This window comes from Streptomyces mayonensis (assembly GCF_018982965.1).
In the GTDB taxonomy this organism is placed as follows: Bacteria; Actinomycetota; Actinomycetes; order Streptomycetales; family Streptomycetaceae; genus Streptomyces; species Streptomyces mayonensis.
Window position 1 is genome coordinate 1 of record NZ_JACBYP010000062.1, and the last position, 47,524, is coordinate 47,524.

The 47,524-nt window shown below is 71.4% G+C and carries 44 protein-coding genes; 9 read left to right on the forward strand and 35 right to left on the reverse strand.

The annotated features are described in order from the left end of the window. Nucleotides 1-353: 353 nt before the first annotated feature. Nucleotides 354-1,556: an amino acid deaminase/aldolase gene (locus HZS56_RS22275; RefSeq protein ID WP_216722537.1), complete on the forward strand. Its 1,203-nt coding sequence runs from the start codon at nt 354-356 to the stop codon at nt 1,554-1,556. Between the two features lie 73 nt (nt 1,557-1,629). Here the strand turns inward: HZS56_RS22275 and HZS56_RS22280 are convergent, their stop codons facing one another. Genes HZS56_RS22280 through HZS56_RS22295 form a run of 4 tightly spaced genes read right to left on the reverse strand, consistent with a single transcriptional unit; the run spans nt 1,630 to nt 6,296 of the window. Next, the gene (locus HZS56_RS22280) at nt 1,630-2,658 is read right to left on the reverse strand and encodes a DUF2510 domain-containing protein (RefSeq protein WP_216722571.1); all 1,029 of its coding nucleotides are present in this window, start codon (nt 2,656-2,658) and stop codon (nt 1,630-1,632) included. 37 nt (nt 2,659-2,695) lie between these two features. After that, entirely contained in the window at nt 2,696-3,478 is a 783-nt protein-coding gene (locus tag HZS56_RS22285; protein ID WP_216722538.1) for a 3-oxoacyl-ACP reductase, read from the reverse strand. Continuing rightward, a complete protein-coding gene (locus tag HZS56_RS22290) occupies nt 3,475-4,914 on the reverse strand; it encodes an aldehyde dehydrogenase family protein (protein WP_216722572.1) in 1,440 nt (479 codons plus the stop codon). The genes HZS56_RS22285 and HZS56_RS22290 overlap by 4 nt, the downstream gene beginning before the upstream one ends. Before the next feature lie 17 nt (nt 4,915-4,931). Next, a complete protein-coding gene (locus tag HZS56_RS22295; RefSeq protein WP_216722539.1) occupies nt 4,932-6,296 on the reverse strand; it encodes a glutamine synthetase family protein in 1,365 nt (454 codons plus the stop codon). 74 nt (nt 6,297-6,370) lie between these two features. On the opposite strand from HZS56_RS22295, the gene HZS56_RS22300 reads away from it, so the two are divergent. Both HZS56_RS22300 and HZS56_RS22305 read left to right on the forward strand, forming a co-directional pair. Next, entirely contained in the window at nt 6,371-7,105 is a 735-nt protein-coding gene (locus HZS56_RS22300; protein WP_216722540.1) for a FadR/GntR family transcriptional regulator, read from the forward strand. A gap of 85 nt (nt 7,106-7,190) precedes the next feature. Beyond that, nucleotides 7,191-7,886 (forward strand): gamma-glutamyl-gamma-aminobutyrate hydrolase family protein, encoded by a 696-nt coding sequence (locus tag HZS56_RS22305; RefSeq protein WP_216722541.1) that lies wholly within the window; start codon nt 7,191-7,193, stop codon nt 7,884-7,886. Nucleotides 7,887-8,117: 231 nt separating this feature from the next. Here HZS56_RS22305 and HZS56_RS22310 read toward each other — a convergent pair whose 3' ends face one another. Then, nucleotides 8,118-9,152, reverse strand: coding sequence for a LysR family transcriptional regulator (locus tag HZS56_RS22310; protein ID WP_253914670.1), 1,035 nt, complete (start codon nt 9,150-9,152; stop codon nt 8,118-8,120). A 70-nt stretch (nt 9,153-9,222) separates the two neighbouring features. Here HZS56_RS22310 and HZS56_RS22315 point away from each other — a divergent pair, with 70 nt between their 5' ends. After that, complete coding sequence (locus tag HZS56_RS22315) at nt 9,223-10,380, forward strand: TDT family transporter (protein WP_216722542.1); 1,158 nt, start codon at nt 9,223-9,225, stop codon at nt 10,378-10,380. Here the strand turns inward: HZS56_RS22315 and HZS56_RS22320 are convergent. The 4 genes from HZS56_RS22320 to HZS56_RS22335 form a co-directional block, all read right to left on the reverse strand. Then, complete coding sequence (locus HZS56_RS22320) at nt 10,307-11,026, reverse strand: helical backbone metal receptor (protein WP_216722543.1); 720 nt, start codon at nt 11,024-11,026, stop codon at nt 10,307-10,309. The two genes, HZS56_RS22315 and HZS56_RS22320, sit on opposite strands and share 74 nt — an antisense overlap. Nucleotides 11,027-11,039: 13 nt before the next feature. Then, nucleotides 11,040-11,609, reverse strand: coding sequence for a helix-turn-helix domain-containing protein (locus HZS56_RS22325; protein ID WP_216722544.1), 570 nt, complete (start codon nt 11,607-11,609; stop codon nt 11,040-11,042). Between the two features lie 418 nt (nt 11,610-12,027). Beyond that, nucleotides 12,028-14,643: an ABC transporter permease/substrate binding protein gene (locus HZS56_RS22330; RefSeq protein ID WP_216722545.1), complete on the reverse strand. Its 2,616-nt coding sequence runs from the start codon at nt 14,641-14,643 to the stop codon at nt 12,028-12,030. Next, the gene (locus HZS56_RS22335) at nt 14,636-15,724 is read right to left on the reverse strand and encodes a quaternary amine ABC transporter ATP-binding protein (protein ID WP_216722546.1); all 1,089 of its coding nucleotides are present in this window, start codon (nt 15,722-15,724) and stop codon (nt 14,636-14,638) included. Before HZS56_RS22335 ends, HZS56_RS22330 begins: the two co-directional genes overlap by 8 nt. 224 nt (nt 15,725-15,948) lie before the next feature. Between HZS56_RS22335 and HZS56_RS22340 the strand changes: the two genes are divergently transcribed. Both HZS56_RS22340 and HZS56_RS22345 read left to right on the forward strand, forming a co-directional pair. After that, entirely contained in the window at nt 15,949-16,854 is a 906-nt protein-coding gene (locus HZS56_RS22340) for a 5'-3' exonuclease (RefSeq protein WP_216722574.1), read from the forward strand. Between the two features lie 110 nt (nt 16,855-16,964). Beyond that, a complete protein-coding gene (locus tag HZS56_RS22345; RefSeq protein WP_216722547.1) occupies nt 16,965-17,810 on the forward strand; it encodes a siderophore-interacting protein in 846 nt (281 codons plus the stop codon). A gap of 480 nt (nt 17,811-18,290) precedes the next feature. On the opposite strand, the gene HZS56_RS22350 is transcribed toward HZS56_RS22345, so the two are convergent. Further along, complete coding sequence (locus HZS56_RS22350) at nt 18,291-18,872, reverse strand: GNAT family N-acetyltransferase (protein ID WP_216722548.1); 582 nt, start codon at nt 18,870-18,872, stop codon at nt 18,291-18,293. Between the two features lie 97 nt (nt 18,873-18,969). Between HZS56_RS22350 and HZS56_RS22355 the strand changes: the two genes are divergently transcribed. Continuing rightward, the gene (locus HZS56_RS22355; protein ID WP_216722549.1) at nt 18,970-19,926 is read left to right on the forward strand and encodes an RluA family pseudouridine synthase; all 957 of its coding nucleotides are present in this window, start codon (nt 18,970-18,972) and stop codon (nt 19,924-19,926) included. On the opposite strand, the gene HZS56_RS22360 is transcribed toward HZS56_RS22355, so the two are convergent. The 16 genes from HZS56_RS22360 to HZS56_RS22435 all read right to left on the reverse strand — a co-directional run bounded on the left by HZS56_RS22360 (nt 19,920) and on the right by HZS56_RS22435 (nt 36,468). Continuing rightward, complete coding sequence (locus HZS56_RS22360; protein ID WP_216722550.1) at nt 19,920-21,434, reverse strand: cytochrome P450; 1,515 nt, start codon at nt 21,432-21,434, stop codon at nt 19,920-19,922. The genes HZS56_RS22355 and HZS56_RS22360 overlap by 7 nt on opposite strands. A 219-nt stretch (nt 21,435-21,653) precedes the next feature. Beyond that, nucleotides 21,654-22,274, reverse strand: a complete 621-nt coding sequence (locus HZS56_RS22365) for a GTP-binding protein (protein ID WP_216722551.1) — start codon at nt 22,272-22,274, stop codon at nt 21,654-21,656. Next, nucleotides 22,255-22,689 (reverse strand): DUF742 domain-containing protein, encoded by a 435-nt coding sequence (locus tag HZS56_RS22370; RefSeq protein WP_216722552.1) that lies wholly within the window; start codon nt 22,687-22,689, stop codon nt 22,255-22,257. Before HZS56_RS22370 ends, HZS56_RS22365 begins: the two co-directional genes overlap by 20 nt. After that, on the reverse strand, nt 22,686-23,063 hold the full coding sequence (locus HZS56_RS22375; RefSeq protein ID WP_167308645.1) for a roadblock/LC7 domain-containing protein: 378 nt from the start codon (nt 23,061-23,063) through the stop codon (nt 22,686-22,688). The genes HZS56_RS22370 and HZS56_RS22375 overlap by 4 nt, the downstream gene beginning before the upstream one ends. Before the next feature lie 26 nt (nt 23,064-23,089). Further along, the gene (locus HZS56_RS22380) at nt 23,090-24,712 is read right to left on the reverse strand and encodes a sensor histidine kinase (RefSeq protein ID WP_216722553.1); all 1,623 of its coding nucleotides are present in this window, start codon (nt 24,710-24,712) and stop codon (nt 23,090-23,092) included. 360 nt (nt 24,713-25,072) lie between these two features. Continuing rightward, nucleotides 25,073-27,925 (reverse strand): DEAD/DEAH box helicase, encoded by a 2,853-nt coding sequence (locus HZS56_RS22385; protein ID WP_216722554.1) that lies wholly within the window; start codon nt 27,923-27,925, stop codon nt 25,073-25,075. Nucleotides 27,926-27,991: 66 nt separating this feature from the next. Further along, nucleotides 27,992-28,942 carry a twin-arginine translocase subunit TatC gene (tatC, locus tag HZS56_RS22390; protein WP_216722555.1) on the reverse strand — a complete coding sequence of 317 codons (951 nt, stop codon included), beginning with the start codon at nt 28,940-28,942 and terminating at the stop codon, nt 27,992-27,994. 47 nt (nt 28,943-28,989) lie between these two features. Then, nucleotides 28,990-29,277: a Sec-independent protein translocase subunit TatA gene (tatA, locus tag HZS56_RS22395; RefSeq protein ID WP_216722556.1), complete on the reverse strand. Its 288-nt coding sequence runs from the start codon at nt 29,275-29,277 to the stop codon at nt 28,990-28,992. 280 nt (nt 29,278-29,557) lie between these two features. Next, complete coding sequence (locus tag HZS56_RS22400) at nt 29,558-29,752, reverse strand: hypothetical protein (RefSeq protein ID WP_194278332.1); 195 nt, start codon at nt 29,750-29,752, stop codon at nt 29,558-29,560. A 10-nt stretch (nt 29,753-29,762) separates the two neighbouring features. Next, nucleotides 29,763-30,023, reverse strand: a complete 261-nt coding sequence (locus tag HZS56_RS22405; protein ID WP_216722575.1) for a phage terminase large subunit family protein — start codon at nt 30,021-30,023, stop codon at nt 29,763-29,765. Between the two features lie 47 nt (nt 30,024-30,070). Next, nucleotides 30,071-31,123: a helix-turn-helix transcriptional regulator gene (locus tag HZS56_RS22410; RefSeq protein ID WP_216722557.1), complete on the reverse strand. Its 1,053-nt coding sequence runs from the start codon at nt 31,121-31,123 to the stop codon at nt 30,071-30,073. Nucleotides 31,124-31,141: 18 nt separating this feature from the next. Further along, nucleotides 31,142-32,095 (reverse strand): helix-turn-helix transcriptional regulator, encoded by a 954-nt coding sequence (locus tag HZS56_RS22415; RefSeq protein ID WP_216722558.1) that lies wholly within the window; start codon nt 32,093-32,095, stop codon nt 31,142-31,144. A 137-nt stretch (nt 32,096-32,232) separates the two neighbouring features. After that, the gene (locus HZS56_RS22420; RefSeq protein ID WP_216722559.1) at nt 32,233-32,604 is read right to left on the reverse strand and encodes an FKBP-type peptidyl-prolyl cis-trans isomerase; all 372 of its coding nucleotides are present in this window, start codon (nt 32,602-32,604) and stop codon (nt 32,233-32,235) included. 60 nt (nt 32,605-32,664) lie between these two features. Then, complete coding sequence (locus HZS56_RS22425) at nt 32,665-33,672, reverse strand: FKBP-type peptidyl-prolyl cis-trans isomerase (RefSeq protein WP_216722560.1); 1,008 nt, start codon at nt 33,670-33,672, stop codon at nt 32,665-32,667. 165 nt (nt 33,673-33,837) lie between these two features. After that, nucleotides 33,838-35,199 carry a Pup--protein ligase gene (gene pafA / locus HZS56_RS22430; RefSeq protein ID WP_031047948.1) on the reverse strand — a complete coding sequence of 454 codons (1,362 nt, stop codon included), beginning with the start codon at nt 35,197-35,199 and terminating at the stop codon, nt 33,838-33,840. Nucleotides 35,200-35,208: 9 nt separating this feature from the next. Further along, on the reverse strand, nt 35,209-36,468 hold the full coding sequence (locus tag HZS56_RS22435) for an MFS transporter (protein WP_216722561.1): 1,260 nt from the start codon (nt 36,466-36,468) through the stop codon (nt 35,209-35,211). A gap of 114 nt (nt 36,469-36,582) precedes the next feature. Here HZS56_RS22435 and HZS56_RS22440 point away from each other — a divergent pair, with 114 nt between their 5' ends. Then, on the forward strand, nt 36,583-37,593 hold the full coding sequence (locus HZS56_RS22440) for a LacI family DNA-binding transcriptional regulator (RefSeq protein WP_216722562.1): 1,011 nt from the start codon (nt 36,583-36,585) through the stop codon (nt 37,591-37,593). A 24-nt stretch (nt 37,594-37,617) separates the two neighbouring features. On the opposite strand, the gene prcA is transcribed toward HZS56_RS22440, so the two are convergent. The 6 genes from prcA to arc form a co-directional block, all read right to left on the reverse strand. Further along, nucleotides 37,618-38,382, reverse strand: coding sequence for a proteasome subunit alpha (gene prcA, locus HZS56_RS22445; RefSeq protein WP_216722563.1), 765 nt, complete (start codon nt 38,380-38,382; stop codon nt 37,618-37,620). 63 nt (nt 38,383-38,445) lie between these two features. Next, a complete protein-coding gene (gene prcB, locus HZS56_RS22450) occupies nt 38,446-39,291 on the reverse strand; it encodes a proteasome subunit beta (protein WP_216722564.1) in 846 nt (281 codons plus the stop codon). After that, nucleotides 39,243-39,848 (reverse strand): endonuclease VII domain-containing protein, encoded by a 606-nt coding sequence (locus tag HZS56_RS22455; RefSeq protein ID WP_216722565.1) that lies wholly within the window; start codon nt 39,846-39,848, stop codon nt 39,243-39,245. Before HZS56_RS22455 ends, prcB begins: the two co-directional genes overlap by 49 nt. A gap of 46 nt (nt 39,849-39,894) precedes the next feature. Then, nucleotides 39,895-40,113, reverse strand: coding sequence for a ubiquitin-like protein Pup (locus HZS56_RS22460; protein WP_216722566.1), 219 nt, complete (start codon nt 40,111-40,113; stop codon nt 39,895-39,897). A 178-nt stretch (nt 40,114-40,291) separates the two neighbouring features. Next, nucleotides 40,292-41,803, reverse strand: coding sequence for a depupylase/deamidase Dop (gene dop / locus HZS56_RS22465; RefSeq protein ID WP_374201195.1), 1,512 nt, complete (start codon nt 41,801-41,803; stop codon nt 40,292-40,294). Between the two features lie 232 nt (nt 41,804-42,035). Continuing rightward, a complete protein-coding gene (gene arc, locus HZS56_RS22470) occupies nt 42,036-43,802 on the reverse strand; it encodes a proteasome ATPase (protein WP_216722567.1) in 1,767 nt (588 codons plus the stop codon). A gap of 245 nt (nt 43,803-44,047) precedes the next feature. Here arc and HZS56_RS22475 point away from each other — a divergent pair, with 245 nt between their 5' ends. Further along, nucleotides 44,048-44,353, forward strand: coding sequence for a ferredoxin (locus HZS56_RS22475; RefSeq protein ID WP_216722568.1), 306 nt, complete (start codon nt 44,048-44,050; stop codon nt 44,351-44,353). Nucleotides 44,354-44,429: 76 nt separating this feature from the next. On the opposite strand, the gene HZS56_RS22480 is transcribed toward HZS56_RS22475, so the two are convergent. The 3 genes from HZS56_RS22480 to HZS56_RS22490 form a co-directional block, all read right to left on the reverse strand. Next, the gene (locus tag HZS56_RS22480; protein WP_216722569.1) at nt 44,430-45,008 is read right to left on the reverse strand and encodes a hypothetical protein; all 579 of its coding nucleotides are present in this window, start codon (nt 45,006-45,008) and stop codon (nt 44,430-44,432) included. A gap of 291 nt (nt 45,009-45,299) precedes the next feature. Beyond that, complete coding sequence (locus HZS56_RS22485; RefSeq protein WP_216722570.1) at nt 45,300-46,202, reverse strand: tRNA (adenine-N1)-methyltransferase; 903 nt, start codon at nt 46,200-46,202, stop codon at nt 45,300-45,302. Nucleotides 46,203-46,261: 59 nt separating this feature from the next. Next, nucleotides 46,262-47,524: site-2 protease family protein (locus HZS56_RS22490; RefSeq protein ID WP_253914674.1), on the reverse strand; the 1,263-nt coding region annotated here is incomplete at its 5' end.

The window sequence follows — 47,524 nt, forward strand, 5'->3', positions numbered from 1 at the left end:
CCCCGGTTCCGGTGGGGGAGCCGGGACGGCCGGGCCCTCCGGCGTCCGGCGCGGCGCGCTTCCGTGCTCATGCACCCCCCGTTTCCTCGGGCCCGGGCCGTCCTCCGGCACGGGCCGGTGATGGAATCCTGCCCCGGCCCGGCACGGACCGATCCCGTCCCGGGCACGCATACCCGCACGCGACACCCGCCATCCCGGCAGGGCTCCCCGCCCTGCGCCGGGGCCGGGGCCGCCGTGCGTGCGCGTCACTCTACGGCGTGACCCCGCCCTGCGGGGAACCAGTCCGGCGCACCCGTGGCATTGGCCCGGATCGTCCCCTACCCTGCGGTAATCCCGTCTGGCAGGCTGCGTCCATGACTGCGCGCGCCTCCGACCGGACCCGGTACGACCGGGCCACCGCTCATCTGGACGCCCCCGTGGCGATCGTCGACCTGGACGCCTTCGACGCCAACGCGGACGACCTGCTGCGCCGGGCGGGCGGCAAGCCGATCCGGGTCGCCAGCAAGTCCGTACGCTGCCGTGCGCTGCTGGAACGGGTCCTGGAGCGGGAGGGTTTCGCGGGCGTGATGTCGTTCACGCTGGCCGAGTCCCTGTGGCTGGCGCGCTCCGGTTTCGAGGACGTGCTGCTCGCCTACCCGTCGGCGGACCGCGCCGGGTACGCCGAACTGACCGCCGACCCGAAGCTCGCCGCCGCCGTGACCGTGATGATCGACGACCCGGCGCAGCTGGACCTGGTCGACGCGGCGCGCGACGGCGGCCGTGAAGTCGTACGGGTCTGCCTGGAGTTGGACACCTCGCTGCGGCTGCTCGGCGGGCGGGTGCGGGTCGGGGCGCGTCGTTCCCCGCTGCACTCCCCCGCCGAACTCGCCGACCTGGCCCGGGCGGTGGACCGCCGGCCGGGGTTCGAGGTCGTCGGTGTGATGGCGTACGAGGGCCATGTCGCCGGTGTCGGGGACGCGGTGGCCGGGCGGCCGCTGCGGTCGCGGGCCGTGCGGCTGATGCAGGCCGCCGCCCGGCGCGAACTCGCCGAGCGCCGGGCCGCCGCGGTGCGGGCCGTGCGGGCCGTGGTGCCCGGCCTGGAGTTCGTCAACGGCGGCGGCACGGGCAGCGTGCAGCACACGGCCGCCGAGGACGCGGTGACGGAGATCGCCGCCGGTTCCGGGCTGTACGTGCCGCGCCTGTTCGACCACTACACGTCGTTCACCGGACGTCCCTCGGCTCTGTTCGCGCAGCCCGTCGTACGGCGGCCCGGGGTCGGGGTCGTGACCGTGCTCGGCGGGGGCTACCCGGCGTCCGGCGCGGCCGGTGCCGACCGGCTGCCGGTGCCGTACCTGCCCGAGGGGCTGCGCTACGACCCCCAGGAGGGCGCCGGCGAGGTGCAGACGCCGCTGCTGGGCTCGCCCGCCGACGACCTGCTCGTCGGCGACAAGGTGTGGTTCCGGCACGCCAAGGCCGGGGAGCTGTGCGAGCGCTTCGACGCGCTGCACCTGGTGGAGGGGGACGCGGTGACGGCGACGGTGCCGACGTACCGGGGCGAGGGGCGCACCTTCCTGTGAGGCATGTGGGGCGTGTGGAGCCTGTGAGGCCTCTCGGGCCCGTGGAGCCTGTGGGGCGTCTGAGGCGTGCGGGTCAGTCCGTCGGTCCGATGCCGCTGCCCACGCCGCCGCCGGTGTCGGCGTCGCCGACGGGCCGGATGCCCTTGGTGATGGTGTCCATGTCGGCCGGCGGCGGACCGTCCTCACCGGCGTCGAAGACGTAGCGGACGAGGATCGGGGACTCGGTGCCGACGGTGGAGGGGAACACCATCGACTGCACGTAGCCGCCGGGCCCCTGGGCGGTCCTCACCCGCCAGCGCACGTAGTAGCCGGCGCGTCCGGCGACCGCGACGGGCCCCGCCGCCACCTCCTCGTGGGACTCGATGCCGCCGAAGGGCTTGTTGCCGATCAGGTCGCGGTCGTAGGCGTCGTCGGCGGCGTCCTCGATGTCCTCCTGGGCGAGGACCTTCGGGGAGGACTCGGCGTTCGCGGTGACGGTGCGGGAGACGACGCGTCCGTGCCGGCACACGCTGCCGTCGGCGGGGCAGTCGTAGGTGCCGTCCGTGGTCATCATGACGTCGTCCTCGGCGACGTTCTGGGGCCGGACCCAGCCGTCCGGCAGCGGGAAGGAGACGCCGTTGAGCTGGTCCTCGACCACGGCCGGGTCGTCGGCGGAGGGTCCGGAGGTGCTGGGCGAGGGGGACGGCGGGTCGCTCACGGGTGCGGGGTCGGTGGCACTGGCCGTGGCGGGCGGGGCCTGGGTGCCGGGGCTGCCGGCGTCGTCCTCGCCCAGGAGGACGACGCCGGTGACGACCGCCGCGACCACGACGGCCGCGGCGGCGGTCAGGGCGACGGCCTTGGCGCGTCCGCCGCCGCCCCGCCCGGCCCCGCCGCCGGTGCGCAGCGGCACGGTCACCGGCTGGACGGGCTGCACGTGGTGGTGCGACTGGTGTTGGTGTGTCTGGTGGTGGGGCTCCTGGGTCTGCCCCGGGGCGGGGCCCGCGGCCGCGCCGTACCCGGTGGGTTCCGGCGTCCGCCGGTGCTCGGCCCAGGCCGTGCCGTCCCACCACCGCTCCTGGTGCGGGGCCGACGGGTCGCGGTACCAGCCGGGCGGCGGCGTCATGCTCATCCCGGCACTTTAGGACGCCGCGCCCGCCGAGCTACAGCGGTGTGACGTACGCCCCGGAGATCCCGCCGTCCACCAGGAAGTCCGTGGCGTTGACGAAGGAGGAGTCGTCGCTGGCGAGGAAGGCGACGGCGGCGGCGATCTCCGTGGCCTCGGCGAAGCGGCCGAGCGGGATGTGCACCAGGCGGCGCGCGGCCCGCTCCGGGTCCTTGGCGAACAGTTCCTGGAGCAGCGGGGTGTTGACCGGGCCGGGACACAGCGCGTTGACGCGGATACCTTCCCGCGCGAACTGCACGCCCAGTTCCCGGGACATGGCGAGGACGCCGCCCTTGGACGCGGTGTACGAGATCTGCGAGGTGGCCGCGCCCATCCGGGCCACGAAGGACGCGGTGTTGATGACGGACCCCTTGCCCTGGCGCCGCATGTAGGGGATGGCAGCCTTGCAGCACAGGTAGACGGAGGTGAGGTTCACCTCCTGGACGCGCTTCCACGCCTCCAGGCCGGTCTCCAGGATGGAGTCGTCGTCGGGCGGCGAGATGCCCGCGTTGTTGAACGCGACGTCGACACTGCCGCAGGTGTCGTACGCCGCCGCGAACAGCGCCTCGACCTGCTCGGGGTCGGTGACGTCCACCTTGACGAAGGTGCCGCCGGTCTCCTCGGCCGCGGCCCGGCCCCGGGTCTCGTCCACGTCGCCGCAGACGACGTGCGCGCCCTCGGCGGCGAGCCGGCGGGCGGTGGCGAGGCCGATGCCGCTGCCCGCTCCGGTGACGACGGCACTGCGGCCGACGAGCCTGCGGCAGACGATGTCTTCGCTCACTGTGCGGGGCCCTCCATGCTCGATTCCGTGCTGGATTCCGTGCGCGATCCCGTGCTCGACGAGATGTTGCTGATGAAGACGTTCTTGGTCTCGGTGAACGCGGCCAGCGCGTCCGGGCCGAGTTCGCGGCCGAGCCCGGACTGCTTGAATCCGCCGAACGGCGTCCAGTACCGGACACTGGCATGGGAGTTGACGGACAGGTTCCCGGCGCGCACCGCGGCGGACACACGCAGGGCACGGCCGACGTCCCGGGTCCACAGCGAGCCGGACAGGCCGTAGTCGGTGGCGTCGGCCAGGCGGACCGCGTCGGCCTCGTCCTCGAAGGGCAGGACGACGGCGACGGGCCCGAAGACCTCCTCGACGGCGACGGGCGCGTGCGGGTCGGTGCCGGTGAGGACGGTCGGCGGGAACCAGAAGCCGGGCCCGCCCTCGGGCGCCCTGCCGCGGATACCGGCGGCGTCGTCGGGGACGTAGGAGCGCACCCGTTCCAGCTGGGCCCGGGAGATCAGGGGGCCCATCTCGGTGCTCTCGTCCGCCGGGTCGCCGACGCGTACGGCCTCGATCGCGGGGGCGAGGAGGGCGAGGAAGCGGTCGTACACGGAGCGCTGGACGAGGATGCGGGTGCGGGCGCAGCAGTCCTGGCCGCTGTTGTCGAGGAAGGACATGGGCGTGGCTGCCGCGGCGGCCTCGAGGTCGGCGTCGGCGAAGACGATGTTGGGGCTCTTGCCGCCGAGTTCGAGGGTGACGGGCTTGAGGAGGGCCGCGCCCTTGGCGGCGACCTGTCGGCCCACGGCCGCCGAACCGGTGAAGACGATCTTCGCCACGCCGGGGTGCCCGACGAGGGCGTCGCCGGTGACGGGTCCGTGGCCGGGCAGCACCTGGAACAGGCCCTCGGGCAGTCCGGCCGCCAGGGCCAGTTCGGCCAGGCGCAGTGCGGTGAGCGGGGTCGTCTCGGCGGGCTTGAGGAGGACGGCGTTGCCCGCGGCGAGCGCCGGTGCGGTGCCCCAGGCGGCGATGGGCATCGGGAAGTTCCAGGGAGCGATGACGCCCACCACGCCGAGCGGTTCCAGGAACGTGACGTCCAGGCCGCCGGCCACCGGGATCTGGCGCCCGGTGAGCCGCTCCACTCCTCCGGCGGCGTAGTCGAGCAGGTCGCGGACGTTGCCGGCCTCCCAGCGGGCGTTGCCGACGAGGTGCCCGGCCTCCCGGACCTCCAGTCGGGCCAGTTCCTCCACGTGCGCGTCGACGGCGGCGGCGAACCGGCGCAGCAGCCGGGCGCGGTCGCCGGGGGCGAGGGCGGCCCAGGCGGTCTGGGCCCGGGCGGCCCGTACGACCGCGGCGTCCACGTCGGCCGCGGAGGCCGCGGGGACGGTGGCGACGACCTCTTCGGTGGCGGGGTTCAGTACCCGCAGCTCGTCGGGGCGCTTCTCGGACAGCTCGGACAACCGGTGCCTCACATGCGTTCGAAGGAGCGGCGCAGTTCCCAGTCGGTGACGGCGGCGTCGAACGCGTCCAGCTCGACGCGCGCCATGTTGCGGTAGTGGGCGACGACCTCGTCGCCGAAGGCGGCCTTGGCGAGGGCGCTGTTCTCCCACAGCTCGGCGGCCTCGCGCAGGGTGGTCGGGACGTGCTCGTAGTCGCCGGTGTAGGCGTTGCCGGCGCACGGTTCGGGCAGTTCCAGCCGCTGTTCGACGCCGTGCAGTCCGGCGGCGACCATGCCGGCGACGGCGAGGTACGGGTTGACGTCGCCGCCGGGCAGCCGGTTCTCGAAGCGCAGGGAACGGCCGTGGCCGACGACGCGCAGCGCGCAGGTGCGGTTGTCGCGGCCCCAGGCGACGGCGGTGGGGGCGAAGGAGCCGGGCTGGAAGCGTTTGTAGGAGTTGATGTGCGGGGCGTAGAGCAGGGAGAACTCCCGCAGCGCCACGAGTTGCCCGGCGAGGAAGTGCCGCATGACCCCGGACATGCCGCCCTCGCCGTCGCCGGCCATCACGCTGGTGCCGGTCCGGTCGGCGAGCGAGAGGTGGATGTGGCAGGAGTTGCCCTCGCGTTCGTTGTACTTCGCCATGAAGGTGAGGGACATGCCCTCCTGGGCGGCGATCTCCTTGGCGCCGGTCTTGTAGACCGCGTGCTGGTCGCAGGTGACCAGGGCCTCGTCGTAGCGGAAGGCGATCTCGTGCTGGCCCGGGTTGCACTCGCCCTTGGCGGACTCGACGGTGAGGCCGGCGCCGGCCATCTCGTTGCGGATGCGGCGCAGCAGGGGTTCGACGCGGCCGGTGCCGAGGACGGAGTAGTCGACGTTGTACTGGTTGGCGGGGGTCAGGCCGCGGTAGTTCGCGTCCCAGGCGTGTTCGTAGGTGTCGCGGAAGACGATGAACTCCAGCTCCGTGCCGACCTGCGCGGTGTGCCCGTGCCCGGCGAGGCGCTCCAGCTGGCGGCGCAGGATCTGGCGGGGCGCGGCGGACACCGGGGTGCCGTCGTCCCAGGCGAGGTCGGCGACGGCCAGCGCGGTGCCCTCGTTCCACGGGAGGCGGCGCAGGGTGTGCAGGTCGGCGTGGAGGGCGAAGTCGCCGTAGCCGCGGTCCCAGGAGGACATGGCGTAGCCGTCGACGGTGTTCATGTCGGCGTCCACGGCGAGGAGGTAGTTGCAGCCCTCCGTGCCGTGCGCCAGGACCTCGTCGAGGAAGAAGCGGGCGGCGAACCGCTTGCCCTGGAGGCGTCCCTGCATGTCCGGGAAGGCCAGGACGACGGTGTCGACGTCACCGGCGGCGACGAGGGCGTGCAGTGCCTCGACCCCGAGCGGGGCTGTGCGGTCTGCCACGGGGAGAGCCTCCTTCTGGCCGGGAGCCATAAGGTATTGCCGGGAACCTTTGCTTGGGAAGGGGGCGCGGCCGCATGCCGGAGGAAACCGGGGGGAGCGTGGCGGACCGGCTCGCGCCGGTGCTGCGGCCGGTGCGGGCGGGAAACGGCTTCGAGGAGGCGCTGGAGCAGATCCTCCAGGTGGTCAGGCTGGGCCTGGTCCCGGCCGGCGAGCGGCTGCCGGCCGAGCGGGTGCTGGCGGAGCGGCTGGGCATCAGCCGGGTGACGCTGCGCGAGGTGCTGCGGGTGCTCCAGGACCAGGGGCTCGTGGAGGCCCGGCGGGGCAGGTACGGCGGGACGTTCGTACGGCCCCGGGCCGACGCGGGCGGCGAGGACGAGCTGCGGCGCCGGGTGGCGGGGGTCGACATCGAGGACGTACTGAGCTTCCGCGAGGTGCTGGAGGTGGGCGCGGCGGGTCTGTGCGCGGCGCACGGACTGGCGCCGGCGCGGGCGGCCCGGCTGCGCGAGGCGCTGGCCGCCACACGGGACGCGCCCCTCGCGCAGTACCGGCGGCTGGACACGCGGCTGCACCTCGTCCTCGCGGAGCTGTGCGGTTCGCCGTCGCTGGCGGCGCAGTACGCGGCGGTCCGGGCGACCCTGAACGACCTGCTGGACTGCATCCCGCTGCTCGTGCGCAACCTGGAGCACTCCCAGCGGCAGCACGCCGCCCTGGTGGCGGCCGTCCTCGCCGGCGACGCGGACGGGGCGCGGGAGATCAGCAGGGAGCACTGCGCGGGGACGGCTGCGCTGCTGCGCGGCTTTCTGACCTGAGGGTACGTGCGTGAGTTGCCGTGGAGTGGCGGCGCGGCAAAGGTATGAGGGCATCCCATTGCGGGGCGACGAGGAGGTTCGGAAGGTGGCGGACAGGCCGCTGATCGGCGTCAGTACGTACCTGGAGTCCGGGGCGCGCTGGGGCGTGTGGGAGCTGGAGGCGGCGCTGCTGCCGGCCGGGTACCCGCGGCTGGTGCAGCGGGCGGGCGGTCTGGCGGTGATGCTCCCGCCGGACGCGCCGGAGCGGGCCGCCGCGACGGTGGCCCGCCTGGACGGGCTGGTGATCGCGGGCGGCCCGGACGTGGAGCCGGTCCGCTACGGCGCCGATCCCGACCCGCGCACGGGTCCGCCGGCCCCGGCCCGGGACGCGTGGGAACTGGCGCTCGTCGGGGCGGCCCTGGCCGCGCGCGTCCCGCTGCTGGGCATCTGCCGGGGCATGCAGCTCCTCAACGTTGCCCTGGGCGGCACGCTCGTCCAGCACGTCGAGGGCCACGTCGAGGCGGTGGGCGTGATCGGCCGGCACCCGGTGAAACCGGTACCCGGGACGCTGTACGCCGGTGTCGTCCCGGAGGAGACGTCCGTACCGACCTACCACCACCAGGCGGTGGACCGGCTCGGCACGGGTCTCACCGCGTCGGCACACGCGGCGGACGGCACCGTGGAGGCCGTGGAACTGCCGTCAGGGCAGGGCGGCTGGGTCCTGGGGGTGCAGTGGCATCCGGAGATGGGCGAGGACGTGCGCGTGATGCGGGCGCTGGTGGAGGCAGCGGGAGACAGCTGACCCGGGGTGCCCGTCCACCGCGGCGGACTGACCCGGGTGCCCGCCCACCGCGGCGGACTGACCCGGGGTGCCCGCCCCACCGCACGGACTGACCCGGGGCGGCCCGTCCCACCGCAGCGGGCTGGCCCACGGTACGCCCCCCCCAGAAGCCCGCCCGGCCTCGGTGTGCGTCCCGCAGCAGCGACCGGCCCGCGTCGCACGCCGCTACCCCTGTGTCCGCGGCGCACGCCCCTACCCCTGGGTCAGCGACAGCAGGCGCCGGGCCGGGCCCGTCGGGCGGTGACCGGTGGGCCAGACGGCGCGCAGGTCGCGGGCGAGGGCGACGTCCGCGACCGGGACGCTCACCAGGCGCCGGGTCGTCAGCTCCTCGCCGACGGCCAGCTCGCTGAGGACGGAGGGGCCGGCGCCGCCCACCGCGGCCGCCTTCACCGCCGTCGTCGACGACAGCTCGATCAGCGGCCGGGCCAGACCGCCCAGGGCCGCGTCCAGGACCTGCCGCGTGCCCGAGCCCTTCTCCCGCAGGATCAGCGGCGTGGAGGCCAGTTCGGCCGCCGCGAGCGGACGGCGACGGCGGGCCCACGGGTGGCCCGGCGCGGCCACGACGACGAGCCGGTCGTGGCCGATGACCACGGAGTCGAGGCCCGCGGGAACACTCACCCCCTCCACGAAGCCGAGGTCGGCCTCGTCGGTCAGCAGGCGCTCCGCCACCGCCGTCGAGTTGCCGGCGAGCAGGGAGACCGCCGTGTCCGGCAGCTGGGTGCGCAGCGCCACCAGCCAGCCCGGCAGCAGGTACTCGGCGATCGTCATGCTCGCCGCGACCCGCAGCCGTGAGTCCCGCCGGTCCCGCAGTGCCTGGGCCCCCGCGTCGAAGGCCTCGGCGGCCTCCACGATCCGCCGCGCCCAGTCGGTGACCAGTGCGCCCGCGTCGGTGAGCCGGGACCCGCGCGGCGAACGGTCCACCAGGGCGACGCCGAGCTGGCGTTCCATGGAGCGGACACGGCTGCTGGCGGCGGGCTGGGTGATGCCCAGCTCCCGTGCCGCCCCGCCGAGACTGCCCAGGCGCGCCACGGCCAGCAGCAGCTCGAGCGCGCCGAGGTCGGGCACCCGGTGCGTCAGCGAACCCGGTACGTGCCGTCCCGCTCCGGCCTGCCCGCCCCCTGCACCGCCACCCTCGCCGCCCACGCCACCCGTAGCCTCAGCACCGTCCGCGCTTCCCGCGCTCCCGGCGCTCCCGGCGCTCCCCGCACGCTTCGTACCCCTGCTCATAACCCCAGCTTATGTCCTCATAGGAAGATGACCTCTGGTCAGGCACCCGGCCCGCAGCGACCGTGGAGCCATGGTCACCGCAGCCCGTCCCCGCTCCCCCGCCACCGTCCCGGCCCGCCGTGTCCCGGCCGTCCGTCACCTCGGACCCAACTGGTACGCCTGCGTCATGGGCACCGCGATCGTCGGCAGTGCGGGAGCCGCGCTGCCCTGGCGCGTACCAGGCCTCCGCACGGCCTGCACCGCGGTGTGGGCGCTGTCCCTCCTCCTGCTCGCGGTGCTGCTGGCGGCCCGGTACCTGCACTGGCGCCACCACCGCGACCAGGCCCGCGCGCACCTGCTGGATCCGGCCGCGGCCCCTTTCTACGGCTGCCTGTCGATGGCCCTGCTGGCGGTGGGCGGCGGGGCCCTGGCCGTCGGCCGGGACTGGATCGGCACCCCGGCGGCCGTCGCGCTGGACGCCGTGCTGTTCACCGCCGGTACGGCCGTGGGGCTCGCGGCGGCCGTGGCCGTGCCGTATCTGATGGCCGTACGGCACCGGGTGGCTCCCGGAGAGGCCAGCCCGGTGTGGCTGCTGCCGCTCGTCGCGCCGATGGTGTCCGCGGCCGTCGGGCCGCTGCTGGTGCCGCACCTGCCGCCGGGGCAGGCGCGGCAGACGCTGTTGCTGGCCTGCGTGGCGCTGTTCGGCGTGAGCCTGCTCGCGACCCTGGTGACGCTCCCGGTGATCTTCGGCAGGCTGCTCACGGGCGGTCCGCTTCCGCTCGCGCTCACCCCGTCGCTGTTCCTGGTGCTCGGCCCGCTCGGGCAGTCGACGACGGCCGTGGGGAAGTTCGCCGATGCGGCGCCGGGTGTCGTTCCGGGGCCGTACGCCGAGGGCTTCTCGGTCTTCGCCGTGCTGTACGGGGTGCCGGTCATGGGTTTCGCGCTGATGTGGCTGTCTCTCGCCCTCGCGCACGTGGTACGGGCCCGCCGCGCGGGCATGGGCTTCTCGATGACGTGGTGGTCCTTCACCTTCCCGGTCGGCACCTGTGTCACCGGCGCCGAGGCGCTGGCCCGCGAGACGGGGCTCGTGGTGTACGACGGGCTCACCGTCGCCCTGTACGGCGCACTCGTCGCGGCCTGGGCCGTCGCCGCCACGCAGACCGCACGCGGCCTGGTCAGCGGCGCGCTGCTCGCAGGGCCGCGCCCAGCGCCCGGGGCGCCCCGGCCAGCGACGGTCCGTACCACGTGAGGCTCCGCCCGTCGACGAGGGCGCAGGGCAGGCCGGGGAAGGCCTCCGGGCCGTCGTCGGCGGTGAAGCGGTACGGCTCGTCCGGCAGCACCACGAGGTCCGGGCGGGCGGCCCGCAGGTCCTCCACCGGGATCCTCGGGTAGCGCTCGGCGTGGCGGGCGTGGAGGTTCTCCACGCCGAGCCGGGACAGGACGTCGCCCGCGAAGGTGTCGCGGCCGAGCACCATCCAGGGCCTGCGCCAGACCGGTACGACGGCGGTGACGCGCGGCCGGGGCTCCGGCAGGCCCGCCCAGGCCGCCTCCGCCTCGTCCAGCCAGCGCGGCCGGGAGGGAGCGCCGCAGGCGGTCAGCACCCGGTCCAGTTCGGTGAAGGCCTGCGGCACGGTCCGGACCTCCGTCACCAGCACCTCGACGCCCGCCGTACGCAGGGCGTCCAGGTCGGGGGCGCGGTTCTCCTCCTCGTTGGCGACGACGAGGTCGGGGGCGAGGGACAGGATCCGGTCGGTCTCCGGGTTCTTGGTGCCGCCGACGCGTACGACGTCGAGTCCGGCCGGTCGGCTGCACCAGTCGGTGGCGCCGGCCAGGGCGCCGGGGACGGTGCGAGCCACCGCCTCGGTCAGCGACGGCACCAGCGAGACCACTCTCACCGGCGCGCGCTCCTCACCGGCGGGGTCCTTCCCGGACGGCCTCGATGTGCTCGGAGACAGCGACGACGATCAGCCGGGTGTCGGGGACCGTGGCCCGCCACCGGTGCCGCACGCCGCCGGTGAGGTAGAGCGTGTCACCGCGTCCCAGCCGGTAGGCGCGGCCCTCGGCCTCGATCTCCACGGCGCCCTCGGCGACGAACATCAACTGGTCGTTGCGGTACTGCAGTTCCCGGCCTGCGTCGTGGTCGCCGGTGAACTCGGAGGCGTGCATCTGGTGGTGTCCGCGCACCAGCGAACGCACCCGGGGCGCCAGCGCGGGGTCGGGCTCCTCGGCACGGACCACGTCGACACTGCACGCGGGGTCCGCGGCGGCGAGCAGCTCCACGGCGGTGGTGCGCAGGGCGTCGGCCACCTTCTCGAGGGAGCTCTGGCTGGGCCGGGCCCGGTCGTTCTCGATCTGGCTCAGGAAGGGCACGGACAGGCCGCTGCGCTCGGCGACCACGGCGAGGGTGAGTTCGAGGGTCCGGCGCCGTCGGCGTACGGCCGCGCCGACCCGGAGGTGCTGATCTTTGTGGTCGCCCATCGCTCCGGCTCCCTCCTTCGCTCGTCGTCGTACCGTCGCCGTACCCCGTTCGGGGCGCCGTCCTCCTGATGAGTTCTCTGCACCCTACGCATGTTCGGCAAACCGTTTCAGGCGGCCGCCACATCGGCGTAAACGGTGCGGTGGCCCGGACCTCATGTTTCCCGCCACCCGGCGGCCCCGCCCACCGGCCTCACCCGTACAAGGTCCCGGGGATCCCGTCTGTTCCCGTCAGCCCTTCCGCGGCGGGCGGGGCGAGGCTCAGGCACGCACTTCGCTCTCCGTGGTTGGCCGAATCCTTACCGTGTCCGTCTTCCACACGGACCGAGGGGTGGACCCGGCCTCACGGCGGGTCCACCCCTCGGGCGGCCGTACTACTGGGTTGCTGCTCGGTTGCCGGACGGTCACCCGCCCGGTTCCGCTACTGGGGGGTCATCCGGCCGACCATGTCCGGGTGCTCCTCCAGCCAGGCCGCGACGGCTTCCTCCTCGTGGCCCTGACCGCGGTCCTTGATCTCGGCCTCCAGGCTGCCGAGCTCGTCCTCGCTCATCTTGAAGTTCTTGAGCCACTTCGTGAACTGCGGGTACTGCTCGGGGAACTGCTTGCTGGAGATGTTGCGGATCGTGTTGCTCTCGCCGAACGCCGTCTTCGGGTCCTTCAGCTTGGTCAGCTCGTACTCGCTGTAGGCCCAGTGCGGCGTCCACAGGGTGACCGCGACCGGCTCCTTCTTGGCGAGGGCGCGCTTGAGCTCGGCCAGCATCGCCGGCGAGGAGCCGTCGACGACCTCGTACTCGTCCTCGAGGCCGTAGCCCGGCACGACCTGGTTCTTCAGCAGCTGCATCTGACCGGTGCCGGGTTCGATCCCGATGATCTTCCCGTCGAACAGGTCGCCCTTGCCCTTGAGGTCCGCGATGGACTTGACGTCCTTCACGTACGACGGGACGGCGATGTCGAGGGAGGTGCGTTCGTACCAGGTCCCCAGGTCGGTGAGGTTGTTCTTGTGTTTGTCCCAGTAGTTCTTCTGGCCGTAGGGCAGCCAGGCGTCGAAGTTGACGTCGAGGTCGCCGGAGGCCAGACCGGTGTAGGCCGGGCCGACGTCCATCTGCTTCAGGTTCAGCTTGTAGCCGCGCCGCTCCAGGACGTTCTTCCACAGGTAGCTGACGGCGATGTCCTCGTCCCAGGGGAAGAAGGCCACGTCGACGGGCCGCTTGGCCTCGGCGGGGGTGTCACCGCTGCCGCCCTCGACCGGGGCGAGCTTGTCGACGACGCCCGGGTTGGACTTCAGCCAGGTGCGGACGGCCTCCTGCTGCTTGCCCTTGCCGGACTTGTTGATCTCGGCCTCGAGGCTGGTCAGCTGCTTCTCGCTGAACTTGAAGTCCTTCATCCACTGGGCGGCGGTGGGGTCGTCACCGGCGAAGCCCTTGCGGGAGAGCAGGTGCACGCCGTCGCCCTGGCCCCAGGCGCCCTTGGGGTCCTTCAGCTTCTTCAGGTCGTAGTCGTTGTACGCCCAGTGCGGGGACCAGAGCGTGACGACGATCGGTTCCTTCTTGCTGATGGCCCGCTTCAGCTCGGCCAGCATCGCCGGGGTGGAGCTGTCGACGACCTTGTACTCCTGGTCGAGGCCGTACTCCTTGGCGACCGTGTCCTTCAGCATGCCCATCTCACCGGCGCTGGACTCGATGCCGGTGATCTTGCCGCCGAACTGGTCGGCCTTGCCCTTGAGGTCCGCCAGCGAGTTGATGTCCTCCATGTAGGCGGGGACGGTCAGCTCCAGCGAGGTCTCGTCGTACCAGGAGCCGAGGTCGTCCAGCCGGTCGCCGTACTTCTTCCAGTACTGCTCGTGGGTGGTCGGCAGCCAGGAGTTGGTGACGATGTCGATGTCGCCCTGGGCCAGCGAGGTGTAGAGCGGCCCGGCGTCGAACTGCTTGGCCTCGACCTCGTAGCCGCGCTGTTCGAGGATCTCCTTCCACAGGAACGTGGAGGCGACGCCCTCGTCCCACGGGACGTAGCCGAGGGTGACCTTCTTGCCCTCGCCGACCTTGCTGCCGCTCGCGACGCTCTCGGAGTCGTCCGAGCCGCCGAAGACGCCCATGCCGCCGGCCACCAGGCCGAGGATCACGACGCCGATCACGGCGACCTGCGGACGGGGGCGGTAGGACCAGATCTTCAGTCCGCCGAGGCTGCGGGCCTTGGCGGCGGCGCGGCGGCCGAGCGGCGAGACCTGGGTGCCCAGGGCGCTGGTCATGCGGTCCAGGTAGATCGCGAGGATCACGATGGCCACACCGGACTCGGAGCCGAGGCCGACGTTCAGCTGGCCGATGGCCTCGTTGACGTCGCCGCCGAGGCCGCCGGTGCCGACCATGCCGGCGATCGCGGCCATGGACAGGCCGAGCATGATGACCTGGTTGACGCCCGCCATCACCGTCGGCAGGGCCAGCGGGAGCTGCACGCGCAGCAGGGTGTTGCGGGGCGTGGTGCCGAAGGCCTCGGCGGCCTCGACCAGTTCCTTGTCGACCTGCCGGATGCCCAGCTCGGTCATGCGCACGCCCGGGGCGAGCGCGAAGATCAGGGTGGCGACGATGCCCGCGGAGGCTCCGGTCCCGAAGAACAGGATCGCCGGGATGAGGTAGATCATCGCGGGCAGCGTCTGCATGAAGTCCAGCACGGGCCGGACGATGCCGCTGACCCGGTCGGAGCGCGCCGCCCAGATGCCGACGGGTACCGCGACGACCAGCGCGATGATCGTGGCGACGAGCACCAGCGCGAGGGTGACCATCGCGTTTTCCCACAGTTCCATGGAGACGATGAACGCGAATCCGAGGAAGGTGAGGACACCGGCGAACGTGCCGCGCAGCCAGAAGGCGATGACGGCGAAGATACCGGCGAGGAGCAGCGGTTCGGGCGCCTGGAGGACGGCGTTGATGCCGTCGTAGGTGCCGGTGAAGACGGTCTTCAGGAAGTCGAAGAGCCACGCGACGTGGTCCAGCAGCCAGTCGACGGTGCTGTTGACCCAGTCGCCGAGCGGGATCCTAGGCACGAGCCATCACCTTCCCGCCCTTGTCGCGCGGGCTGTCGCAGGTGCCGGGCTCGGCCGTCTCGTCGCCGAGGAAGCCCACGAGACGGCGGGAGGGGACCACACCGACGAGCCGGTCGTCGTCGCCGTCGACGACCGCGACCGCGTGCGGGACGCGGGCGCTGATCGCGCACAGCTCGGTGAACGGCGTGTCGGGCCTCGCGGTCTCGCACGCGCAGTCGGCCTCGTCGCCGCGCACCTCGGTCTCCATGACGGCGCGCGCCGTCAGGACCCGGGAGCGGTCGACGTCCTGGGTGAACGAGGCGACGTAGTCGTTGGCGGGACGTATGAGGATGTCCTGCGCGGTGCCTATCTGCACGATCCGGCCGTCCCGCATGACGGCGATGCGGTCGCCCAGGCGCATGGCCTCGTTGAGGTCGTGGGTGATGAAGACGATGGTCTTCTTCAGCTTCTTCTGCAGTTCGATCAGCTGGTCCTGCATGTCGCGCCGGATCAGCGGGTCGAGCGCACTGAAGGACTCGTCCATCAGCAGCAGCTCGGCGTCCGTGGCGAGCGCGCGGGCCAGGCCGACGCGCTGCTGCATACCGCCGGACAGCTCGTCCGGCCAGGACTTCTCCCAGCCGGCCAGGCCGCACAGGGCGAGCGCCTCGTCGGCGCGGCGTTCGCGCTCGGCGCGGGGCACGCCCTGCACTTCGAGACCGTAGGCAGCGTTGTCACGGACGCTGCGGTGCGGGAAGAGCGCGAAGTGCTGGAAGACCATGCTGATCTTCCGGGAGCGGACGTCGCGCAGCTGGCGCTCGCTGATCTCGGTGAGATCCTCGCCGCCGAAGCGGACATGCCCGTCCGTCGGCTCCGACAGACCGTTGAGCATGCGCAGCAGCGTGGACTTGCCGGACCCGGACAGCCCCATGACCACGAAGATCTCGCCGGGCTCCACGGTGAAGGACGCGTCGATGACGGCGGCCGTGGTCCCGTCGGCGCGCAGTTCCTCCCGGTCGGCTCCCTGACGCAGCCGGTCGACCGCCTGGGCCGGTTTCCTGCCGAAGACCTTGTACAGGTTTTCGGCCTCTAGTCTGGCTGACACGCTTACCTCTTGAGTCGGGGGCAGGGACACGGGCATGAAGGCCGGTCCTGCATGAACCCACTGCTACGAAGACTCGCTAACAGTTGAATGCATCAACCAGCTTCGGCCCGGCTGCGCGCCTGCCCCGTTCCTTATGCGCCAAACATACGAGTGACCCAGTTCACACGTTCTCCATCGCCCGTCCACACGTCCTACGGCATGATCGAGGCGTGACCGGACGACTGATGCTCCTCGACACCGCCTCCCTCTACTTCCGCGCCTACTTCGGCGTACCGGACTCCGTCAGGGCACCCGACGGCACCCCGGTGAACGCGGTGCGCGGGCTCCTCGACTTCATCGACCGCCTGGTGCGGGACCACCGGCCCGACCACCTGGTCGCCTGTATGGACGCCGACTGGCGGCCGCAGTGGCGGGTCGAGCTGATCCCCTCCTACAAGGCGCACCGCGTCGCCGAGGAACACCCGGCGGGGCCGGACGAGGAGGAGGTGCCCGACACGCTGTCGCCGCAGGTCCCGGTCATCGAGGCCGTCCTCGACGCGCTCGGCATCGCCCGGGTCGGTGTGGCCGGATACGAGGCCGACGACGTCATCGGCACGTACACCGCGCGGGCCGCGGGACCCGTCGACATCGTCACCGGCGACCGGGACCTCTACCAGCTCGTCGACGACGCCCGCGGCGTGCGCGTGCTCTACCCCGTCAAGGGCGTCGGCACCCTCAGCCTCACCGACGAGGCGGCACTGCGCGAGAAGTACGGGGTGGACGGCCGCGGCTACGCCGACCTGGCGCTGCTGCGCGGCGACCCGAGCGACGGCCTGCCCGGCGTGCCCGGGATCGGCGAGAAGACGGCGGCGAAGCTGCTCGCCGAGTTCGGGGACCTGGCCGGCATCCGGGCCGCCGTCGGCGACCCGGCCGCGAAGCTCACGCCCTCGCAGCGCAAGCGGCTGACCGGGGCCGCCCCGTACCTCGATGTCGCCCCGAAGGTCGTCCGGGTCGCCGACGACGTGCCGCTGCCCGACGTCGGCACCGCACTGCCGCGCGCCCCGCGCGACGCGGCGGCCCTGGAGGGGCTGGCCGCCCGCTGGGGCCTGGGCGGATCGCTGCAGCGCCTGCTGACGACCCTCACCGCCTGAACGGTCGGCGTGCCGACGGCTTCCAGGAGCCACATACGGGCCGGGGATGCTAGCTTAGGTAAACCTAAGCTATAGATCGACACCGCACCGCAGGGAGCAGGGAGGCCGTGATGGCAGACCGTCCGGTACGCAAGCCGCGCAAGCCGCACACCGCACAGGTCGTCCGCACCGAGCGGCTGACCCCGCACATGCAGCGTGTGGTGCTCGGCGGCGAGGGTCTGGCCGCGTTCTCCGCGGACACCTGCACCGACCACTACGTGAAGCTGCTGTTCCCCTCCGGGGGCGCCACCTACCCGGAGCCGTTCGACATGGAGCGGATCCGCGAGGAGTTCCCGCGCGAGCAGTGGCCGGTGACCCGCACCTACACGGTGCGCCACTGGGACCCCGAGCACCGTGAGATGACGCTGGACTTCGTCATCCACGGCGACGAGGGGCTTGCCGGGCCCTGGGCCCAGCGGGTCCGGCCGGGCGAGACCGTCCACTTCATGGGGCCCGGCGGCGCCTACGCGCCCGACACGTCTGCCGACTGGCACCTGCTCGCCGGTGACGAGAGCGCGCTGCCCGCCATCGCCCGGTCCCTGGAGGCGCTGCCCGACGGTGCCCGGGCCTTCGCCTTCGTGGAGATCGACGGGCCCCACGAGGAGCAGAAGATCGACTCCGACGTGGAGGTCGTCTGGCTGCACCGCGGCGACCGCCCGGTCGGCCAGGCCCTGGTCGAGGCGGTGCGCGCGCTGGAGTTCCCCGCAGGCCGCCTGCACGCCTTCGTCCACGGCGAGGCGGCCTGTGTGAAGGAGCTGCGCCGGTACCTGCGGGTGGAGCGCGAGATCCCCCGCGAGGACCTGTCCATCTCCGGCTACTGGCGGCTCGGCCACAACGAGGACGGCTGGCAGGCCTCGAAGCGCGAGTGGAACGCCCGCATCGAGGCCGAACAGGAGCCGGGCGCCACCGCCGCGTAACGCCCCGCCCCGCCGAGCACCCGGCGGGCCGCACCTTCCAGCGGGCCACACCTTCCAGTCGGCAGCCCGGCACCCCGGCACCCCGGCACGAATGCCCCCGGCAGCAACCGCCGCGCGACCACCTCTGCCGGCGTGCCGGGCGCACGCGCACCCAAGCACCACCGCGGGCCACCCCCTGCGCCCCGCACACGCCCTCCCCGAACGAACCGCCACCACCCCACCGGCACCCCGCGCCGCGCCGGCCCGCGCCCCGGCCTTGCCCGGCTCACCGCCGGGCCCGGCACCAGCCGCACACCACACTCGCCGGACCGGGGCACAGCGCCCGTGCCCGGCCCCGACTCCGGACACCCGGAACCCGCCGGCGCGACGGCCCCCGCGCATCCGGCCGTCCGGCTCCGGTCCACCGGTGCGCGAGCGTCGTCGCGCGGACCGCGCCCGCAGCCCCGCCCCGCGGGAGCGCCGGGGCAAGGACCGTCGGGGTCAGGCGCCGCGCACGCGGGCGTGCAGGTGCATGTCGTGCCAGCCGTCTGGGTGGAGGACGGCACGGCGCTTGGTGCCCTCCAGGCCGAAGCCGCTCTTGCCCGCGACCCGGCACGACGCCTCGTTGGCGACGGCGTGCAGCAGTTCCAGGCGCTGGAAGCCGATCTCGTCCAGGGCCCAGTGGGCGAGCGCCCGCGCGGCCCGGGCGGCGACGCCCCGCCCGCGTGCGGCCGGCGCCGTCCAGTAGGCGACCTCGGCCACCCCGTCGCCGAGCACCACCTCCCGCAGTCCGACCCGGCCCAGCAGCCGGTCGTCCGACGCGTCGGCCACCGCCCACTGGACGCTCCGCTCCCCCTCCCACGCCCGCTGCCACTCGGCGATCCACCCGCGCACCTCTTCCTCGGAGTCGGCGGCACGGGCGTGCCACTGGTGCATCAGCGGATCCTGGAAGACGGCGTGGACGGCGGGAGCGTCGTCGGTGCGCCACGGACGCAGCAGCAGTCCGTCGCCGGTGGACAGGGTGGGCTGCGGGGTTCGGGAGAGGGTGCCGTCGGCGAGGACCGGGCGAGTCAGGTAGGGCATGGACTGCATCCTGCCAACGCCCCGGACCGCGTCCCAGCGCTTTTCCGGCGACGGCGCCCCGCCTTCGGACCGCACCGCGCCCGTACGCTGGCAGGTGATGAGACGCCGCACCCCTCCCCCGCCCTCGCCCCTGCCGCAGCGCGCCGGCATCGACGCGGTGCGGGTGCGGCTGCCCGCGGGCGGGGCGTGGTCCACGGTGCGCGACCACCTCGCGGAACGGCTGTCCGGCGCGGGCCCCGGCGTGGTCGACGGCATGTTCGCCGCCGGGCTCTTCGTGGGCGCGGACGGGCGGCCGGTGCCGGACGACGCACCGTACGAGCCGGGGATGTACGTGTGGTTCCACCGGGAGCCGCCCGCCGAGGTGCCGGTGCCCTTCCCGCTGGAGGTCGTCCACCGCGACGAGCACGTCGTCGTCGCCGACAAACCGCACTTCCTGGCCACCACCCCGCGCGGCAGCCACGTCACCGAGACCGCGCTGGCCCGGCTCCGCCGGGAGCTGGACCTCCCCTCGCTCGGTGCCGCGCACCGGCTGGACCGGCTCACCGCGGGGCTGGTCCTGTTCACGGTGCGCCCCGGGGAGCGCGGCGCCTACCAGACCCTGTTCCGGGACCGCCGGGTGCACAAGGAGTACGAGGCCGTCGCCCCGTACGACCCCGCGCTCGCCCTGCCCCGCACCGTGCGCAGCCGGATCGTCAAGGAACGCGGGATCCTGGCCGCCCGCGAGGTCGGGGGCGAGCCCAACGCGGTGAGCCGGGTGGAACTGCTGGAGCACCGGCCGGAACGGGGCCTCGGCCGGTACCGGCTGGTACCCGGCACCGGCCAGACCCATCAGCTGCGCGTCCACATGAGCACGCTCGGCATCGCGATCCTCGGCGACCCCCTCTACCCCGGGGTGGCCGCCCCCGTCCCGGCCGGCGACTTCCGGCGCCCCCTGCAACTGCTCGCGCGGGAACTGGCGTTCACCGATCCGGTCACGGGACGCGAGCACCGCTTCCGCAGCACGAGGTCCCTCGGCGCGTGGTCGGCGTACGAGGAGTGGGCCGCGGGTCAGTAGCCGCGCCACCAGAGCAGGAAGCGCTGCCAGGCGCCGCGGGGGCGGGGCGGTTCGGTGCCCGGCGCCGACGGGGCCGGGGCGGCCGTCGCGGGCACGGTGACCGGTACCGGATCCGGGCCGGGCGGGTACGACGGCATCCGCGGGGCGCTGTGCTGCTCGGGTTTCGGGAGGCCGACGTGCCAGGCGTCGCGCGGCGCCGGTACGGGGGTGTGGCTGGGCTGCTGCATGATGTCCTGCTGGGCCCTCGGCTCGAACCGCACCGGCAGTTCCACCAGGTGCCGGGAGGCGATCGACGACCGCCACCGCAGCTCGTCCTCGTCGCAGTCGAGCTGGACGTCGGGCAGCCGCATCAGCAGCGCGTCGATGCCGGCGTCGGCGATGGCGCGGCCGATGTCCTGGCCGGGGCACTCGTGCGGGCCGCCGCCGAAGGCGAGGTGGGCGCGGTTGCCCATCATGCTGGCGTCCAGGTCCGGGCGGATGCGCGGGTCCACGTTGCCCGGTGCGATGCCGAGCAGCAGGCCGTCGCCGGCGCGGATGCGCCGCCCGCCCAGCTCCGTCTCCTGCTTGGCGAAGTAGGCGAGGACGGTGCTGAACGGCGGCTCGTCCCACAGGGACTGCTCCACCGCCTCGGGCACGGTCATCTGGCCGCCGCTGAGCTGGGCGCGGAAGCCGGGGTCGGTGAGCACCACCCGCAGTACGTTGCCGATGAGGTTGACGGTGGCCTCGTAGGCGGCCAGGAGGACCACGCGAAGGTGCTCGCGGACCTCGTCGTCGGAGAGTCCGGCGGGGTGCGTGACGAGACGGCCGGCGATGTCGTCCTGCGGGTCGGCCCGGCGGGCGGTGGCGAGCCGGCTCAGGGCCTCCATGACGTACGCGTGGCTGGCGATCGCCGTGTCGGTGCCCTTGAGGGTGTCGCGGGCCGCCTCCACCATCCGGTCGCTGTAGTCGTCCGGCATGCCGAGCAGGTGGCACATCACGCCCATCGGCAGGTGCTCGGCGAACTGGCCGACGAGATCGGCGCGGCCCTCCTCGCAGAACCGGTTGACGATGCGCTGGCTGTACCGCTTGATGTGGCGGCGCAGTTCCCGGAAGTCGAGCCCGGACATGGCGCTGGTGACCGCGCCGCGCAGCCGCTTGTGCTCATCGCCCTCGGCGTGGGAGCAGATGGGCTGCCAGGCGATGTGCGGCATCAGCGGGTGGTCGGGTTTGACCATGCCCTCGTTGAGCGGGGTCCAGATCCTGCTGTCGCGGGAGAACTGGGCGGGGGTGCTCACCATGTGCAGGTTCTCGGCGTGGCCGAGGACCACCCACATGGGTACGTCGTCGTGGAGCAGGGCGGGCGCCACCGGCCCGTGCTGCTCGCGGAGCTTCTCGTAGAGTTCTTCGAGGTCGTCCGCCTCGTGCAGCCGGTGCAGCCCGCCCGGGCCGAGGCCGTGGGCCGGGCAGCCGGGCGGTGGTTCGAGCAGGGGGTCGCCCGTTCCGGTCGGGGAGTGGCGTTCAGGCGTCACAGTCTCGCTCCGCAACAAGTGGTGTGGGTGGGGGCGGGGCCGGGGGCGGGCCGGCCCCCGGCGGGGGGGCGGGCCCCCCGGGGGGGGCGGGGGGGGGGGGGGCGCGGGGCGGGGGGCGCCGCCGCCCCGGCGGGGGGCCGCGGGCCCGGCCCCCCCCCGCCCCCCCCCCCACCGGGGGGGGGGGGGGGGGGGGGGGGGGGGGCCGGCCGGCCCCGGCGGTCAGGTCAGCGCGCCCTTCATGGCGAGGGCGTGCAGGAAGCGCATCAGGGTCATCAGGACGTCCCGGCTGGAGGCACGGCGCCGTACGTCGCAGTCGAGGATGGGGATCTCCTCGGGCAGGTCGAGGGCGGTCCGCAGCTCCGCGACGGGGTAACGGGGCGCGTCGGGGAAGGAGTTGACGGCGACCACGAAGGGCACGCCGCGCTCCTCCAGGCGGCCCATGACGTCGAAGCTGACCTCCAGGCGGCGGGTGTCGACGAGGACGACGGCGCCGAGGGCGCCCTCGAACAGGCCGTTCCACAGGAACCAGAAGCGCTCCTGGCCGGGCGTGCCGAAGAGGTAGAGCACCAGTTGGTCGGTGATGGTGATGCGGCCGAAGTCCATGGCGACCGTGGTGGCCGTCTTGGAGGCGGAGCCGAAGTTGTCGTCGACGCCGATGCCGGCCTGGGTCATCGTCTCCTCGGTGGTCAGCGGTCTGATCTCGCTGACCGAGCCGACCATCGTGGTCTTGCCGACACCGAACCCGCCGACGATGACGATCTTCACGGCGGCTTCGGCGGTGTGGGGCAGTTGGTCCTCGGTCCGTGGGCCCGGGATCGTGTCAGAGTTTTTGAAGTCCATGCATCACCGCTTCGAGGAGGTTTCGGTCGGCGACCCTCTGGCGGACGATCGGCGCGCGGGCGTGCACCAGTTCCGTCGCCAGCAGGTCGGTGAGCAGCACGGTCACCACGCTGAACGGCAGGCTCAGGTAGGCCGACAGTTCGGCCACGGACAGGGGCGCGGCGCACAGCCGCAGCAGGGCGGCCTGTTCGGGGGTGGCGGACACCGGCGGGTCGGCCCGGGCCACGATCAGGGTGACCAGGTCGATGTCGGCGCGCTCGCCGCCGCCCTCGCCGCCGATGACGAAGAGCCGCTCGGGGTTGCGGGTCTCGCCCTCTTTGCCGGACGCGCCGGACGCGCCGGGCCGGCCGGACGGCGGTAAGGCGGCGGGCCGGTCCTGTCCGGGAGATCGCCTCTGGCGCCTGGGAGGAGTCATACGGTCTGCCCGTTGCGCCGTGCGGGGCTGGTCAGGTGGGGACCGATGCGGGCCACCAGGTCGGCCATGCTCAGCCCCATCCTGCCGGGTTCGCAGCGCACGTCGGAGAGGACGGCGAGATAGGCGTTGGGACCGGCCGCCATCAGGTAGAAGTAGCCGCCGTTCATCTCGATGAGCACCATCTTCATGTCGCCGTCGCTGGTGGGGATCTCCTGGCTGACGGCGCTCGCCAGGCTCTGCAGGCCCGCGCAGGCCGCGGCGACGCGGTCGGCGGCGTCGGGGTCGCCGGAGTAGCGGGCGATGCGCAGGCCGTCGGCGGAGAGCACCACGATCATCTCGATGCCGGGGACACCGTCGTAGAGGTCCCTGAGCATCCAGTCGAACTTGCCTTGCTGCTCGATCACTTGACGTTCCCCTCGTCGTCTGCCGGGGCGTGGGCCGGCTGGTCGCTGCTGGTCTGCTGGTGGGCCCGGGTGTGGCCCGGGTGCTGTTTGAGGCCCTCCCAGAAGGCGCCGACGAAGTGCCCCGGCGGCAGGCCCTGGTCCTTCTCCGGTTCGGGCCCGGGCTCCGCGGGAGCGGGAATGCCGTTGCGGGCGCGCTCGGCGGCCTGGCGGGCCTCGCGCTCGGCGTCCTCGCGTTCCCAGGCCGCCTGTTCGGCCAGGCGCTGACTGAGCGGCATCTTGACCCGGCTGCGCCGCTGCGGCAGGCCGCCGGCCGTCCACTCGGTCACCTCGGGGACGTCGTCCTCCAGGGAGACCGTGGCGGGGATGCGGGGGCTGGTGGGGCGGCGCTTCTTGGGCTTGCGCTCCGGTCCGGGCAGGGCGTCCGGGCCCGGGGTGGGGATCGAGGTGGCGCCGATGCCGTGGGCGAGGCCGACACCGGGCTCGGTGGTCATCATCTTGCCGGGCACGATGAGGATGGCCCTCACCCCGCCGTACGCGGAGGCGCGCAGCGAGACGTCCATGCCGAACTGGGTGCAGAGCCGGCCGACGACGGACAGGCCCAGGCGCGGGTGCTGGGCGAGGTCCTGGACGTCGGTGCCGCGCTTGGCGTGTTCCAGCAGGCCTTCGATGCGGGCGCGGGACTCCTCGCTGAGGCTGACGCCGGCGTCCTCGATCTCGATGCAGACCCCGCTCTGCACCTCGGTCGCGGTGACGTGCACCTTGGAGCCGGGCGGCGAGTAGCGGGTGGCGTTGTCGAGGAGTTCGGCCGCGGCGTGGATGACCGGTTCGACCGCGGTGCCCTTGATGTTGACCTTGGCGATGGAGGCCAGGTTGATCCGGCGGTACTCCAGGATCCGGGACATGGCGCCGCGCAGCACGCTGTAGAGGGCGACCGGTTCGGGCCACTGGCGTCCGGGCCGGCCGCCGCCGATCACGGAGATGGAGTCGGCGAGGCGGCCGATGAGCGAGGTGCCGTGGTCGATGCGCAGGAGGTCGTCGAAGACCTCGGGGTTGCGGCCGTGGTCCTCCTCCATCTCGCGCAGTTCCTTGTTCTGCTGGTGGACGATCGCCTGGACGCGGCGGGCGATGTCGACGAAGGAGCGCTCGGCGGACTCCCGCATGGAGTCCTCGTGGTCGACGATGTCGCAGACCATGCGGATCAACCGGCGCTGGGGTTCGCCCAGTTCGGCGTAGGCGGGGTTCACCTCGGCGATGCGGCGCATCACCTCGTGCGGGGTGGAGCCCGTCCGCATGGCGTGGAGCACGTTGGGGATGACCTCGCCGCCGAGCCGGACCATCTCCTCGTGGTGGTTCGCGGCCCGGTGTTCCAGGTACGCGCTGTGACGGGCGTGTTCGGCCCGCACCGCCCGCAGGACGCGCCCGCGGCGTACCGCCTCGGCCGCCGAGACGATCACCAGCAGGGTGGCGACGGCACCGCACAGGCCGACGGCGAGCCGGGCCGGTTCCGTCACGAGGGCGACGGCGGCCCCGGTGGCCGCGGCCATCCCTATGGCCGGCAGCAACAGCACGCGCGCGTAGGGAAGTTCGCGGCGACCCGGAGGGGAATCAACACTCACCATGTAGGCCTTCTGACAACGGATCGGCTGGGATGGGGAAGCTTGCAGCGGGGTATGTCGGGAGTTGTACGGATCATCGACGCATGGGGAACAAGCGCGCGATTTCGCCTCAACCCGGTGCGCTGCGGGCGAGCTTAGCCCGAGGGGATCAACGTCGTGTCATATTCGGCAAGCACCTGAATCGGGCACGGTTGCCGGAGTAGGGTCGGTCACATTTGCACGTCACGCGACGACTCGAACACACACTGTAATGGGAAACGGTCGCACGAAAGCCACGCACCGCCACGGGGCGGAACGGCCCGAACGCTCCTCGAACGCGGGAAGGCCCGGCGGAGGACTCCGCCGGGCCTTCAACAGGTGGGGCTAGCCCACGGACGAGTAGGCGACCACTCCGCGCAGCAGGCCGTCGACGGCTCTGCGGGCGTTCTTCGGGACCGTGGAGCCCTCGCCGGGTGCGGCGGCCGCGATCTGGCCGAGGACGTCGATGACCTGCTTGCACCAGCGCACGAAGTCGCCGGCCGGCATCTCCGCCTCGCGCAGCACCTCGTCGAGGCCCTTGCCGGACGCCCACATGTACGCCGCCCAGGCGAAGCCGAGGTCGGGCTCGCGCTGGCCGACCCCCTCGGTCTGGCTGATCCGGAAGTCCTCCTCCAGGGCGTCGAGCCGGCCCCAGATGCGGACCGTCTCGCCGAGCGCCGCCTTGGTCTTGCCGGAGGGCACCTTCGGCGCCGTCGCGTCGTCGGCGACCCTCGACTCGTAGACCAGCGCCGACACGCAGGCGGCCAGCTCGGCCGGCGACAGGCCCTCCCAGACCCGCTCGCGCAGGCACTCGCTGGCGAGCAGGTCCAGCTCGCCGTAGAGCCGGGCCAGGCGCTTGCCGTGCTCGGTGACCTCGTCGCCGCGCAGGTAGTCCAGCTCGGTGAGCAGCGCGACGATCCGGTCGAAGGTGCGCGCGATGGTGTTCGTGCGGCCCTCGATCCGCCGCTCGAGCTGCGAGGTGTCGCGCATCAGCCGGTGGTGGCGCTCGGCCCAGCGGGCGTGGTCCTCGCGGTCGTCGCAGCCGTGGCAGGGGTGGGCGCGGATCGCCTTGCGCAGCCGGGCGATCTCCCGGTCGTCGGCCGCCTGGGAACGCTTCTTGCGGGCGCGCTCAGGCGGGATGTGCCCGGCCTTGGTGCGCAGCGCGGAGGCGAGGTCGCGGCGGGACTGCGGCGAGCGCGGGTTGAAGGACTTCGGGATCCGCATCCGGTCCAGCGCCTCGACGGGCACCGGGAAGTCCATCGAGGCCAGCCGCTTGACCTGCCGCTCGGCGGTGAGCACCAGCGGGCGGGGCCCGTCGTGGTGCTCGAAGCCGCGGTGGCCGTTGGAACGGCCGGCGGGCAGGCCCGGGTCGAGGACCAGGGCGAGGCCTGCGTACTTGCCCGTCGGCACGTGGATCACGTCGCCCGGCTTCAGCTTCTCCAGCGCCACGGCGGCCTCGGCGCGCCGCTGGCTGGCGCCCTGCCGGGCCAGCTCGTTCTCCCGGTCCTTCAGCTCGCGGCGCAGCCGGGCGTACTCGTCGAAGTCGCCGAGGTGGCAGGTCATGGAGGCCTTGTAGCCCTCCAGGCCCTCCTCGTTGCGCTGCACCTGCCGCGAGATCCCGACGACGGACTTGTCGGCCTGGAACTGCGCGAACGACGTCTCTAGCAGCTCGCGCGAGCGGTGCCGGCCGAACTGCTCGACCAGGTTGACCGCCATGTTGTACGACGGCCTGAAGCTGGAGCGCAGCGGATAGGTGCGGGTGCCCGCCAGCCCCGCGAGGTGCTCGGGGTTCATGCCGCGCTGCCACAGCACCACGGCGTGGCCCTCGACGTCGATGCCGCGGCGGCCGGCCCGGCCGGTGAGCTGGGTGAACTCACCGGCGGTGATGTCGGCGTGCTGCTCGCCGTTCCACTTGACGAGTTTTTCCAGCACGACCGAGCGGGCGGGCATGTTGATGCCCAGGGCCAGGGTCTCGGTCGCGAAGACGGCCTTCACCAGGCCGCGGACGAACAGCTCCTCGACGACCTCCTTGAAGGTCGGCAGCATGCCCGCGTGGTGGGCGGCGATGCCCCGCTCCAGGCCCTCCAGCCACTCGTAGTAGCCGAGGACGTGCAGGTCCTCGGTCGGGATGGAGGCGGTGCGCTCCTCGACCAGGGCCCTGACCCGGTCCCGTGCGTCCTCGTCGTTGAGCCTGAGGCCCGCGTACAGGCACTGCTGGACGGCGGCCTCGCAGGCGGCGCGGCTGAAGATGAAGGTGATCGCGGGCAGCAGCCCCTCGGAGTCCAGCCGCTCGACGACCTCGGGGCGGCTCGGCGTCCACACCCGGGAGCGCTGCCGGCGCTCGCGCTCGCGGTCGGCCTCCTTCATGGCCCGGCCGCGTCTGCGGTCCTGGTAGGACGGCCGGCTCGCCTCCAGGCGCGCCATGCGGGTGAGGTCCGGGTTGACGGCCTTCTTGTGGCCGTCGCCCTCCTCGAACAGGTCGTACATCCGGCGTCCGGCCAGTACGTGCTGGAACAGCGGGACGGGCCGGTGCTCGGAGACGATCACCTGGGTGTCGCCGCGCACGGTGTCGAGCCAGTCGCCGAACTCCTCCGCGTTGGACACGGTCGCCGACAGGGACACCAGTGTCACCGACTCGGGGAGGTGGATGATCACCTCCTCCCAGACGGCGCCGCGGAAGCGGTCGGAGAGGTAGTGCACCTCGTCCATGACCACGTACCCGAGGCCGAGGAGGGTCTGCGAGCCCGCGTACAGCATGTTCCGCAGGACCTCGGTGGTCATGACGACCACCGGCGCGTCCGGGTTCACGCTGTTGTCGCCGGTGAGCAGGCCCACCCGGTCCGTGCCGTAGCGGCGGCACAGGTCGGCGTACTTCTGGTTCGACAGGGCCTTGATGGGTGTCGTGTAGAAGCACTTCCTGCCCTGCTGGAGGGCGAGGTGGACGGCGAACTCGCCGACGATCGTCTTGCCGGAGCCCGTGGGCGCGGCCACCAGCACGCCCTTGCCCGCCTCGAGCGCCTGACAGGCCTCGATCTGGAAGGGGTCGAGGCCGAAGTCGTACATCTCGCGGAAGGAGGCGAGCGCGGTGGCCTGCTCGGCGGCGCGGCGGCGGGCTGCCGCGTACCGCTCGGCCGGTGAGAGATCCTCTGTCATCGTGCTTTCGAGCGTACCGGGCCGCACCGACAACAGGACGATCATTATCCGAACGGCCGTGTGGGGGTTGCGTGGGGGCGGTGGCGCCGGCCGTCACCGCCCCGGCGGGCCTCAGGTCACGTCGTCGAAGCCGTTGACCCGGTCCCTCGTGGCCTGCTCGGGCAGGGCCCTGGCGGTGGTCACGGGCTCGACCTCGCCGATGTCCTCGGGGGTCAGGTCCAGGTCGGACGCCTCGTCGTCGTCGGGCTCCAGGGCCGCGCGGCGGCTCTTGCGGCGGTCGTTGAGCAGGGCGATGCTCACCGCGGCGAAGTACAGGACCCAGATCGGCCCGGCCAGCATCATCATGGTCAGCGGGTCGGTGCTCGGCGTGGCGATGGCCGCGAACAGCGTGATGCCCATGATCATGGCGCGCCACCAGCCGAGCATCCGCTTGCCGGACAGCACTCCGGTGAGGTTGAGCATGACCAGCAGCAGGGGCAGCTCGAAGGAGAGGCCGAAGACGACCACCATGCGCGTGACGAGGTCGAGGAGCTCGTCCAGCGGCAGCAGGTTGTCGACGTCGCTCGGCGTGAAGTCGATCAGCACCTTCGCGGAGGTGGGCAGCACCGCGTAGGCGAAGTAGGCGCCGACGAGGAACAGCGGGGCGCCGCTGGCGACGAACGCGTAGGCGTACTTCTTCTCGTTCCGGTGCAGTCCCGGGGCGACGAACGCCCACAGCTGGTAGAGCCAGACCGGCGAGGCCAGCACGATGCCGGCGGTCAGGGACACCTTCAGCGCCAGGGTGAAGGGGCCGAGCAGACCGTTGATGGTGATCTGCGCGCACGGTTCGGAGCCGGCCTTCGACCGGGCCAGCTCCTCGAAGGACTTCTCACAGCCGACCGACTCCAGGATCGGATCGGTGAGGAAGTTGATGATGTCCCGGTAGAAGAACGCGGCGACCACGGTCACGACGACAATGGCGAGCAGCGCCTTCGCGAGCCGGTTGCGGAGCTCACGAAGGTGCTCCGCGAGGGGCATCCGTCCCTCGGGATCCTTCTCCTTGCTGCGGGCAGACTTCAGCAACCCACGTTCCCATCTCGTGCGGCGGGCCGGAGGTCACCGGCCCTGCGTCAGCGCTTGGTCGTGTCCGTCGGCTCGGCGACCGGCCGGGAGCTGGTCACGTCGCCGGGAGAAGCCTGGATGGTGCGCTGCGCCGCGGACTGCTCGGGGTTCGGCGGGTCGGCCGGAGCGGACTCGTCGGACTTGTTCTCGCCCTTCATGGCCTTGGCCTCGCTCTTGAGGATGCGGGCGGACTTGCCGAGGGACCGCGCCATGTCCGGAAGCTTCTTCGCGCCGAACAGCAGGATGATGACGACGAGGATGAGAATGATCTCGGGGGCTCCGAGCCTTCCGAACATAAGTCTTTACCTTCTCACCGAGGCGGCTGGGTGGGGGTGCTGTCCGATCGGCCGGACATGCGTCCGATCGATCGTCTTGTGCAGCGATCGTAACGCTCAGGGGTGAACGTGAGGCAATCCCCGTGCGTACTCCCGTCTCCGCGGCCGGGCCTCGTTTTCCTGGCCGCGACCAGCAGCGTACCTTCCGGTGCCCGCGGGGTGACAGGGCGAAGCGGCGCAAAACGCGCCCCGGGCGCATCCGGGGGGCCACCCGGAAAGCGGCACGGCGTGCTCCGTTCCTTCACAGCGCGTCCACGGCGCGGGCCGCGCTCTCGGTCGCACGTTCCAGGTCGTCGGCGGCACGGCTGATCCGGCGGGCCGAGTCGCTCACCTGCCGGCCCAGGCGCTGAGCCTCCACGAACACCTTCACGGCGAACACCGCGAGGACGGCAAGCCCCAGGAAACCCACGGCAACGGCGAACATCGGCCAGAACATGGGATCGAGACTAGACGGTCGAGTGCAGCCGCAGTGTCCTGACCCCGCCTCCGGTGAGCAGCTCCACGACCCGCTCCCCGGCCGGCTTGCGCACGGCCGACCCGCACTCGGGGCAGGTGAAGGAGTAGAAGGTGGTACGGCTCGTGGCGCCGATGGCCAGACGCAGCGCGCTCGCGGCCAGCTCGAAGCTGGCGCGGCAGTCGGGGCAGCCCGCCTTGAACACGACCGGGGGCACGCGCCGCATACCGGCGAACGCGGCCGCCGCCGTCATGCCGGGCCCGCCCGCCCCGCCTGCCGCACCCGCCTTCAGGGGGTCGCTCACCGTGTCCGCTCCTGCCTGTCGTGCCGCCCCGGATCCGTCCCGGCCGGGCCGTGCGCTCCGGCCGCGTCCACCCCGTCGTACGCGGACAGCGCCTCGCGGGCCGCCCGCCGGGCACTGTCGGCCAGTGCGGGCGGGGAGACGATCCGCCCGTCGCGGCCCAGCCGCAGCGCGAGGCGCCGCAGGGACGCCGGGTCGGGGGTGCGCAGGGTGATACGCAGCCCGCCGTCGGGAAGTTCATCGGCGCTGTCGTGCGGGTAGTACTCGGCGACCCAGCGCCCGCCCGGCCCCACCTCCACGACGACCTCCGGGTCCTCGGCGGCCGGCTGCACCAGCCCCTCCGACAGGTCCCGCAGCTCCACCTCGGGCGGCGCCGACGGCTCGTCCAGGATGCGGATCTCCGCGACCCGGTCGAGCCGGAAGGTACGCCGCGCCTCGGAGCGGCGGCACCAGGCCTCCACATACGTGTGCCCGACGCTGACCAGCCGGATCGGGTCGATCTCCCGCTCCGTCAGCTCGTCCCGGGCCGGCGAGTAGTAGCGGATCCACAGCCGGCGGCGCTCCGAGATGGCCCGGTCGACGTCGGCGAAGACACCGCCCTCGGACTCGAAGGTCACCGACAGGCGCGAGCTGGCACCGGCGGCCTCACCGGCCGCGGTCTCCACCTTCGCGGTGGCCCGCAGCAGCGCCTGCCGGTCGCTCTCGCGCAGGCCCGGCAGGGTCGCGACGGCCCGCGCGGCCACCAGCAGCGCCGTCGCCTCGTCGGCGGCCAGCCGCAGCGGCTCGGCGGCGTCCGCGCCGAGGGCCGCCGGATTGTGCCACCAGATGCGCTCCCCGTCGGTGTCGATGTCGAGCAGGTCGCCGCCGCGGAAACTGGTGCCGCACATGGGCAGCACGTCGAGGTCGGAGACCAGCTCGTCCTCGGTGATGCCGAAGGCCCGTGCGACGTCCTCGACCCGGGCGCCGGGGCGCTCGCGCAGATACGTCACCAGGGACAGCATCCGCCGGGTCTGGTCGATGGCGTTCACTGCCCTGACCGGTTTGCCAGCCACTGTGTAGTCCGCTCCCCCTCAGCCCTTGGCGACGGCACGCAGCCGGTCCACCACGTCCGCACGCAACTCCGCGGGCTCCAGCACCACCACGTCCGGCCCGAACTCCACCAGCCAGGCGTCCAGACCGTGCCCGTACGGAATCTCCAACTCGTCCCAGCCGTCGCCGAGTTCCCGCACCCCCGTGGCCTTCGCCCGAAGGGGATACCCCGCGCCCGACCGCAGCCGGATCAGCGCGGACCGGTCGGCGGTCTCCCCCGCCCAGCTCGCGACCGTCTCCCGGACGGTGACCACGTCGGGCACCGGCGCCGTGAACCGCGCACCGCGCGAACGCACCTTCCCCGTGATCCGCGACAGCCGGAAGACCCGCTCGGCACCCCGGTCCCGGTCGAAACCGGCCAGGTACCAGTGGCCGCGCCAGCACTCCAGCGCCCACGGCTCCACGTTCCGCGGCCCGGGCTGCGCGGCGTTCGCCTTGCGGTAGTCGAAGACCACCGGACGGCGGTCGCGGCAGGCCAGCATCAGCGGCTCGAACGCCGCCTCGTGCACCGGAATACGCGGCTCCAGCGCACTGTGCGGCTCATACGGGTCCACGTCCTCGGGCAGCCCGGCCGCCCGCAGCTTCTGCAGCGCGCCGCTCGCGGCACCGGCCAGCCTGGCCTGCTGCCACACCTTCGCGGCCAGCCCGAGCGCGGCGGCCTCCTCCGCGTCCAGCGTGATGGGCGGCAGCCGGTTGCTGTCCCGGCGCGCCAGATAGCCGATCTCCCCGTCCAGGCTCTCCACGGTCTCGATGACCAGCCCCAGCTCGCGCAGATCGTCCTTGTCCCGCTCGAACATACGGTTGAAGGCGTCGTCGGAGCCCGCCTCGAGATAGGCCTCGACCGACTCCCGCAGCTCACGCTTGCTCAGCGGCCGCCGTGTCCCGAGCAGACACAGCGCCAGGTTCATCAGCCGCTCGGCCTTGGCAATGGCCATCGACGCCCTTCTCCCTATGGTGCTTACGACGGATGACCGTACCGCCCAACGGTTGCGCGGCAAAAGCCGAGGGCCCATGCCCGGACAGGCATGGACCCCCGATGACCGGCTCCGACCGCCGTCCGTCCGGACGACGCTCAGACTCCGAGCAGATCGACCACGAAGATCAGCGTCTCGCCCGGCTGGATCAACGGCGTCGGGCTCTGGTCGCCGTACGCCAGGTGCGCCGGGATCGTCAGCTGACGGCGGCCGCCGACCTTCATCCCCTGCACACCCCGGTCCCAGCCCTCGATGACCCGCCGGCCGCCCAGCGGGAAACGGAACGGCGCACCGCGGTTCCAGCTGGCGTCGAACTCCTCACCCGTGCTGAACGCCACGCCCACGTAGTGCACGGTCACGGTCTGACCGGCCTCGGCGACCGGGCCGTCACCCTCCCAGATGTCCTTGATCTCGAGGTCCGCCGGCGGCTCGCCACCCGGGAAGTCAACCTCGGGCTTGTCGATGCTCACGTGTTCAGCTCCTGCTTGTTCTGCGGAAAGGCAACGTCCAAGTCTTACACCCGCGACGCCTCACATCTTCCCCAGGATGTCGACGGAGAACACGAGCGTCGAGTCCTTCTCGATGCCGCTGCCCTCCGGCGGGTTGTCGCCGTACCCCAGGTCCGGCGGGATCACCACGAGAACCCGGCTGCCGACCTTCTTCCCGGTCAGCCCCTGCGCCCACCCCTTGACGACCTGCTGCAGCGAGAACGACGTCAGCTGCTTCCTGGCGTACGTCGAGTCGAACTCCTTGCCGCCGTCCCACACCACGCCCTTGTACTGCACCAGCACCGTGTCCTGCGCGCCCACCTCGGCACCGTCGCCCTCCAGGACGTACTCCGCCACGAGCTTCTTCGGCGCGTCGGCCTCCGGCACCTCGATGGAGGGCGCCTTGCCGTCCGTGTTCGTGCCCACCTTCGGCAGCGCGGCGTCGTCCTGCGGGACCTTCTTGCCCTTGGCGCTGCTCTGCGCGTTGAACGTCTCCTGCACGTCCACCACGAACACCAGCGTGTCGTCGCCCTTGATCCCCCCCTGCGGGTTGCCCTGCTCCCCGTACCCGTAGGCCGGCGGCACCGAGAACTGGACGCGGCTGCCGGTCTTCCTGCCCGCGAGGGCGTACCGCCAGCCGTCGATGATGCTGCCCTGGGCGAGCTGGATGATGATGGGCGTCTTGCGGTCGTAGGAGTTGTCGAAGACCTTCGCGCTCTGCCACACCTGACCGAGATAGTTCGCCATCAGGAAGTCGTTCTCCGCGACGGCCCGGCCACCACCGGCGATGACCGTCTTCACCGCGAGATCCTTCGACGGATCGCCGCTGCCCTTCGCCACCGTCGGCTTCTCGTCGAACTTCGTCCCCGCCGTGATCGCCGGCAGCGGACCGTCCACGATCTTCGGCGGCGGAGCAGCCGACGACGAGGCCGACGCCTGCGGCGACGCGCTCTCTCCCCCACTGCTCGACCCGGAATCGTCACCGTCACCGCAGGCGGCGAGCGTGACCAGTCCGGTGGGGACGGCGATGAGGAGTGAGCGACGGCGCACGGTGGGGGCCTCGTATCGGTGTCGGGTCGGTCCTGATGGCTGGCGTGCGCGCAACTCTACGGCGTGAGAAGGGCACCGCACGGCTAACGTACGGTGCCCGTGTGGCGTTCCGCCCTTCCGCGCGCGAACGCCTGTCTCAACCCGCTGCCTCAACCGCCCGCCGGATCACATCCCGGCGATCAGCTTCTCCACCCGGTCGTCCACCGAACGGAACGGGTCCTTGCACAACACGGTGCGCTGCGCCTGGTCGTTCAGCTTGAGGTGCACCCAGTCGACGGTGAAGTCCCGCCGCTGCTCCTGCGCCCGCCGGATGAAGTCACCCCGCAACCGGGCCCGAGTCGTCTGCGGCGGCACCGACTTGCCCTCGAAGATCTTCAAGTCGTTGGCGACCCGCGCCGCCTGGCCCTTCTTCTCCAGCAGGTAGTACAGCCCACGACGACGGTGGATGTCGTGGTAGGCGAGGTCTATCTGCGCGACCCGCGGATGCGACATCGTCATGTTGTGCTTGGCCCGGTACCGCTCGAGCAGCTTGTACTTCATGACCCAGTCGATCTCGGTGTCGATCCGGTCGAGGTCCTCCTCCTCGATCGCCTCCAGCGTGCGGCCCCACAGCTCCAGCACCCGCTCCACCGTCCCGGTGCGGATGCCGCGGCGGTCCACGAAGTCCACCGCCTTCTCGTAGTACTCCCGCTGCACCTCCAGCGCGGACGCCTCCCGGCCACTGGCCAGCCGCACCTTGCGCCGGCCCGTGATGTCGTGACTGACCTCACGGATCGCCCGGATCGGGTTCTCCAGGGTGAGATCCCGCATCACCGTGCCCGCCTCGATCATGCGCAGCACCAGGTCGGTCGCACCGACCTTCAGCAGCATCGTCGTCTCCGACATGTTCGAGTCGCCCACGATCACATGCAGCCGCCGGTAGCGCTCGGCGTCCGCGTGCGGCTCGTCCCGCGTGTTGATGATCGGCCGGGAACGCGTCGTCGCCGAGGAGACACCCTCCCAGATGTGCTCGGCCCGCTGACTCACGCAGTACACCGCACCACGCGGCGTCTGCAGCACCTTGCCCGCACCGCAGAGCAGCTGCCTCGTCACCAGGAACGGGATCAGGATGTCCGCCAGCCGCGAGAACTCCCCGTGCCGCGCCACCAGATAATTCTCGTGGCAGCCGTACGAGTTGCCCGCGGAGTCGGTGTTGTTCTTGAAGAGGTAGACGTCGCCCGCGATTCCCTCCTCGTGCAGGCGTCGTTCGGCGTCCACCAGGAGTCCCTCGAGAATGCGCTCGCCCGCCTTGTCGTGGGTGACGAGCTCAGTCACATTGTCACATTCAGGTGTCGCGTACTCCGGATGCGAACCCACGTCGAGATAGAGGCGGGCACCGTTGCGCAGAAAGACATTGCTGCTGCGGCCCCATGACACGACACGGCGGAAGAGGTACCGCGCCACCTCGTCAGGCGACAGGCGGCGCTGTCCCCTGAACGTGCACGTGACGCCGTACTCGTTCTCCAGCCCGAAAATGCGGCGGTCCATGACTGAACATTACGCCTGATGACCCGAACTGAAACGGGGTTCGACGGCACGGTTTGGATCATTTTCCGATGAAGCCGCAACCACCGCACCCCCCGCAGGAGCTGCCAGGACCCGCCCCGTACACGCCAGCACGAGCAACGACACACAACCCGCCGCCCCCGGCACCGCGAAGCCCCACAAGGCCCCACCACGCTCCACCACGGGCCCCGCAAGACCCGTACCCACCGACGCACCCACCGTGAACGTCGTCACCAGCCACGAGAACGCCTCCGTCACCGTCCCCCGCGGCGCATGCACATCCACCAGAACGAACGCACACGCGATGCACGGCGCCAGGAACACCCCCGCGAGCACCGCCAGCAACACCATCGCCACCGCACCCGGCATCAGCATCAACGGCAGATAACACACCGCCAACGCCGCCACCAGCACCCGCAGCCGCCGCGCCGGCTCACCCGCCCACCGCCGCGCCCCGTACCCCACACCCCCGACCAGCGCACCCAGCCCCAGAGCCGCCATCAGCCACCCGTACACCGCATCACCACCGTGCTCGTCCGCGTACGGCACCGACGCCACCGTGATCGACCCCAGCGCCATCCCCACGAACAGGAACGCCCCCAGCAGCACCAGCAGCCCGCCCGAACGCAACGCACCCAGCCAGTGCGCCTCACGCGGCGCCGACCGCCACGCACGCGACGGCGGCGACACGACCACCGACAGCGCACCCAGCACCCCCAGACCGTTCAGCACCAGCAGCGCCGCCTGCGGCGACCACAGCGACACGCACACCGTCACCAGCAGCGGCCCGACCGTGAACATCACCTCCTGCGCCACGGCGTCCATCGCGTACGCCGTGTGCACCTGGTCCTCCTTGCGCAGCACACTCGGCCACAGCGCCCGCAGCCCGCCCTCCAACGGCGGCGTGAACAACCCGGCCACCCCCACCGCCACGTACGCGAACACGACCGAACCCGTACCCGCGAACGCGAAAGCGGCCATCGCCAGCGCCGACACCACCGCCGCCGGCAACTGCACCCGCGGCTGCCCGAACAGGTCCACGAGCCGCCCCAGCACCGGCTGCCCCACCGCGTTCGCCACCCCGTACACCGCCGCCAGCGCACCCGCGAGACTGTACGAACCACCCTCCGCCCGCACGAACAGCACGATCGCGATCGGCGCCGTCGCGTTGGGCAACCGCCCCACGAGCGTGCCCGCCAGCAACCGCACGGCATGCCTCGCCCGGAGGATGTCCAGATACCCGGAAACCACGCGGCGCCCCCTCGTCCTCACTCCAACAGGAGTCATCAAGTGTTACGTATAACTACCTCGGTCATACGTACCATGTCGCAAGTCCACGAGTCCAGACGAAAGCGCAGGCGAACGGTGGCACGAGGCAGCACACGCCCCACCAGCAGGGACGTCGCCCAGGCAGCCGGCGTCTCCCAGGCCGCCGTCTCCCTCGTACTCGGTGACAAATGGCGAGGCCGCGTCTCCGAACCCACCGCCCAACGCGTCCGCGACGCCGCCGACCAACTCGGCTACCGCCCCAACCTCGCCGCCCGCAACCTCCGCCTCGGCCACACCCGCACCGTCCTCCTCGTCGTCCCCGCCCTCACCACCGAATTCTTCGCCGAGGTCTACACCGGAGCCGCCCGCGTCGCCGCCCAACACGGCTTCGGCGTCGTCCTCTACCCCTCCCCCGAAGGCATCGGACCCGCCCGCGACCCCTTCGCCTCCGCACAAACCGCACTCGACGGCATCATCGCCTCCTCCATGGCCGCCGACGCCCTCACCGCCCTCCGCGGCGACCAACTCCCCCTCGTCATGCTCGACAGCGACCCCGACGGCAGCCACAGCGCCACCACCGTCAACCTCGACATCGCCGACGGCATCCACCAGATCACCGACCACCTCCTCTCCCTCGGCCACCGCCGCTTCCTCCACCTCGCAGCCGACGTCCCCTCCTGGACCTTCGCCGTACGCGCCCGCGAACTGGCGACACGACTGACCGCCACCCCCGGCACCGACCTCCGCACCATCAGCGCCCCCATCTCCATCGACGCCGCCCGCACCGCCACAGAAGCCGCCCTCACCGCCCCCGGCCCCAAACCCACCGCACTCGTCTGCGACGACGACAAACTCGCCGCCGGCGCCTACAAAGCCGCCCGCCGCGCAGGCCTGCGCATCCCCGACGACCTCTCCGTCACCGGCCTCGACGACCTCGGCCTCGCCACCGCCATCGACCCCGAACTCACCACCGTCCGCCTCGACGCCGAAGCCTTCGGCGAACGCGGCATGCGCGCACTGCTCGCCGTACTGGAAGGGCAGGCCCCCGAAGAAGGAGACCTGCCCGTCAACCTGATCGTACGAGGATCGACAGCACCGCCACGATGAACGGCACCAAAGCCCCCGGCCGCCCTACTCCTCGTCCGTCTCGGACTCCCCCGCCTCGGCCTCTGCCGCCGACGACTCACCCGCGCTCGCACCCGCCTCCAGCAACCGCGACAACTGACCGCCCACGATCCGCTTGAACTTCCGCTGCTGCGGACGCGTCCGGTCCAGCACCGCGACCTCCAGCCGCTCCGCCGGAATCTCCCGCTCCCCACCATTCGTGTCCCGCGACAACGCCTGCACCGCCAGCCGCAGCGCCTCCGCCAACGTCATGTCGTCACGATGCCGCTGATCCAGATACCCGCTGATCTGCTCCGCGTTGCCCCCGACCGCAACCGAGCCGTGCTCGTCCACGATCGACCCGTCATGCGGCAATCGGTAGATCTGATCCTGCTCCGAACTCTCACCGACCTCCGCGACGACCAACTCCACCTCGTACGGCTTCTCGGCCTGACTCGAGAAAATCGTGCCCAACGTCTGCGCATACACGTTCGCCAGACCACGAGCCGTCACATCATCACGGTCATAGGTGTAACCCCGCAGATCGGCATACCGCACACCACCGATCCGCAGATTCTCGTACTCGTTGTACTTACCGGCGGCCGCAAAACCGATCCGGTCATAGATCTCACTGAACTTGTGCAGCGCACGGGACGGATTCTCACCGACGAACACGATGCCGTCGGCGAACTGCAGCACCACCAGGCTGCGACCACGCGCGATACCCTTCCGGGCGTACTCCGCCCGGTCGGCCATCGCCTGCTGAGGAGAAACATAGAACGGCGTCGACACCGGTTACCCGTCCCTTTCTGTCGAAGTCACTGGACCACCTGACAACACGAAGACCGCACCCGCCTACAGCAGCGCGGCCCGAGGACCGTCCGGCTGCTCCAGCCGCCGCTCCAGCACCGAACGCGCCAGCGCCGAGCACTCGTCCTCACCCAGCCGGCGGAAACCGTCCTCAGTGATCACAGTGATGATCGGATAGATCCGGCGCGCGACATCCGGACCACCCGTCGCCGAGTCGTCGTCAGCCGCGTCGTACAACGCCTGCACCACCAGCGTCGTCGCCTGCTCCTCGGTCAGCTCGTCGTGGAAGAGCTTCTTCATCGCACCCCGCGCGAAGATCGACCCCGACCCCGTCGTCGCGAAGTTCAACTCCTCCGACCGACCACCCGTCACGTCGTACGAGAAGATCCGACCCCTGCCCCGGTCCACGTCATAACCCGCGAACAACGGCACCACGGCCAACCCCTGCATCGCCATGCCCAGGTTCGACCGGATCATCGTCGACAACCGGTTCGCCTTGCCCTCCAGGGACAGCTGCGCACCCTCGACCTTCTCGAAGTGCTCCAGCTCCAGCTGGAACAGCTTCACCATCTCCACGGCCAGACCCGCCGTACCGGCGATACCCACCGCCGAGTACTCGTCGGCCGGGAAGACCTTCTCGACGTCCCGCTGCGCGATCATGTTCCCCATCGTCGCCCGCCGGTCACCCGCGAGGACGACACCACCGGGGAACGTGACCGCCACGATCGTGGTGCCGTGCGGCGCCTCGACGGCACCCTGCACCGGAGGCAGCTGCCGGTTGCCCGGCAGGATCTCCGGCTGGTGCTCACCGAGGAAGTCCATGAACGAAGACGACCCGGGCGTCAGGAAGGCAGCCGGTAGACGCCCGGTGCTACGAGTGTTGGCTTCCACGCGTTTCCTTCCAGGTAAGCGGCAGCCCGCCTTATGGCATCGGGCCGATCCTTCAACTGCCCCAGCGCAGCGTTGCAGCTGAAGCACAGTACGCCACGGACCCTACCCGTCTCATGACAGTGATCCACATGTGCGGCAGGAGCCGCAAGACAGATGCAGCAGACACCGCCCTGACTTGCGATCAGGGCATCACGCTCCGTCTCGGTGATGCCGTACTGACGCTTCAGGTGGCCTGCACGCCCCTCAATAGCTCGGCAAGCCTTGCAACGGGTCGACAGGCCGTCGGAGGCGGTCGCGTTGCGATGCCACTCGCTGTGAGGCTTGACTTCGCCGCAGCTCCGGCAGAGCTTGTGGCCCACGGGGACGTCAACTGTCTCCCGGACAGTCCGCCCCATGGCCTCCCGGCGGCGCCGGTAGTGGGCGGCGCTGTACTCTGCCACGCACTCCCGACACCGCACTTGAAGGCCGTCACGACGGTTCTTGTCCCGGGCGAACTCAGCCACGGACAAAGCTCGCTTGCAGCCCGTGCACCGCTTATCGCCCGGCTGTCCCGCCATCACACCCCCCTGACTTCACTTCGAAGGAGAAAAGGCCAAAGCGCCTTTATTCCCCGCCTTTTTGCACGAAGCTACGCACGAAATCCTCTGCGTTTTCCTCGAGTACGTCGTCGATCTCGTCCAATACGGAGTCCACGTCGTCGTTCAGTTTTTCCTGGCGTTCCTTGAGGTCTTCCGAGGTCTGCGCGTCCTGCGCCTGCTCCTCGACCTCCTCGGTGGAACGTGTGGCCTTCTGCTGTCCGCCACCGGTGTCCTTGGTCGCCATAACCCTCACCCCGCTCGGTTCGCCCGACACAGTTGCTCGGTCAAGATCAGACCCTACAAGGCGGGTCCGACATCGGCCCCGCACTCTCCTCAACGTACGGGGACCATCTCCATGATTCCCGGACCCGGGATTTTCCACCCTGTCCGGCGGTTTTCCGCCCTGTTCCCGCTCGGCCCGCTCACCCGCCGGACAGCACCTTGACCAGGTCGTCGGCGGTGCGGCAGCGGTCCAGGAGTTCCTTGACGTGATTACGCGTTCCGCGAAGCGGTTCCAGGGTTGGGACGCGCTGGAGCGAGTCCCGGCCCGGCAGGTCGAAGATCACCGAGTCCCAGGAGGCCGCGGCGACGTCGTCGGCGTACTGCTCCAGGCAGCGCCCCCGGAAGTAGGCGCGGGTGTCCTCGGGCGGCTTGGTGCGGGCCCTCTCGACCTCGTTCTCGTCGAGGAGCCGCTTGATGCGGCCGCGGTCCACCAGGCGGTTGTAGAGGCCCTTGGTGGGGCGTACGTCGGCGTACTGGAGGTCGACGAGATGGAGCCGGGCGGCGTCCCAGTCGACGTTGTCGCGGCGGCGGTAGCCCTCCATGAGTTCGCGTTTGGCGACCCAGTCGAGTTCGCCGGCGAGGCTCATGGGGTCGTTCTCGAGCCGGTTGAGGGTGTCCTCCCAGCGGCCGAGGACGTCCTTGGTCTGGTCGTCGGCGTCGGCTCCGTAGCGTTCCTCGACGTATTTGCGGGCCAGCTCGTAGTACTCCATCTGGAGTTGTACGGCGGTGAGTGTGCGGCCGCTGCGGAGGGTGACGAGTTGCTTGAGGCTCGGGTCGTGGGAGACCTGGTGGAGGGTGCGTACGGGCTGGTCGACGGCGAGGTCGACGGCGATGAAGCCGTCTTCGATCATGGAGAGGACCAGGGCCGTGGTGCCCAGTTTGAGGTAGGTGGAGATCTCCGAGAGGTTGGCGTCGCCGATGATGACGTGGAGGCGGCGCCATTTTTCCGCGTCGGCGTGGGGTTCGTCGCGGGTGTTGATGATGGGCCGTTTGAGTGTCGTCTCGAGGCCGACCTCGACTTCGAAGTAGTCGGCGCGCTGGCTGAGCTGGAAGCCGTGTTCGTGGCCGTCCTGGCCGATGCCGACGCGGCCTGCGCCGGTGAAGACCTGGCGGGAGACGAAGAAGGGGGTGAGGTGGCGCACGATGTCGGAGAAGGCGGTTTCGCGCTTCATCAGGTAGTTCTCGTGCGTGCCGTAGGAGGCGCCCTTGTTGTCGGTGTTGTTCTTGTAGAGGTGGATGGGCTGGGCGCCGGGGAGCTGGGCGGCTCGTTCGGCGGCTTCGGCCATGATGCGTTCGCCGGCTTTGTCCCAGAGGACGGCGTCGCGGGGGTTGGTGACTTCGGGGGCGCTGTATTCGGGGTGTGCGTGGTCGACGTAGAGGCGTGCTCCGTTGGTGAGGATGACGTTGGCGAGGCCGATGTCCTCGTCGGTGAGCTGGCTGGAGTCGGCGGCCTCGCGGGCGAGGTCGAAGCCTCGCGCGTCGCGGAGGGGGTTCTCCTCTTCGAAGTCCCAGCGGGCGCGTCGGGCCCGGTGCATCGCCGCGGCGTAGGCGTTGACGATCTGGGACGAGGTGAGCATGGCATTGGCGTTGGGGTGGCCGGGGACGGAGATGCCGTACTCCGTCTCGATGCCCATTACTCGCCGTACGGTCATGCGGCCCTCCTTGCCCGGCAGTGCCCGTGGTGGGCGCTGCTCAAGTACCGCTGGCGCTGCGTTGCGTGTGCGGTGCCCGTCCCCGCACTGCGTGACCCGGCGGTAGGGAAGAGCCTAGAACGCCTTTGCGCTGGTGGGGAGATCATTTGCGGCATTGCCTTGCTCCAGTCGGGCTCCGGAAAGCAGTCGGCTGCGGGTACCCACTGTGGGGACCCGCAGCCGCCCCGGCCTTTTACAGGTACTGACCGGTGTTTGCCACCGTGTCGATGGAGCGTCCGGTGTCCGCGCCCTGTTTTCCGGTGACGAGGGTGCGGATGTAGACGATCCGTTCGCCCTTCTTTCCGGAGATGCGGGCCCAGTCGTCGGGGTTGGTGGTGTTGGGGAGGTCTTCGTTCTCCTTGAACTCGTCCACGCAGGCTTGGAGGAGGTGGGAGACGCGGAGGCCCTTCTGGTCCTTCTCGAGGTAGTCCTTGATCGCCATTTTCTTGGCGCGGCCGACGATGTTCTCGATCATGGCGCCGGAGTTGAAGTCCTTGAAGTAGAGGACTTCCTTGTCGCCGTTGGCGTAGGTGACCTCGAGGAAGCGGTTTTCCTCGGATTCGGCATACATCTGTTCGACCGCGGTCTGGATCATGCTCTGGACGGTGGCGGTCTTGTCCTTCTCGTGCTCGGCGAGGTCGTCGGCGTGGAGCGGAAGGCGCTGGGTGAGGTATTTGCCGAAGATGTCCTTGGCCGCTTCGGCGTCCGGACGTTCGATCTTGATCTTCACGTCGAGGCGGCCGGGGCGCAGGATGGCGGGGTCGATCATGTCCTCGCGGTTGGAGGCGCCGATGACGACCACGTTCTGCAGGCCTTCCACGCCGTCGATCTCGGCGAGCAGCTGGGGGACGATGGTGTTTTCCACGTCCGAGCTGACGCCGGAGCCGCGGGTGCGGAAGAGGGATTCCATCTCGTCGAAGAAGACGATGACGGGGGTGCCCTCGCTGGCCTTTTCGCGGGCTCGCTGGAAGACGAGGCGGATCTGCCGCTCGGTTTCGCCGACGTATTTGTTGAGGAGTTCGGGGCCCTTGATGTTGAGGAAGAAGCTCTTGCCTGCGGCCTGGCCGGTCACTTCGGCGACCTTTTTGGCCAGTGAGTTGGCGACGGCCTTGGCGATGAGTGTCTTGCCGCATCCGGGGGGTCCGTAGAGCAGGACTCCCTTGGGCGGGCGGAGCTCGTGTTCCCGGAAGAGGTCGGGGTAGAGGTAGGGGAGCTCGACCGCGTCGCGGATGGCTTCGATCTGTCCGCCGAGGCCGCCGATCTGCTCGTAGCCGATGTCGGGGACTTCTTCGAGGACGAGTTCTTCGACCTCGCTCTTGGGTACGACTTCGTAGACGTAGCCGGAGCGGGGTTCGAGCAGGAGGGCGTCGCCGGGGCGGATGGTGAGTCCGCGCAGGGGTTCGGCGAGCCGTACGACCCTTTCCTCGTCGGTGTGGCCGAGTACCAGGGCGCGCTCGCCGTCCTCGAGGATTTCCTTGAGGGTGACGATGTCGCCGACGCTCTCGTACTCCATGGCCTCGACCACGTTGAGTGCTTCGTTGAGCATCACTTCCTGGCCGCGTCGGAGTTCGTCGAGCTCGACGCTGGGGCTGACGTTCACCCTGAGTTTGCGGCCGCCGGTGAAGATGTCGGCGGTGCCGTCGTCGTTGGCCTGCAGGAAGACTCCGAAGCCGGCGGGCGGCTGGGCCAGCCGGTCGACTTCCTCCTTGAGGGCCACGATCTGGTCGCGGGCCTCGCGGAGTGTGCCGGCGAGTCGTTCGTTCTGGGCGGAGACGCCGGCCAGGTTGGTCTGCAGTTCGACGATCCGCTCTTCGAGAATTCTCGTGTGTCGCGGAGATTCGGCGAGCTTGCGCCGCAGGACGGCGATCTCCTGCTCAAGGTAGGCCACCTGCCCGGCCGGGTCCTCGGACCCGCGTCCCGGGCGGATGCCGCGGTTCATGTCGTCGTCGTGGGCTGCCACGGTCCTCACCTCCTCCAAGGGGAGCTGGACGCTTCCAGACCCTACCTGGGTGGGTGTCGATTGAAACCCCTAGATCACAAAGACGGTCGGGGTGTGTCCGATCTTCACCCTTGCGCTCTCCCTCACGCCAGGGGAATACCCATCGGACGGGAGGGAAACCCCGGCGGGGGTAGGGTCGAAGTGTTCAACACCCGTCGGAGCTGGCCGGATTCCCGGGCGGCTCGGCGCCGGAGACGGTAGGAGAGATGAGCGTGCAGCAGGAGGCCGGAGTCGGCGGTGAGGCTCTGGAGGTCTGGATCGACCAGGACCTGTGTACGGGTGACGGCATCTGTGCGCAGTACGCGCCGGAGGTGTTCGAGCTGGACATCGACGGTCTGGCGTACGTCAAGGGCGCGGACGACGAGTTGTTGCAGGCGGCGGGGGCGACGGCGCCGGTGCCGTTGCCGCTTCTCACGGATGTGGTGGACTCGGCCAGGGAGTGTCCGGGCGAGTGCATTCATGTGCGTCGTGTTTCGGACAGGGCAGAGGTGTACGGCCCGGACGCAGAGTGACCAAATTGCAACGTGACGTGTACGTTGTGTGACTGGTGTCTGGTGTGTCACACCCGTTGGTCGGGGGTGGCGGCGGTCAGACGGTCCGCGCCTGTGAGGGTGTGTCCTTGATGAACGTGCCGTCCTTCCACTGCCACTTCGCATGCTCGGTGACGTCGGGGCAGCAGTTGGGCACGTCCGCCGACGAGTAGCCGAGGAGGGTGGCGCGGACGGCGCCGTCGCGGACGGTGAGCCCGGTGACCGAGTGGCGGTCCTTGGGGTCGACGAGGGTGGCGACGACGCGGGGTTCGCCGCTGTCGGTGTCGCGGGTGAGGACGTACACGCCGGTGGGCGGTGTTCCCATGCCCGCGTCGCAGCGTACGGCGGCCACGGTTTCTGGGCGGCCGTCGCCGTCGAGGTCGCCGGAGGCCTTCTTCTGTACGAGTGCGTCGACCGGGCCGCATTCCAGGGGGTAGGCGGCGGCCGACGGGTCGGGCGGGGCGCTGTGGGCGGGCGCGTTCTTCGATCCGCCGGTGGCGGGCTGTGCGGCGGTCGCGGCGTCGGGCTGCAGTACGGAGGTCAGGGCGACGACTCCGGCGACGGCCGTGGCGGTGGCGACCCAGTGGATCGGGCGGGTGTGGGTGTGGGACAGGTCCGGAACGGCGGTGTGCTGCACGAGGAGTGTCTCCTGTGAGGGCTGTGCCGGTGGGGGTGGTGGCAGGGGGTGCCCAGCATGGTGCCACACGTCACAGTGCGGGGGAACGGCGGGGTCGGTACTCGGCGGATTGCCGGGCCGGTCGTCCCGATGTTCGTCCGTCTGCCCGGTCCGTCTCCCCGGTCCGTCTCCCCGGTCCGTCGTCGGCGGGCGGCGGACGGTGGGGGTCCGACGGTGGGATTCGACGTCGGGGTACTGACGGTGGGTGGCGGCAACACGGCGTCTGTGCGTTGGCCGCGGGCGGGGGTGGTGTCAGCGGCCGGCGCCTGCTCCGGCGTTGGGGCCGTCGTAGTCCTCGCCGTAGGCGCCCTTGGCGGGGCGGCGGCGGCGCATGGGCGGCTCGACGCCGTCGGCGAGGCGGCGGGCGGTGAGGAGGAAGCCGGTGTGGCCGATCATCCGGTGGTCCGGGCGTACGGCGAGGCCCTCGACGTGCCAGTTGCGGATCATGGTCTCCCAGGAGGTCGGCTCGTTGAAGCAGCCGATCTCGCGGATGGACTCGACGGTCCGGGCGAGCTGGGTGGTGGTGGCCACGTAACAGCAGAGGATGCCGCCGGGGACGAGGGCCTTGGAGACGGCGTCCAGGCACTCCCAGGGGGCGAGCATGTCGAGGATGACGCGGTCGACCTCGGTGTCGGACAGGTTGTCCTGGAGGTCGCCGACGGTGAGCTGCCAGGCGGGGTGGGGGGCGCCGAAGTAGCGTTCCACGTTCTGCCGGGCGATGTCGGCGAAGTCCGCGCGGCGCTCGTAGGAGTGGAGCATGCCCTGGTCGCCGATGGCGCGCAGCAGGAAGCTGCTGAGGGAGCCGGAGCCGACGCCGGCCTCGACCACGCGGGCGCCGGGGAAGATGTCGGCGAAGGCGAGGATCTGTCCCGCGTCCTTCGGGTAGACGACGGCTGCCCCGCGGGGCATGGACAGGACGTAGTCGGGGAGCAGGGGGCGCAGCGCGAGGTAGGCGACGTTCCCGGTGGTGCGGACAACGCTGCCCTCGGGAGCGCCGATCAGTTCGTCGTGGGGGAAGGAACCCTTGTGGGTGTGGAAGTTCTTCCCGGCCTCGAGTGTGAACGTGTAGTGGCGGCCCTTGGGGTCGGTCAGCTGAACCTGGTCCCCGACCTTGAAGGGCCCGCGCCTGCGGGCGGCACCGGTCGGTTCGGACATGTGACCAGCCTACCGGTCCCGGGCGGGGCCGCCGACCACGCAGGTGGCCGCTGGGGTGCTCAGGAGGGGCGGGCCATGGCCTTCACGAAGGCGCGCTCGACGTCGGCGGCGGACAGGACGCCGTAGATCTCGCCGGTCTCCTCGACGACGAGGTATTCGGTGGCGGGGTTGGCGCGCAGGGCGTCGAGGAGTTCCTCGCCGGTGAGTTCGGCGGAGACGCGCATGCCGTCGGTGAGGTCCTGGGCGAGGGTGCTGACGGGGACCCACGGGCGGCGGTGTTCGGGTACGCCGACGATGGCGGCCTCGCGGACCAGGGAGACGGGCCTGCCCTCGGTGTCGACGACGACGAGGGCGCGGGCGCCGGAGGCGTTGGCGCGGCGCAATGCCTCGGAGAGGGGGGTGTCGGCGGGGACGGGTACGGCGCGTCGGGTGAGGGCGCGGGCGCGGAGTTCGGGGAGGTGTTCGCGCAGGCGGGCCATGCGGAGGCTGTTTCCGGCGCCGGTCCAGATGATGGCGGCGAGGATGGCGGCGAGCAGGGCGTCCATGACGGTGTCCATGCCGACGTCGTCCGCGGCGTCGGACCCGAGTGACTGGGTGAGCAGCGGCAGGCCGATCAGTACGGCGATGGCGAGGGCGCGGCCGACCCAGGCGGCGGCGACGGTTCCGCTCATGGGTCTGCCGGTGATCTTCCAGACGACGGCGCGGAGCATGCGGCCGCCGTCGAGGGGGAGGCCGGGGAGCAGGTTGAAGACGGCCACGATGAGGTTGGAGACCATCAGGCCGGCCAGGAGCACGCCGGGGACGCTGTCGGGTTCGACGGGGAGCAGGGCGGCGTAGAAGACGCCGGCGAGGACGAGGGAGAGCAGGGGGCCGACGAAGGCGAGGACGAATTCGCGGCCGGGGGTCTCGGCCTCCTTCTCGATCTCGGAGACGCCGCCGAAGAACTGGAGCTGGATGCGGCGGACGGGGAGTTTGAAGCGGAGGGCGGCGACGGTGTGGGCGAGTTCGTGGACGAGGACGGAGGCGTAGAAGGCGACGGCGAAGAAGAGGGAGACCAGGTAGCGGGCGGCGCCCAGTTCGGGCAGTACGCGGTCGAGCTGGCCGCCGAAGACCCAGGTGATGAGGGCGGCGACCAGGAACCAGCTGGGGGCGACGTAGACGGGTACGCCGAAGGGCCTGCCCATGAGCAGTCCGCCGCCGGGTTCCGGCCGGCGTTGCGGTGGCCGTCCGGGGCCGCCTTCGCCGCCGGTGTGGGCCTCGGTGCGGTGGCGTGGGCCGGCGGCGTGGTGGGCGGGGCGCCGGTGTTCCGCGGGGGCGTCGGC

Bases quoted from the DNA above. Each gene is read 5' to 3' on its own strand.
- dop (WP_374201195.1), bottom strand. From the start codon at position 41,803: ATGACCGTACGGCGAGTAATGGGCATCGAGACGGAGTACGGCATCTCC.
- HZS56_RS22350 (WP_216722548.1), bottom strand. From the start codon at position 18,872: ATGCCCTACCTGACTCGCCCGGTCCTCGCCGACGGCACCCTCTCCCGA.
- HZS56_RS22355 (WP_216722549.1), top strand. From the start codon at position 18,970: ATGAGACGCCGCACCCCTCCCCCGCCCTCGCCCCTGCCGCAGCGCGCC.
- tatA (WP_216722556.1), bottom strand. From the start codon at position 29,277: ATGTTCGGAAGGCTCGGAGCCCCCGAGATCATTCTCATCCTCGTCGTC.
- HZS56_RS22300 (WP_216722540.1), top strand. From the start codon at position 6,371: ATGCCGGAGGAAACCGGGGGGAGCGTGGCGGACCGGCTCGCGCCGGTG.
- HZS56_RS22455 (WP_216722565.1), bottom strand. From the start codon at position 39,848: ATGGCGGGACAGCCGGGCGATAAGCGGTGCACGGGCTGCAAGCGAGCT.
- HZS56_RS22375 (WP_167308645.1), bottom strand. From the start codon at position 23,063: ATGCTCAGGGACCTCTACGACGGTGTCCCCGGCATCGAGATGATCGTG.
- HZS56_RS22345 (WP_216722547.1), top strand. From the start codon at position 16,965: ATGGCAGACCGTCCGGTACGCAAGCCGCGCAAGCCGCACACCGCACAG.
- HZS56_RS22405 (WP_216722575.1), bottom strand. From the start codon at position 30,023: ATGACGGCGGCGGCCGCGTTCGCCGGTATGCGGCGCGTGCCCCCGGTC.
- HZS56_RS22485 (WP_216722570.1), bottom strand. From the start codon at position 46,202: ATGTCCGAACCGACCGGTGCCGCCCGCAGGCGCGGGCCCTTCAAGGTC.
- HZS56_RS22275 (WP_216722537.1), top strand. From the start codon at position 354: ATGACTGCGCGCGCCTCCGACCGGACCCGGTACGACCGGGCCACCGCT.
- HZS56_RS22415 (WP_216722558.1), bottom strand. From the start codon at position 32,095: ATGGCCATTGCCAAGGCCGAGCGGCTGATGAACCTGGCGCTGTGTCTG.
- pafA (WP_031047948.1), bottom strand. From the start codon at position 35,199: ATGGACCGCCGCATTTTCGGGCTGGAGAACGAGTACGGCGTCACGTGC.
- HZS56_RS22370 (WP_216722552.1), bottom strand. From the start codon at position 22,689: ATGACTCCTCCCAGGCGCCAGAGGCGATCTCCCGGACAGGACCGGCCC.
- HZS56_RS22400 (WP_194278332.1), bottom strand. From the start codon at position 29,752: ATGTTCTGGCCGATGTTCGCCGTTGCCGTGGGTTTCCTGGGGCTTGCC.
- HZS56_RS22310 (WP_253914670.1), bottom strand. From the start codon at position 9,152: ATGAGCAGGGGTACGAAGCGTGCGGGGAGCGCCGGGAGCGCCGGGAGC.
- HZS56_RS22380 (WP_216722553.1), bottom strand. From the start codon at position 24,712: ATGGTGAGTGTTGATTCCCCTCCGGGTCGCCGCGAACTTCCCTACGCG.
- HZS56_RS22325 (WP_216722544.1), bottom strand. From the start codon at position 11,609: ATGGGCGACCACAAAGATCAGCACCTCCGGGTCGGCGCGGCCGTACGC.
- HZS56_RS22315 (WP_216722542.1), top strand. From the start codon at position 9,223: ATGGTCACCGCAGCCCGTCCCCGCTCCCCCGCCACCGTCCCGGCCCGC.
- HZS56_RS22280 (WP_216722571.1), bottom strand. From the start codon at position 2,658: ATGACGCCGCCGCCCGGCTGGTACCGCGACCCGTCGGCCCCGCACCAG.
- HZS56_RS22385 (WP_216722554.1), bottom strand. From the start codon at position 27,925: ATGATCGTCCTGTTGTCGGTGCGGCCCGGTACGCTCGAAAGCACGATG.
- HZS56_RS22475 (WP_216722568.1), top strand. From the start codon at position 44,048: ATGAGCGTGCAGCAGGAGGCCGGAGTCGGCGGTGAGGCTCTGGAGGTC.
- HZS56_RS22365 (WP_216722551.1), bottom strand. From the start codon at position 22,274: ATGGACTTCAAAAACTCTGACACGATCCCGGGCCCACGGACCGAGGAC.
- HZS56_RS22340 (WP_216722574.1), top strand. From the start codon at position 15,949: ATGCTCCTCGACACCGCCTCCCTCTACTTCCGCGCCTACTTCGGCGTA.
- HZS56_RS22460 (WP_216722566.1), bottom strand. From the start codon at position 40,113: ATGGCGACCAAGGACACCGGTGGCGGACAGCAGAAGGCCACACGTTCC.